At 65.5% G+C, this 56,712-nt stretch carries 52 protein-coding genes and 1 pseudogene (2 of these 53 only partly in view); 35 read left to right on the forward strand and 18 right to left on the reverse strand.

Annotated features, from left to right (window positions below; all coding sequences use genetic code 11):
* The 9 genes from hisG to HLH45_RS13945 all read left to right on the forward strand — a co-directional run.
* Positions 1-92, forward strand: the 3' portion of a protein-coding gene (gene hisG / locus HLH45_RS13905; RefSeq protein WP_008571439.1) for an ATP phosphoribosyltransferase. The gene continues 823 nt to the left of window position 1, outside the view; only the last 92 of its 915 coding nucleotides appear in the window; its start codon lies beyond the left edge, outside the window; its stop codon occupies positions 90-92.
* A complete protein-coding gene (gene hisD, locus HLH45_RS13910) occupies positions 89-1,384 on the forward strand; it encodes a histidinol dehydrogenase (protein ID WP_008571440.1) in 1,296 nt (431 codons plus the stop codon). Before hisG ends, hisD begins: the two co-directional genes overlap by 4 nt.
* Positions 1,381-2,472, forward strand: a complete 1,092-nt coding sequence (gene hisC, locus HLH45_RS13915; RefSeq protein ID WP_008571441.1) for a histidinol-phosphate transaminase — start codon at positions 1,381-1,383, stop codon at positions 2,470-2,472. Before hisD ends, hisC begins: the two co-directional genes overlap by 4 nt.
* The gene (gene hisB, locus HLH45_RS13920) at positions 2,469-3,596 is read left to right on the forward strand and encodes a bifunctional histidinol-phosphatase/imidazoleglycerol-phosphate dehydratase HisB (RefSeq protein ID WP_008571443.1); all 1,128 of its coding nucleotides are present in this window, start codon (positions 2,469-2,471) and stop codon (positions 3,594-3,596) included. The genes hisC and hisB overlap by 4 nt, the downstream gene beginning before the upstream one ends.
* Positions 3,593-4,195 carry an imidazole glycerol phosphate synthase subunit HisH gene (hisH, locus tag HLH45_RS13925; protein ID WP_008571444.1) on the forward strand — a complete coding sequence of 201 codons (603 nt, stop codon included), beginning with the start codon at positions 3,593-3,595 and terminating at the stop codon, positions 4,193-4,195. The genes hisB and hisH overlap by 4 nt, the downstream gene beginning before the upstream one ends.
* Entirely contained in the window at positions 4,192-4,926 is a 735-nt protein-coding gene (gene hisA / locus HLH45_RS13930; RefSeq protein WP_008571445.1) for a 1-(5-phosphoribosyl)-5-[(5-phosphoribosylamino)methylideneamino]imidazole-4-carboxamide isomerase, read from the forward strand. Before hisH ends, hisA begins: the two co-directional genes overlap by 4 nt.
* Positions 4,920-5,696 (forward strand): imidazole glycerol phosphate synthase subunit HisF, encoded by a 777-nt coding sequence (gene hisF / locus HLH45_RS13935; RefSeq protein WP_008571446.1) that lies wholly within the window; start codon positions 4,920-4,922, stop codon positions 5,694-5,696. The genes hisA and hisF overlap by 7 nt, the downstream gene beginning before the upstream one ends.
* On the forward strand, positions 5,686-6,306 hold the full coding sequence (gene hisIE, locus HLH45_RS13940) for a bifunctional phosphoribosyl-AMP cyclohydrolase/phosphoribosyl-ATP diphosphatase HisIE (protein WP_008571447.1): 621 nt from the start codon (positions 5,686-5,688) through the stop codon (positions 6,304-6,306). The genes hisF and hisIE overlap by 11 nt, the downstream gene beginning before the upstream one ends.
* A 169-nt stretch (positions 6,307-6,475) precedes the next feature.
* On the forward strand, positions 6,476-8,062 hold the full coding sequence (locus tag HLH45_RS13945; RefSeq protein WP_008571448.1) for a calcineurin-like phosphoesterase C-terminal domain-containing protein: 1,587 nt from the start codon (positions 6,476-6,478) through the stop codon (positions 8,060-8,062).
* 457 nt (positions 8,063-8,519) lie between these two features.
* Here the strand turns inward: HLH45_RS13945 and HLH45_RS13950 are convergent, their stop codons facing one another.
* The 6 genes from HLH45_RS13950 to HLH45_RS13975 form a co-directional block, all read right to left on the reverse strand.
* Positions 8,520-9,596 (reverse strand): C13 family peptidase, encoded by a 1,077-nt coding sequence (locus HLH45_RS13950; RefSeq protein WP_033478474.1) that lies wholly within the window; start codon positions 9,594-9,596, stop codon positions 8,520-8,522.
* A 184-nt stretch (positions 9,597-9,780) separates the two neighbouring features.
* The gene (gene mtnC / locus HLH45_RS13955; protein WP_008571450.1) at positions 9,781-10,479 is read right to left on the reverse strand and encodes an acireductone synthase; all 699 of its coding nucleotides are present in this window, start codon (positions 10,477-10,479) and stop codon (positions 9,781-9,783) included.
* Between the two features lie 2 nt (positions 10,480-10,481).
* Complete coding sequence (locus HLH45_RS13960; protein WP_008571451.1) at positions 10,482-11,048, reverse strand: 1,2-dihydroxy-3-keto-5-methylthiopentene dioxygenase; 567 nt, start codon at positions 11,046-11,048, stop codon at positions 10,482-10,484.
* 35 nt (positions 11,049-11,083) lie between these two features.
* Positions 11,084-11,737, reverse strand: coding sequence for a methylthioribulose 1-phosphate dehydratase (locus HLH45_RS13965; protein ID WP_008571454.1), 654 nt, complete (start codon positions 11,735-11,737; stop codon positions 11,084-11,086).
* An 89-nt stretch (positions 11,738-11,826) separates the two neighbouring features.
* Positions 11,827-13,257: an amino acid permease gene (locus HLH45_RS13970; RefSeq protein ID WP_008571455.1), complete on the reverse strand. Its 1,431-nt coding sequence runs from the start codon at positions 13,255-13,257 to the stop codon at positions 11,827-11,829.
* Positions 13,258-13,333: 76 nt separating this feature from the next.
* Positions 13,334-14,806 carry an amino acid permease gene (locus HLH45_RS13975; RefSeq protein WP_008571456.1) on the reverse strand — a complete coding sequence of 491 codons (1,473 nt, stop codon included), beginning with the start codon at positions 14,804-14,806 and terminating at the stop codon, positions 13,334-13,336.
* 143 nt (positions 14,807-14,949) lie between these two features.
* Here HLH45_RS13975 and HLH45_RS13980 point away from each other — a divergent pair, with 143 nt between their 5' ends.
* Positions 14,950-15,540 (forward strand): NUDIX hydrolase, encoded by a 591-nt coding sequence (locus HLH45_RS13980; protein ID WP_046931805.1) that lies wholly within the window; start codon positions 14,950-14,952, stop codon positions 15,538-15,540.
* A gap of 149 nt (positions 15,541-15,689) precedes the next feature.
* Here the strand turns inward: HLH45_RS13980 and serA are convergent, their stop codons facing one another.
* Positions 15,690-16,931 (reverse strand): phosphoglycerate dehydrogenase, encoded by a 1,242-nt coding sequence (gene serA / locus HLH45_RS13985; RefSeq protein ID WP_008571458.1) that lies wholly within the window; start codon positions 16,929-16,931, stop codon positions 15,690-15,692.
* Between the two features lie 208 nt (positions 16,932-17,139).
* Between serA and HLH45_RS13990 the strand changes: the two genes are divergently transcribed.
* The 3 genes from HLH45_RS13990 to HLH45_RS14000 are packed head-to-tail and all read left to right on the forward strand — an operon-like array spanning position 17,140 to position 20,748.
* Entirely contained in the window at positions 17,140-18,558 is a 1,419-nt protein-coding gene (locus HLH45_RS13990; RefSeq protein ID WP_008571459.1) for a D-2-hydroxyglutarate dehydrogenase, read from the forward strand.
* Between the two features lie 34 nt (positions 18,559-18,592).
* The gene (locus HLH45_RS13995; RefSeq protein ID WP_008571460.1) at positions 18,593-18,892 is read left to right on the forward strand and encodes a DUF2388 domain-containing protein; all 300 of its coding nucleotides are present in this window, start codon (positions 18,593-18,595) and stop codon (positions 18,890-18,892) included.
* Positions 18,889-20,748, forward strand: coding sequence for a DUF7844 domain-containing protein (locus tag HLH45_RS14000; protein WP_008571461.1), 1,860 nt, complete (start codon positions 18,889-18,891; stop codon positions 20,746-20,748). The genes HLH45_RS13995 and HLH45_RS14000 overlap by 4 nt, the downstream gene beginning before the upstream one ends.
* Positions 20,749-20,967: 219 nt before the next feature.
* On the opposite strand, the gene HLH45_RS14005 is transcribed toward HLH45_RS14000, so the two are convergent.
* From HLH45_RS14005 to HLH45_RS14030, 6 genes are all read right to left on the reverse strand, one after another.
* A complete protein-coding gene (locus tag HLH45_RS14005) occupies positions 20,968-21,354 on the reverse strand; it encodes a hypothetical protein (RefSeq protein ID WP_033478476.1) in 387 nt (128 codons plus the stop codon).
* Positions 21,354-21,920 carry an elongation factor P-like protein YeiP gene (gene yeiP, locus HLH45_RS14010; RefSeq protein WP_008571463.1) on the reverse strand — a complete coding sequence of 189 codons (567 nt, stop codon included), beginning with the start codon at positions 21,918-21,920 and terminating at the stop codon, positions 21,354-21,356. Before yeiP ends, HLH45_RS14005 begins: the two co-directional genes overlap by 1 nt.
* A gap of 100 nt (positions 21,921-22,020) precedes the next feature.
* Entirely contained in the window at positions 22,021-22,791 is a 771-nt protein-coding gene (locus HLH45_RS14015; protein ID WP_008571465.1) for an SDR family NAD(P)-dependent oxidoreductase, read from the reverse strand.
* A 137-nt stretch (positions 22,792-22,928) separates the two neighbouring features.
* Positions 22,929-23,825, reverse strand: coding sequence for a hydroxymethylglutaryl-CoA lyase (locus HLH45_RS14020; RefSeq protein WP_008571466.1), 897 nt, complete (start codon positions 23,823-23,825; stop codon positions 22,929-22,931).
* A 106-nt stretch (positions 23,826-23,931) separates the two neighbouring features.
* Positions 23,932-24,321, reverse strand: a complete 390-nt coding sequence (locus tag HLH45_RS14025) for a VOC family protein (protein WP_008571467.1) — start codon at positions 24,319-24,321, stop codon at positions 23,932-23,934.
* Entirely contained in the window at positions 24,318-25,115 is a 798-nt protein-coding gene (locus HLH45_RS14030; RefSeq protein WP_008571468.1) for an enoyl-CoA hydratase-related protein, read from the reverse strand. The genes HLH45_RS14025 and HLH45_RS14030 overlap by 4 nt, the downstream gene beginning before the upstream one ends.
* A gap of 114 nt (positions 25,116-25,229) precedes the next feature.
* Here HLH45_RS14030 and HLH45_RS14035 point away from each other — a divergent pair, with 114 nt between their 5' ends.
* The 13 genes from HLH45_RS14035 (at position 25,230) to recJ (ending at position 39,888) form a co-directional block, all read left to right on the forward strand.
* Complete coding sequence (locus tag HLH45_RS14035; RefSeq protein ID WP_003486267.1) at positions 25,230-25,478, forward strand: FeoA family protein; 249 nt, start codon at positions 25,230-25,232, stop codon at positions 25,476-25,478.
* Positions 25,475-27,334 carry a ferrous iron transporter B gene (gene feoB / locus HLH45_RS14040; RefSeq protein ID WP_031422431.1) on the forward strand — a complete coding sequence of 620 codons (1,860 nt, stop codon included), beginning with the start codon at positions 25,475-25,477 and terminating at the stop codon, positions 27,332-27,334. Before HLH45_RS14035 ends, feoB begins: the two co-directional genes overlap by 4 nt.
* Position 27,335: 1 nt before the next feature.
* Positions 27,336-27,590: a DUF6587 family protein gene (locus HLH45_RS14045; RefSeq protein ID WP_008571471.1), complete on the forward strand. Its 255-nt coding sequence runs from the start codon at positions 27,336-27,338 to the stop codon at positions 27,588-27,590.
* A 60-nt stretch (positions 27,591-27,650) separates the two neighbouring features.
* Complete coding sequence (locus HLH45_RS14050) at positions 27,651-28,151, forward strand: hypothetical protein (RefSeq protein WP_008571472.1); 501 nt, start codon at positions 27,651-27,653, stop codon at positions 28,149-28,151.
* 225 nt (positions 28,152-28,376) lie between these two features.
* Complete coding sequence (locus HLH45_RS14055) at positions 28,377-29,579, forward strand: aminotransferase-like domain-containing protein (protein WP_008571473.1); 1,203 nt, start codon at positions 28,377-28,379, stop codon at positions 29,577-29,579.
* Positions 29,576-30,295 carry an MOSC domain-containing protein gene (locus tag HLH45_RS14060; RefSeq protein ID WP_033478477.1) on the forward strand — a complete coding sequence of 240 codons (720 nt, stop codon included), beginning with the start codon at positions 29,576-29,578 and terminating at the stop codon, positions 30,293-30,295. Before HLH45_RS14055 ends, HLH45_RS14060 begins: the two co-directional genes overlap by 4 nt.
* Positions 30,296-30,966: 671 nt before the next feature.
* Positions 30,967-31,683 (forward strand): 4-hydroxy-tetrahydrodipicolinate reductase, encoded by a 717-nt coding sequence (dapB, locus tag HLH45_RS14065; RefSeq protein WP_033478478.1) that lies wholly within the window; start codon positions 30,967-30,969, stop codon positions 31,681-31,683.
* 240 nt (positions 31,684-31,923) lie between these two features.
* Complete coding sequence (carA, locus tag HLH45_RS14070) at positions 31,924-33,048, forward strand: glutamine-hydrolyzing carbamoyl-phosphate synthase small subunit (RefSeq protein WP_008571476.1); 1,125 nt, start codon at positions 31,924-31,926, stop codon at positions 33,046-33,048.
* A complete protein-coding gene (locus tag HLH45_RS14075; protein WP_008571477.1) occupies positions 33,048-33,491 on the forward strand; it encodes a hypothetical protein in 444 nt (147 codons plus the stop codon). Before carA ends, HLH45_RS14075 begins: the two co-directional genes overlap by 1 nt.
* A gap of 8 nt (positions 33,492-33,499) precedes the next feature.
* Complete coding sequence (gene carB, locus HLH45_RS14080; protein ID WP_008571478.1) at positions 33,500-36,742, forward strand: carbamoyl-phosphate synthase large subunit; 3,243 nt, start codon at positions 33,500-33,502, stop codon at positions 36,740-36,742.
* An 8-nt stretch (positions 36,743-36,750) separates the two neighbouring features.
* A complete protein-coding gene (greA, locus tag HLH45_RS14085; protein ID WP_003486289.1) occupies positions 36,751-37,215 on the forward strand; it encodes a transcription elongation factor GreA in 465 nt (154 codons plus the stop codon).
* Positions 37,216-37,231: 16 nt separating this feature from the next.
* A complete protein-coding gene (locus tag HLH45_RS14090) occupies positions 37,232-38,152 on the forward strand; it encodes a hypothetical protein (protein ID WP_008571480.1) in 921 nt (306 codons plus the stop codon).
* Positions 38,149-39,888, forward strand: coding sequence for a single-stranded-DNA-specific exonuclease RecJ (gene recJ, locus HLH45_RS14095; RefSeq protein ID WP_008571481.1), 1,740 nt, complete (start codon positions 38,149-38,151; stop codon positions 39,886-39,888). The genes HLH45_RS14090 and recJ overlap by 4 nt, the downstream gene beginning before the upstream one ends.
* Before the next feature lie 73 nt (positions 39,889-39,961).
* Here the strand turns inward: recJ and HLH45_RS14100 are convergent, their stop codons facing one another.
* Positions 39,962-41,176 carry an acyltransferase family protein gene (locus HLH45_RS14100; RefSeq protein WP_008571482.1) on the reverse strand — a complete coding sequence of 405 codons (1,215 nt, stop codon included), beginning with the start codon at positions 41,174-41,176 and terminating at the stop codon, positions 39,962-39,964.
* 159 nt (positions 41,177-41,335) lie between these two features.
* On the opposite strand from HLH45_RS14100, the gene HLH45_RS14105 reads away from it, so the two are divergent.
* The 6 genes from HLH45_RS14105 to HLH45_RS14130 all read left to right on the forward strand — a co-directional run bounded on the left by HLH45_RS14105 (position 41,336) and on the right by HLH45_RS14130 (position 49,473).
* Positions 41,336-42,283: a LytTR family DNA-binding domain-containing protein gene (locus HLH45_RS14105; protein ID WP_033478479.1), complete on the forward strand. Its 948-nt coding sequence runs from the start codon at positions 41,336-41,338 to the stop codon at positions 42,281-42,283.
* 247 nt (positions 42,284-42,530) lie between these two features.
* Positions 42,531-43,656 (forward strand): peptide chain release factor 2 gene (prfB, locus tag HLH45_RS14110; protein WP_104613799.1). Its coding sequence is split into 2 segments (ribosomal slippage): positions 42,531-42,605 and positions 42,607-43,656, totalling 1,125 coding nucleotides; the frame shifts between segments, so codons are not numbered across the junction.
* 203 nt (positions 43,657-43,859) lie between these two features.
* Positions 43,860-45,377, forward strand: a complete 1,518-nt coding sequence (lysS, locus tag HLH45_RS14115; protein ID WP_008571485.1) for a lysine--tRNA ligase — start codon at positions 43,860-43,862, stop codon at positions 45,375-45,377.
* A gap of 140 nt (positions 45,378-45,517) precedes the next feature.
* Positions 45,518-46,654: a cyclic di-GMP phosphodiesterase response regulator RpfG gene (locus HLH45_RS14120; protein ID WP_007963604.1), complete on the forward strand. Its 1,137-nt coding sequence runs from the start codon at positions 45,518-45,520 to the stop codon at positions 46,652-46,654.
* A gap of 1 nt (position 46,655) precedes the next feature.
* The gene (locus HLH45_RS14125) at positions 46,656-47,285 is read left to right on the forward strand and encodes a hypothetical protein (RefSeq protein ID WP_033478481.1); all 630 of its coding nucleotides are present in this window, start codon (positions 46,656-46,658) and stop codon (positions 47,283-47,285) included.
* Between the two features lie 7 nt (positions 47,286-47,292).
* On the forward strand, positions 47,293-49,473 hold the full coding sequence (locus tag HLH45_RS14130) for a sensor histidine kinase RpfC (protein WP_033478482.1): 2,181 nt from the start codon (positions 47,293-47,295) through the stop codon (positions 49,471-49,473).
* Between the two features lie 12 nt (positions 49,474-49,485).
* On the opposite strand, the gene HLH45_RS14135 is transcribed toward HLH45_RS14130, so the two are convergent.
* Positions 49,486-50,355 carry a diffusible signal factor synthase RpfF gene (locus HLH45_RS14135; RefSeq protein ID WP_008571490.1) on the reverse strand — a complete coding sequence of 290 codons (870 nt, stop codon included), beginning with the start codon at positions 50,353-50,355 and terminating at the stop codon, positions 49,486-49,488.
* A gap of 176 nt (positions 50,356-50,531) precedes the next feature.
* Positions 50,532-52,214 (reverse strand): fatty acyl-CoA ligase RpfB, encoded by a 1,683-nt coding sequence (locus HLH45_RS14140; RefSeq protein ID WP_039419047.1) that lies wholly within the window; start codon positions 52,212-52,214, stop codon positions 50,532-50,534.
* Positions 52,215-52,311: 97 nt separating this feature from the next.
* On the opposite strand from HLH45_RS14140, the gene HLH45_RS14145 reads away from it, so the two are divergent.
* Positions 52,312-52,761: a hypothetical protein gene (locus HLH45_RS14145; protein ID WP_033478483.1), complete on the forward strand. Its 450-nt coding sequence runs from the start codon at positions 52,312-52,314 to the stop codon at positions 52,759-52,761.
* A 37-nt stretch (positions 52,762-52,798) separates the two neighbouring features.
* On the opposite strand, the pseudogene HLH45_RS21810 reads toward HLH45_RS14145, so the two are convergent.
* A pseudogene (locus tag HLH45_RS21810) lies at positions 52,799-53,036 on the reverse strand (hypothetical protein); the annotation flags it as partial.
* A 134-nt stretch (positions 53,037-53,170) separates the two neighbouring features.
* On the reverse strand, positions 53,171-55,939 hold the full coding sequence (gene acnA, locus HLH45_RS14155) for an aconitate hydratase AcnA (protein WP_008571493.1): 2,769 nt from the start codon (positions 55,937-55,939) through the stop codon (positions 53,171-53,173).
* 147 nt (positions 55,940-56,086) lie between these two features.
* On the opposite strand from acnA, the gene HLH45_RS14160 reads away from it, so the two are divergent.
* Entirely contained in the window at positions 56,087-56,335 is a 249-nt protein-coding gene (locus tag HLH45_RS14160; RefSeq protein WP_003486316.1) for an AbrB/MazE/SpoVT family DNA-binding domain-containing protein, read from the forward strand.
* Positions 56,332-56,712: the 5' portion of a type II toxin-antitoxin system VapC family toxin gene (locus HLH45_RS14165; RefSeq protein ID WP_008571495.1), read on the forward strand. 30 nt of this gene lie beyond the right edge of the window; only the first 381 of its 411 coding nucleotides appear in the window; its start codon is at positions 56,332-56,334; its stop codon lies off the right edge, out of view. The genes HLH45_RS14160 and HLH45_RS14165 overlap by 4 nt, the downstream gene beginning before the upstream one ends.

The following is a 56,712-nucleotide window of genomic DNA, read 5'->3' on the forward strand; positions in this document are numbered from 1 at the left end:
ATGGCGCGGTGACCTGGCAGCGCCTGGAAGAACTCGAACGCGCAGGTGCGCAAGGCTTGATGGTGTTGACGGTGGAGCGCTCGCTGGCATGAAGATTCTCGATTGGTCCCAACTCGACGGCGCCGCGCGAACCGATGCACTGACCCGCCCGGTGCAGACCGTGGCCACGCAGACGCGCGACGCGGTGGCTGCATTGATTGGCCAGGTACGCACGCGCGGCGATGCCGCATTGCGCGAGATCACCGCGCGTTTCGATGGCGTGTCGCTGGAGAGCTTCGCCGTGAGCGAAGCCGACTTCGCTGCCGCCGAAGCGGCCGTGGCGCCGAAGCTGCGCCAGGCCATGCAGGATGCGGTCGCACGCATCGACACCTTCCACCGCGCCGGCATGAGCGAGGGCTATGCGGTGGAAACCGCGCCCGGCGTGGTGTGCGAAAAGATCGTGCGGCCGATCGGACGTGTGGGTCTGTACGTGCCGGCAGGCAGTGCGCCGTTGCCATCGACCGCCTTGATGCTGGGCGTGCCGGCGCGTCTGGCCGGATGCCGCGAGGTGGTGTTGTGCACGCCGCCGCGCAAGGACGGCAGCGTGGACCCGGCGGTGCTGGTGGCCGCGCAACTCACCGGCGTGCGCCGCGTGTTCAAGCTCGGTGGCGCGCAGGCGATCGCGGCGATGGCGTATGGCACCGAGTCGGTACCCAGTTGCGACAAGCTGTTCGGCCCGGGCAATAGCTATGTCACCGAAGCCAAACAGCAGGTGGCCCAGTCCGGAGCGGCGGCGATCGACATGCCGGCCGGCCCCTCGGAGGTCTTGGTGATCGCCGATGCGGGCGCGCAGCCGGCCTTCGTGGCTGCTGATCTGTTGTCGCAGGCCGAACACGGGCCCGATTCGCAGGTGCTGTTGCTCTCCGACAGCGACGCGTTGATCGATGCGGTGCAAGCGCAGCTGGAAATTCAGCTGGCGCAACTGTCGCGTGCCGACATCGCGCGCCAGGCGCTGGCGCAATCGCGGCTGATCAAGGTGCAGGCGCTGGATGAGGCGTTTGCGATCAGCAATCGCTATGCGCCGGAGCACCTGATTCTTGCGCTGCGCGAACCGCGCGCGTGGCTGGCGCAAGTCGAGGCGGCCGGTTCGGTGTTTCTTGGCGATTACACGCCCGAAGCGCTTGGCGACTACTGCAGCGGCACCAATCATGTTCTGCCGACCAGCGGTGCGGCGCGCGCCTACAGCGGCGTGAGTGTGGCCAGCTTCCAGAATATGGTCAGCGTGCAGGCAGCCAGCAAGGCCGGCATCGACGGCATCGGTCAATGCGCATTGATCCTTGCCCGCGCCGAGGGGCTGGATGCGCATGCCAACGCGGTGGCGCTGCGCATGGGAGTGGCGGCATGAGCGCGTCGTCGATTCTGGATCTGGTACGCGAAGATCTGCGTGCATTTGCGGGCTATTCGTCGGCGCGCACCAGTGCGTTGCAGGGCGATGTGTGGCTCAACGCCAACGAGTCCGCGTGGGCGAATCCCGCCGATCCCGACGCCAGCACGCGGCGCTATCCCGACCCGCAACCCCAGGGCCTGCGCAGCGCGCTTGCGGCGCTGTACGGTTGCGCGCCGGAGCAGCTGTTGATCGGCCGCGGCAGCGACGAGGCGATCGATCTGCTGGTACGCGGCCTGTGCGTGCCAGGGCGCGATGCAGTGCTGGTGACGCCGCCGGTATTCGGCATGTACGCGGTGTGCGCGCGGTTGCAGAACGCACCGTTGGTGGACGTGCCGCTTGTCGATGGGCCAGATGGTTTCCATGCAGATATCCCTGCAATAGTGGCGAGGGCATTGGCCTCGAACGCCAAGCTGGTGTTTCTGTGTTCGCCATCCAATCCCGCTGGTTCGGCCATTGCGCTAGAACAGATCGAACAAGCGCTGCAGGCCTTGCAAGGCAAGGCGCTGGTGGTGGTGGACGAGGCCTATGGCGAATTTTCCGATGTGCCTTCGGCGGTCGGTCTGCTCGGGCGTTACGACAATCTCGCGGTGTTGCGTACGCTTTCCAAGGCGCATGCGCTGGCGGCGGCGCGTATCGGCACGCTGATCGCCAATGCCGAGTTGATTGCCCTGCTGCGCCGCTGCCAAGCGCCGTACCCGGTGCCCACACCCTGTGCAGCCATGGCCGAGCAGGCCTTGTCTGCGCCGGCGCTGGAGGTGACCCGCCGGCGTATCGCCGAGGTGCGCAGTGAGCGCGAGCGCGTGCACAAGGCGCTCGCGCAGCTGGCCGGTGTGCGGCAGGTCTATCCCTCGCAGGGCAACTTCCTGTTGGTGCGTTTCGATGATGCCGAGGCGGCGTTCCAGGCGTTGCTCGATGCCGGTGTGGTGGTGCGCGATCAACGCGCAGTGCCGCGCCTGGCCGATGCGCTGCGCATCACGCTGGGCACGCACGAACAGAACCAACGCGTGCTAAGCGCGCTGCAACGCACGCAGGAGGCCGTCGCATGACCCCGATTCTTTTTGTCGACCGCGACGGCACGCTGATCACCGAGCCGGCCGACTACCAGATCGACGCGTACGAGAAACTGCGCTTTGTCGATCACGTGATTCCGGCGATGCTCAAGCTGCGCGATGCCGGCTATCAGTTCGTCATTGTCAGCAACCAGGATGGGCTGGGCAGCGAGAGCTACCCACGCGCGTCCTTCGACGGCCCGAACAACCTGATGCTGCAGATCTTCGCCAGCCAGGGCATCGAATTCCGCGACATGCTAATCGATTGCAGCTGGCCTGCCGACAATGCGCCCACGCGCAAGCCCGGTATCGGCCTGATGGTGCCGTATCTGCAGGACCGCAGCATCGATTGGGCACGCTCGGCGATGGTGGGCGACCGCATCACCGACATCCAGTTCGCGCACAACCTCAACATTCGCGGGTTTCAGCTGCGCACCGACGAGTTCGGCGGCGAGTGGGACTGGCCCGGCATCGCCCATGAACTGGCCGACGCACCGCGTCGCGCGGTGGTTCAGCGCAACACCAAGGAAACCAGGATTCGCGTCGAACTGGATCTGGATCGCGTGGCCGAACCGAAGACCGCCACCGGTCTGCCGTTCTTCGACCACATGCTGGAACAAATCGGCAAGCACGGCGGTTTTGCGCTGGAGATCCGCGCCGAAGGCGATCTGCATATCGATGAGCACCACACCATCGAAGACACCGGCCTTGCGCTGGGTCAGGCGCTACGTGAAGCGCTGGGCGACAAGCGTGGCATCGGCCGCTATGGCTTCGATCCGGAAAGCAGCCCCTGGCGCGTCGCCGGCGACAAGGCGCAGCATGGCTTCACGTTGCCGATGGACGAAACCATCGCAAGCGCGGCGCTGGATTTCAGCGGCCGGCCGTATTTCGTCTTCGACGGCGAGTTCAAGCGCGAGCGCGTCGGCGACATGCCGACCGAGCTGGTGCCGCATTTTTTCCGCTCGATCTGCGATGCGTCCGGCTTGAATCTGCATCTGACCGTGCGTGGTGAGAACGATCACCACAAGGTGGAAGCCTGCTTCAAGGCCCTGGCGCGTGCATTACGCCAGGCGATCCGCCGCGAAGGCACCGCGTTGCCGACCACCAAAGGTGCGCTATGACCGATGTTGCGTTGATCGATGCCGGTGGCGCCAACCTGGGCTCGGTGCGCTATGCATTGGAGCGCTTGGGCGTGGACGCACGCGTGGTGCGCGATGCGGCAGGTCTGCATGGCGCACAGCGCGTGATCCTGCCCGGCGTCGGTGCTGCGCCAGAAGCGATGTCGCGTCTGCGCACGCAGGGCTTGGTCGAGCCGTTGCGCGCGCTGCAGGTGCCGTTGATCGGTATCTGCCTGGGGATGCAACTGCTGTTCGAACATTCCGAAGAAGGCGATGTCGAGTGCCTCGGCCTGCTGCCGGGCATCGTACGGCATATGACGCCGGCACTCGGTATCCGTGTGCCGCACATGGGCTGGAACCAGCTGGTGCCGATGCGCGAATCCGCGTTGCTGGCCGGTCTGCCCGAGCGCGCCAGTGCGTATTTCGTGCATGGTTACGCTGCGCCGGTGACCGCCGACACCGTGGCCGCCTGCGATCACGGCGGGTTGTTCACTGCCGTCGTGCAGAACGGGCTGCGCTGCGGCGCGCAATTTCACCCTGAGCGTTCGGCCGAGACCGGTGCACGCATCCTGCGCAATTTTCTTGAGATGAGCTTCCCATGAGTTTCACCGTTTACCCGGCGCTGGATATCCGCAACGGCCGCGTGGTGCGCCTGCTGCAAGGCGATTACGCGCGCGAGACGCAGTACGGCGACGACGTGCTGCCGCGTGCGCAGGCGTTCGCCGATGCCGGTGCGCAGTGGATGCATCTGGTCGATCTGGATGCCGCCAAGGCGGGCGGCTACACCTTGGCCGGCACGCTCGGCGAGATCGCGCGTGCCACCGGCTTGCGCGTGCAGACCGGCGGCGGTGTGCGCTCGCGCGAGGATGTGGCGCGCATTCTCGATGCCGGCGCCGCACGCGTGGTCATCGGCTCGTTGGCAGTGCGCAATAGCCAGATGGTGGTTGGCTGGCTGCAGGAATTCGGTGCCGACCGCCTGACGATTGCACTGGACACGCGCCAGGATGCCAGTGGCATCTGGCAGTTGCCGGTGCACGGCTGGACCGAAACTGCAGACGCTACGCTGGATCAATTGGCCGTGCGCTACGCGCAGGCCGGGCTGCAGCATCTGCTGTGCACCGACATCGCGCGCGACGGCATGCTGTCCGGCCCCAACATGGCGCTGTATGCGCATCTGCGCGCGCTGACGCCGCAGTTGCAGGTGCAGGTCTCCGGTGGCGCGCGCAATCTTGCCGATGTCGCCGCGGCCAAGGCCGCAGGCTGCGCCGGCATCGTGCTCGGCAAGGCGCTGCTCGAAGGGCACCTGCATCTCGAAGAGGCACTGGCATGCTGAGCCGTCGCATCATTCCGTGCCTGGACGTGCGCGATGGCCGCGTGGTCAAGGGCGTCAAGTTCCGCGACCACATCGACATGGGCGACATTGTCGAGCTGGCCTTGCGCTACCGTGCGCAGGGCGCCGACGAACTGGTGTTCTACGACATCGGTGCCAGCCCGGAAGGGCGTTCGGTCGACTACACCTGGGTCGAGCGGGTGGCACGGCTGATCGATATTCCGTTCTGCGTGGCCGGAGGTATTGGCGATGTGGAAACGGCCCGAGCGGTATTGCATGCCGGCGCCGACAAGATTTCCATCAACTCGCCCGCGTTAGGCCGCCCGCAATTGATTTCCGAACTGGCCGATGCCTTTGGCGTGCAATGTGTCGTGGTCGGCATCGATTCGATTCGTGAGGAAGATGGTCAATGGCGCGTGCGCCGCTACACCGGCGACCCGAGCAAGACCCAGGCGTTGCCGATGCGTACGCTGGACTGGGTGGCCGAAGCGCAGCGGCTCGGCGCGGGCGAGATCGTGCTCAATTGCATGGATAACGACGGCGTGCGCCGCGGATACGATATCGCCCAACTGCGCCAGGTGCGTGCGTTGTGCCGGGTGCCTCTGATCGCTTCCGGCGGTGCAGGCGAGATGCAGCACTTTGCCGACGTCTTCGACCAGGCCGATGTGGATGGCGCACTGGCCGCCAGCGTGTTTCACAGCGGCGCGATTCCGATCCCGGAACTCAAGCGATTCTTGCGCGCGCAACAGATCGAGGTACGCGATGGGCAGTGACGAAGTGGCGACGGGCGACGCGCTCGCAAGCCTGGATTGGAGCAAGGGCGATGGCCTGTTGCCGGTAATCGTGCAGGACGCCGACACCCTGCGCGTGCTGATGCTGGGCTACATGAATGCCGAAGCGTTGGCCGTCACCCGGCAGCGCGGTGACGTCACGTTCTTCAGCCGCAGCAAGCAGCGCTTGTGGACCAAGGGCGAAAGTTCGGGAAACGTGTTGCGCGTGGTGTCGATCCAGACCGACTGCGACGCCGACACATTGCTGGTGCAGGCGCGCCCGCATGGCCCGACCTGTCACCTGGGCCGCACCAGCTGTTTCCCGTCTGCGCCCGGGCAGTTCCTGGGTAGCCTGGATGCCCTGGTGGCCGAGCGCGAGCGCGAGCGGCCGCACGGTAGCTACACCACCAAGCTGTTCGAACAAGGCATCCGCCGCATCGCGCAGAAGGTGGGCGAGGAGGGCGTGGAAACCGCGTTGGCCGGCGTGGTGCAGGACGATGACGCGTTGCTCGGCGAATCGGCCGATCTGCTCTACCACCTGATCGTGCTGCTGCGCGCACGTGGGCTGGGCCTTGGCGATGCAGTGGCGTTGCTGGAGTCGCGGCATCAATAACGTAGCCGCGTAGCAGCGCACCCGGGCGCGATTGGCGTCCTTGGTAACGCCCCGTCGCGCCCCGGTGCGCTCCTACGGATATGCGGTCATGCCTTCCGACCTGCGTACTCGCGCTGTGCGCCTCGCGATGGCATGTACAATTTCCGCGGATCTTCGCGCGGGAAAACGCATGCATCGTCGCTTCGCTTTGTTGGCACTGGGCTTGCTCGCGGGAAGCGCATACGCGCGCGACACCGCGGTCGATGGCATCGTCTACGAAGAACGCGACGGGCGCGCCGGCCGCAGCGCCGATGAGCCGGGGGTGGCCGATGTGGCGGTTTCCAATGGCGAGCAGATCGTGCGTACCGATGCGCGGGGCCGCTACCGCCTGCCGGTACGCGACGGGCAGACGGTATTCGTGATCAAGCCTGGCGACCGCCGCTTTTTGCCCGCCGCCGATGGCCTGCCTGCATTCTGGCGCCACTACGCACCGCGTGGCTCGGCCAAGCATCAATACGGCGGTGTCGCCGCGACCGGCCGCAACACGCACAACTGGGATTTCGCGCTGACGCCACGCGCAGACACCGCGGCCGATGGCTTCCAGATGCTGGTGTTTGCCGACAGCCAGACCGCCAGCCTTGCCGACGTTGGCTACTACCAGCGCGACATCGTGGAACCGATCATCGGCAAGACCACCGCCAGGCTGGGCACTACGCTGGGTGACATCGTCAGCGACGATCTGAGCTTGTATCCGGCCTTGAACAAGGTCACCACGCAGCTGGGCGTGCCGTGGTTCCATGTGCCGGGCAACCACGATCTCAACCTGGACGCGCACGACGATGCGCAGTCGCTCGACAGCTGGCACGCAGTCTACGGCCCGGACACCTATGCGGTGGAAGAAGCCAATGCCAGCTTCGTGTTCCTGGACGATGTGATCTATACGCCGGGCGGCAGGCAGGCCTACATCGGTGGCCTGCGCGACGATCAATTCGCGTTCCTGCAGAATTACCTGGCGCAGCTGCCACGCGACCGGCTATTGGTGCTGGGCATGCATATCCACCTGTTCGATGCAGTGCCGGGGCAGGAAACCTTTCGGCATGCCGATCGCCGCCGCCTGTTCGCATTGCTGAAAGAATTTCCGCATGTGTTGGTGCTCAGTGGTCATAGCCACACCCAGCGCCAGGTGGATCACGGTGCCGACGAGGGCTGGCAGGGTGCACGACCGTTGCACGAATACAACGTGGGTGCGGCCTGCGGCGCGTTCTGGTCGGGCGCCAAGGATGCCGACGGCATTCCCGATGCGACGATGAGCGATGGCACTCCCAATGGCTATGCGGTGCTGCAGGTTGCGCCCAGCGGTAGCTACACGCTGGCTTATCACGCTGCGCGCGCGGCCGACGATGCGCAATTGCTGCTGCACGCGCCCAAGGTACTGCGCAAGGGCGCGTATGCGGCGTGGGGCGTCTACGCCAATGTTTTCATGGGCCAGGACGACACCGTCGTCGAGATGCGCATCGATAACGGCCCATGGCAGCCGATGAAGCGTGTAGAGCGTGGCGATCCGCGTGTGCTGGCAGAGAATGTGCGTGATGATGCGGCCGACGCGTTGCGCGGTTACGACCGCTCGCCGGAGGCCACGCCGTCCACGCATCTCTGGCGCGGTGCATTGCCGACCACCCTGGCGGTGGGCGAACACACCGTCCAGGTGCGCGCAAACCTACCCACCGGGCAGTACAACGCCAGCACCGTGTATCGCCTGCAAACTGCTGAGCTCTGAGGCGGTTAACGATGTCGGTCGTCCAACGCCGCCCTTCTGGCACCGGGAGAAGGTGCTCACAGGGATGGATGAGGGTGCACACAGTGCCTGACATCGCCCAATACTGGGGTTGGGGTATCTGGCGCCAAGAAAATCTAGATCGCCCCAAGCGATTGCTCGTGACGTTGTGTAGCGGCTCTTGAGCAACGATACGGAACCATGTCGTCGTGATCTCGGCACGGACAGAAGCGCGGCTGCGATAGCGCGACGGTCAAGCATGTGTCAGCTGCGCAGCAGTCTCCTGATCGCCACAAACACAAACGCCTCCACAAGGGAGGCGTTTTGGGATCCGGGCTGGCAGGCGTTGGCGCGCTGGCGAAGATCGGTGCTGGCTGGCGGTGGCTGGCTGGCCGGGCGAGTGTAGCGAGGCCCGGTTGGTGCTGACGAAATGAGAATTAGTCTCAGCACCCGCTCTGGGTTATCGATTGGATGCTGCAGGTGCAGCTGGGAGCGTGCTTGAGGGCTTTGCGGTTGCCGGGGTATTCGAACGCGGCACGTCGCTCACCGACTCAGCGTCCGCTGAGTCGGTTGAATCCACGCCCTGGTCCGACGCGGCATCCATCTCCACCGGCGGATACGGATACGCCACCGCCGGCCCCAGATGCACGCCCGCACGCCAACGCGCCAGCACCGGCGCGATGCGCTTGCCCAGCGATTGCTGCGGCAACGAGGGGAGCTCGCCCTCCTGCTTCTCGCGTGCGGTGATGGCGGCCTTGGCAATGTCGAATGCGGCCAGCGGGTCGTCGCTCTGGTTCATCGCATCGATCAACCACGCCTGCCCGAAATAGGTGGCGTTGGAGGTATTGCCGCAGCCGAACGAGGGCCGGTCGGCACGTGCAGCGGTGAGGATCAGCGTTTGCGGTGAACGCAGTGCGGGAATGAAACCTCCCGAATAGCAGGCCGACAGCACGATGATGCGATTGTCGATGCCGGCATCGTCCAGCGCCTGGCGCAGATCCTGCGGGCTGATGAAATCCTCTTCCTTGTCGTCGACCTGCACGTACAGGCTGTGATCTTCGGTACCGTGGGTGGTGACGAACAGCAACAGCGCGTCTTCCTTGCGATCCATGCGCTTGCCGATCGCGGCCAGCGTGTCGTAGAGATTGTCGTAGGTTGCCAGCGGAGCGTATGGATGCTCGCCCAGATTGTCCGGGTTGTTGACCAGCGTGACCACGCGCCCGCGCGCATCGAAGCGTTGCTCGAACAGCTGTTTGAGGTAGAGCGTCTCGTTGCGGAAGACATCATCGCTGGCATCGCCGGCAAAACCGACTACGTACAGATCGGTGACGCCGGGGCGCTGCGGTTGCAACGCTTTCAATGCGTGCGCCAGAGCGGCCTGATCGACCGGATCGCCTGCATCGTGGCTCTCGGCAGGCTGGGCCTGCAGCGCAGCACCAGCGTCCGGATGGCAGCCGGCCATCAACGCCACCACGACGATCAGCGTGGAAAGTCGTCGCCATACTGCATGTGGTGCGAAAGGGGAAGGCAGCGACATGGCGCGCGCAGAAGTCCAGGAAAGACGGGTGGGGTGGCCGAGCGCGGTGCCCGCAGTGCAGGCCATTATCCCGTCAGATAGCTGCATGCGGCGCGTCGCAGCCGGAGCATATCAGCGGCCTGCGCGGCGCCAACCACCGATTGCGCTCAAACGGCAACGAGCGCAATCGGCTTGCAGATCGTGCTTACAGCACCAACTGGCTAAAACTCTCCACGCGCTGGTGACTGCCGACATCGTCGGCCGAACGCGGCGTGGGATAGTCCTCCCGGCGGTCCAGAAGCGCGGTGCGCATGCCGGCACGTTTGGCGGCATCGAGCTCTTCGATCACATCCGACAGGAACAGGATCTCCGGTCCCGGCACGCCAATGCGCTCGGCGATGCGGCGGTAGCTGGCGCTTTCGCGCTTGGGGCCGACTTCGGTGTCGAACCAGTCGGTGATCAGTCCGCTCAGGTCGCCCGCGTCGCTGTGCGCGAAGAACAGTTTCTGCGCCGGCACCGAGCCGGACGAATACACATACAGCGGAATGCCCGCTGCGTGCCAGGCTTTCAACTGGATCGCCGCATCGGCGTAGATATGCGCAGTGAAGTCGGCCGTCTTGTAGCCGTCGCCCCAGATCAGGCCCTGCAAGGCCTTGAGCGCGGTGTGCTTGCGGTCCTCGTCGATCCAGGTCTGCAGCGTGGTGATCAACACCTCGTCCGGCACGTCCTCGCCGATTTCATCGGCCACCTGGTTGAGCCAATGGCGCACTTGCGGATGATTGCCGTGTTCGCGCACGTAGGCCGGCATGGCGCGGCGCGCATACGGGAACAAGACGTCCTTGACGAACGAAATGCTGCTGGTCGTACCTTCGATATCGGTGAGGATCGCTTGCGGTCGTGTCATCGTCAGCTGGCCTTGTGAGGTTTCTCGGGGGCGTAGCGGGGGAATTGTTTGGCGATTTCGGTGCCGGTGAAATGTCCGACCCAGCCGTCCGGCTCGGTGAAGAAGCGGATCGCCACAAAGTGCGGCTCCGGCCCCATGTCGAACCAGTGCAGGGTGCCGTCAGGCACGGCAATCAGGTCGTCCTTGACGCATTCGATCTCATAAACCTTGGCATCGACGTGCAGCGTGAACAGGCCTGAGCCGGCGACGAAGAACCGTACCTCGTCTTCCTTGTGGAAGTGCTCGTCCAGAAACTTGGCGCGCATTTCTTCGCGCTTGGGGTTGTCCGGCGCGATGCTGACCACGTCCACGGTCTTGAAGCCGCGCTCGGCGCTGATGCGATCGATATCGGCACGGTAGGCGTCCATCACCTGCTCGGGCGTGGCGCCCGGTTCGACCGGCGCGCTGGCATGCCAGCGTTCGAAGGTCACGCCAATCTTCTGCAACTGAGCGGCGATCGCATCGCCGTCGCGGCTATCGAACTCGGGAGTGGCGGGATTGGTGTCGGCAAAGATACGCAGTCGGCTCATGGCGGTCTGGCTCACGAATGGGGGACGGACAGTACTCAGCGCGTGCCGCGCAGTTTCAGCAGTTCGAGTTCGCAATGCAGCAGGAATTCGAACGCTTCCAGGTGACGACGTGCCTCGGCCATGTTGCGGCCCCAGGCATACAGGCCGTGTCCTTCGATGAGATACCCCCACATGCCCTGTTTGTCCAGCAAGGCATCGACCTGCGCGGCCAGCACCTGCATGTCCTGGGTATTGGCGAACACCGGCACTTCCACTGCGGTTTCGTGGGTGGTGTTGCCATCGAAGGCCTTGAGCAATTCGTAGCCTTCGAGCCGAATCACACCGCTGCCTGCATACAGGCGGGAGGCAATCGTCTGCACCGGCGAGTGCGTATGCAGCACGCAACCGATCTCCGGGAACCGGCGATACAGCTGGGTGTGCAGCAGGGTTTCGGCAGACGGGCGCAACGGGCGGCCGACGGCCAGGCCATCGAAGTCCACCACCATGATGTCTTCTTCGACCAGGCGACCCTTGTCGCGGCCGGAGACGGTGATGGCCGCGTGCTGTTCGTCCAGACGGTGGGAGAAATTGCTGCTGGTCGCAGGCGTCCAGCCGGCATGGGCCAGCTCGCGAATATTGGCGATCAGCAGGTGCGCCAGCTCGTGCAGACGCGTGGTGCTGTAGGGCAGGGGGGCAGTGGTCGCATTCATGGACCTATTCTACTGCGCCCCCGGTGCATGGGCAGGTGCAGCGCAGCAGGCATCGTCCTGCCGCGCCAGACGCCCGATCATGCGCGGGCTCAGCGGCCGTCGCGCAGACGGCTGTGGCGATACCCGTAGCCGAAGTAGATCACCAGCCCAACCAGCGTCCACAGGCCCATCAGCATCCAGTTGTGCAGCGTCATCGCCGACAGCAGCGCAAGGCAGCTCAACACGCCGGCGCTGCAGATCAGCCAGGCGGCCGGCATGCGGAACGGACGCGGCAGTTCCGGGTGCGTGCGACGCAGGATCAGCACGCCGGCGCAGACCGCCGCGAAGGCGATCAGGGTGCCCATCGACGTCAATTCGCCCAGCACATCCAGCGGGAACACCGCTGCCAGCAGTGCGATGCCGACACCGGTGATGACGGTATTGACATGCGGGGTGCGGTACTTGGGGTGGATGCGGGTGAAGATCGAGGGCAGCAGGCCATCGCGCGCAATGATCATGAAGATGCGCGGCTGCCCGATGATCATCACCAGCACCACCGACGATAGCCCGATCAACGCGCCCACTTCCACGACCACGCGCAACCAGGCCAGCTGCGGGTGCGCCGCCACCGCGGTCACCACCGGCTCGTCGGTGCCGAGCAGGGTGTACGGCACCAAGCCGGTCATGACCGCCGCCATCGCGATGTAGAGCACGGTGCAGATCACCAGCGACAGGATCATGCCGATCGGCAGGTCGCGTTGCGGGCGATGCGATTCCTGCGCCGCCACCGACACCGCTTCGAAGCCGATATAGGCGAAGAACACCATCGCTGCGCCGCGCAGCACGCCTTCCATGCCGTACTTGCCCGGGCCTTCGTTGGCCGGGATGAACGGCTGCCAGTTGGAGGTGTCCACGTATTTCCAGCCCACCGCGATCACCAGCAGGATCAAGCCCGTCTTGAGGATCACCATGGCCATGTTCATTGCCGACGACTTGCGGATGCCGACATAGCACAGCCAGGTCAGCAGCAGCACGATCCCGGCCGCCGGCAGGTTGGCGATCGCCCCGGTGGGTTGCAATTTGCCGTCCAGCGGCGCGCTGACGAATGCGGCCGGCAGGTGGATGTCGAAATGCTCGAGCAGACTCAAGAAGTAGCCGGTCCAGCTGACCGCCACTGCCGAGGCGGACACGCCGTATTCCAGCACCAGCATCCAGCCGATGAACCACGCGGCCAGCTCGCCGAAGGTGGCATAGGTGTAGGTGTAAGCGCTGCCGGAGACCGGCACCATCGCAGCGAATTCGGCGTAGGCCATCGCACAGAACGCACAGCACACCGCTGCGAGCACGAACGAGAGCATGATCGCCGGGCCGGCATGGTCGGCCGCCGCCTGGCCGGTGATGACGAAGATGCCGCCGCCGATCACCGCGCCGATTCCCAGGGCGGTCAGCCCCCAGGGGCCAAGCGCGCGTTGCAGGCCCAGCCCGTCGGCCGCCTCATGGCTGGCGTGCGGGTGTTTGGTGGCCCAAAGTTGTTTGAACATGAAGCGGTTCCGGCTTGGCGCTACGCGCGGTCATTGAACAAGAAGACCGGCGTCGCGCGCCGGTCTTGAGAGAAACTTAGGCCCGTTTCGCGAGGCGACTGTGGTGGATGCCGTAGCCGAAGTAGATCGCCAGGCCAATCACGGTCCAGCCCACGAACACCTTCCAGTGTTCCTGGAAGGCCTGGAAGAACAGGAACAGACAGGCCAACGCGCCCAGGGGGCAGATCACCATCGCCAGCGGCACCCGGAACGGGCGCGGCAGGTCGGGCTTGGTGAAGCGCAGCACCAGCACGCCGGCGCAGACCGTGGCGAAGGCGAGCAGGGTACCCATCGAGACGAGTTCGCCCAGCACGTTCAACGGGATCACCCCGGCCAGCAGCGCGGCGACCACGCCCACGAACAGCGTGCCGACGTAAGGCGTGCGGAATTTCGGGTGCACCTTGCCGAACAGCTTGGGCATCAGCCCATCCTTGGCCATGGTGTAGAAGATGCGCGGCTGCGCCATCAGCATCACCAGCACCACCGACGACAAGCCGGCAATGGCACCGATTTCCACCGCGGTCTTGAGCCAGGTCAGTTGCGGGTGGGCTTCCAGCGCGGTGGCCACCGGCTTGGCGGTGCCGAGCTGGGTATAGGGCAGCAGGCCGGTCAGCACCGCGCAGACGATGATGTAGATGACGGTGCAGATGGCCAACGACACCAGGATGCCGATCGGCATGTTCTTCTGCGGATCCTTGGTTTCGCCGGCCGAGGTGGAAACCGCGTCGAAGCCGATGTAGGAGAAGAACACGATGGACGCGGCGCGAAACACCCCGTCCCAGCCGAACTGGCCAGGGCCGGTGTTTTCCGGGATGAAGGGGTGCCAGTTCGCCGGGTCGATATAGGAAATGCCAAAGCCCACGAACAGGCAGATCACCACGACCTTGATCGCCACCACGATTGCGTTGGCGAACGCCGACTGGGTGACGCCGACGTAGCACAGGATGCTCACCGCCGCGACGATCAGCACGGCCGGCAGGTTGACCAGATTCCCGGAGCTGACAAAGCCGTGGCCGTTCCAGGCCAGCGGCGCACCCGCCAACTCTGCGGGGAACGGCACCCCCAGGGTGCCGGTGATGAAGCTGATCAGGTAGGCAGACCAGCCGACGGCAACGCTGGACCCGGCGAACAGGTATTCCAGCACCAGACACCAGCCGATGAACCAGGCGATGCCTTCGCCGAGCGTGGCGTATGAATACGAATAGGCGCTGCCGGAGACCGGCATCATCGCGGCGAATTCGGCGTAGCACAGGCCGGCGAAGGCGCAGGCGATACCGGCGAACACGAACGACAGCATCACCGCCGGGCCGGCGTGATTGGCCGCGGCCTGGCCGGTCAGCACGAAGATGCCGGCGCCGATCACCGCGCCGATACCGAGCATGATCAGGTGCTTGGCTGTGAGGGTCCGCTGCAGCGTCGCTTCGCCTTGCAGGCTGCCTTCGACCGGTTCGCCTGCATCGACGTGGCCAGCGGGCTCGATCGGTTTGACCCTCAACAGAGACTTCAGCATTCGGTACATCCCTAAGTGGCAAAGCTTGAAGGCGCGGGCGCCCGGACGAATTGGTGCGCCGCATCCCGGTGGGACAGGCAAGCGGCCTACCTTGCCAAAGCTACACGCTCACGACAAGCGCGTACGCAGCATGAATGGCGATAATGGCCGCCTGGCCCGCACCGGGCGACCGAGAACGACAGATGGTGGATGCAACCCTGCAGCAGCAATTGGCGGCGTACCGCCTGCGTTGGCCGGAGGAGGCCGCGCTGGCCGAGCAGTTCGTGCAATTGCTGGACGATGCCACCGATCCGTTCGTGCGCGAGCGTGTCGAAGGTCATTTCACTGGCTCGGCGTGGGTGGTCAGCGCCGACGGCACATGCACCTTGCTGACCCATCACCGCAAGCTGCAGCGTTGGCTGCAGCTGGGCGGGCACGCCGACGGCGACCGCGATCTGGCGCAGGTGGCATTACGTGAAGCGGAGGAGGAATCCGGACTCGTCGGCTTGCGGCTGGCCGACGGAGAGTTGTTCGATCTGGACCGTCACTGGATTCCGGCGCGCGGGGATGTGGCGGGGCATTGGCACTTCGATGCGCGCTACGTGGTGCTGGCCGGTGCGGACGAGGCGTTCAAGGTCAGCGAAGAATCGCTGGCGCTGGCCTGGCGCCCGATCGCCGAGCTGCTTGCCGATCCCGAGCTCGATCCATCGCTGCGGCGGATGGCGGAAAAGTGGCTGGAGAGCCGGGAGTGGTGATTCGGGATTCGGGATTGGCAGAAGCGGTGGGCCGGCGCCGATCCATTTAGCGGGCCATGTCTGCTTCCCACAGCGTGGTTGGACCGATGAACCCACCGGTTGCGGCGAACCGCTGTTACCAATCCCGAATCCCGATTCCCAAATCCCGCTCAATACAGGACCCGCGTCCGCAAGGTGCCGGTGATCTGTCCCAGCTCGTCCTTCAGCACGCCGGCAAGCTCCTCGCTGGCGCTGACATCGATGACCACATAGCCCACCTTGGGGTCGGTGCGCAGGAACTGGCCGTCGATGTTGACGTTATGGCGCGAGAACAATTCGTTGATCTGCGACAGCACGCCCGGCACGTTGCGATGGATATGCAGCAACCGCAGGCTTTCGGCGTGCTCGGGCAGGGTGACCTCCGGGAAGTTCACCGCCGACAAGGTGCTGCCGTTGTCGCTATAGCGCACCAGCTTGGCGGCGACCTCGATCCCGATGTTGTCCTGCGCCTCCAGCGTGCTGCCGCCCACGTGCGGGGTCAGGATCACATTGTCGTGCGCAGTGAGCGGCGATTCGAACGCGTCGCCATTGCCCTTGGGCTCGATCGGAAAGACATCCACCGCCGCGCCGCCGATCTGGCCGGAGGTGAGCGCCGCGTCCAGCGCGTCGATGTCGATGACGGTGCCACGCGAGGCGTTGATGAGATGCGCCCCGGGTTTCATGCGGGCGATTTCCGCCGCGCCGATCATGTCCTTGGTCGACGGGGTCTCCGGCACGTGCAAGGTGACCACGTCCGAGCGCGCCAGCAGGTCGTCCAGGTCGATGGCCGCGCGTGCGTTGCCCAACGACAGCTTGGTTTCGATATCGTGGAAGATCACCTGCATGCCCAACGCTTCGGCCAGCACGCCGACCTGGGTGCCGATATGCCCGTAGCCGACGATGCCCAGCACCTTGCCGCGCGTTTCGTGGCTGCCGGCGGCCGACTTGGACCAGCCGCCGCGATGGCATTGCGCGTTCTTCTGCGGAATGCCACGCAGCAACAGGATCGCTTCGGCGATGACCAGTTCGGCCACGCTGCGGGTATTGGAGTAGGGCGCGTTGAACACCGGGATGCCGGCCAGCTCGGCCGCGTCCAGGTCCACCTGGTTGGTACCGATGCAGAAGCAGCCGACTGCGATCAGGCGCTTGGCATGCGCCAGCACCTCGGCGCTCAGCTGGGTGCGTGAGCGGATGCCCACAATGTGTGCGTCGGCGATGCGGGCGATCAACTCGTCTTCCGGCAGCGATTTGGCGTGCAGTTCGATCTGCGAGTAGCCGGCGGCGCGGAACACGTCCACGGCGGTCGGGCTGATGCCTTCCAGCAACAGCACGCGGATGTCCTGCTTGGGAAACGAGGTTTTCTTCGGCGACATGGGGGAACGCAATGCAGCAATCGGGCCGGCAACTATGCCAGATGGGGTGCGCGATTGGGTGGCCGCGATGCGCTGTTCGCACCGGCGAAGCCCTTGCGGCGCAACGGTTTCAGCTGAATCCAACGCTGCGTCGGCCGTGAGTGCGCCGGCTGGACGAGGCAGGCCGGCGCTGGCACGCTGTGCGGTTCCTACCGCAGCGCCGCGTGCCATGACCGATCCCCGCATCCTTTCGTTGCAACAGGCCGTGCCTGCGTTGCGTGTGAAGACCGACCCGGCCGACCTGGAGCATTACGGGCGCGACTGGACACGCCGCTGGACGCCGAACCCACTCGCGATCGCCTTGCCGGGCTCGGTGGAGGAAGTGCAGGCGGTCGTGCGTTGGGCAAATGCGCAAGGCGTGGCGGTGGTGCCGTCGGGCGGGCGCACGGGCTTGTCCGGCGGCGCAGTGGCGGCCAACGGCGAATTGGTGTTGAGCCTGGAGCGTTTGAACAAACCGCTGGATTTCAACGCAGTGGATCGCACGCTCACCGTGCAGGCCGGCATGCCGCTGGAAGCGGTGCACAACGCCGCGCGCGAGCATGGGCTGGTGTACCCGGTGGATTTTGCGGCGCGCGGTTCGTGTTCGATCGGCGGCAATATCGCCACCAATGCCGGCGGCATCCGGGTGATCCGCTACGGCAATACGCGCGAATGGGTGGCCGGGTTGAAGGTGGTCACCGGTGGCGGCGAGTTGCTGGAACTCAACAACGCGCTGGTCAAAAATTCCAGCGGCTACGACTTCCGCCATCTGATGATCGGCTCCGAAGGCACGCTCGGCATCGTGGTCGAAGCCACGCTGCGGCTGACCGACCCGCCGCCGCCCAGCAACGTGATGTTGCTTGCGTTGCCCTCGTTCGAAGTGCTGATGCAGGTGTTTGCCGCGTTTCGCGCGCAGTTGCGCCTGGAGGCGTTCGAATTTTTCACCGATCGCGCGCTGGAACATGTGCTTGCGCATGGCGCGCAGGCGCCGTTTGCGCAGGTTTACCCGTACTACGTGGTCACCGAATTCGCCGCAGGCGATGAGGCGCAGGAGGCGGCTGCGATGGCGGCCTTCGAGACCTGCATGGAGCAGGGCTGGGTCAGCGATGGCGTGATCAGCCAGAGCGATGCACAGGCCGCGCAACTGTGGCGCCTGCGCGAGGGCATCACCGAAGCGCTGGCGCGCTACACGCCGTACAAGAACGACGTGTCGGTGCGCATCTCGGCGATGCCGGCATTCCTGGCCGAAACCCAGGCGTTGCTGCACGATGCGTATCCGCATTTCGATGTGGTGTGGTTCGGCCATATCGGCGATGGCAACCTGCACATCAACGTGCTCAAGCCCGATGGCACCAGCCAGGCCGATTTCGTTGCGGCCTGCGATCAGGTCACCAAGTTGCTGGCGCAGGCCCTGCAGCGTTTCGACGGCAGCATTTCCGCCGAACACGGCATCGGCCTGGTCAAGAAGGCCTATCTGTGGAGCACGCGCTCTGCCGAGGAAATCGCCTTGATGCGCGGCATCAAACATGTGCTCGATCCTCATCTTTTGCTGAATCCCGGCAAGCTGTTCGAGATGCATGACGCACCTGCCAACACGCCTGCCGGTTAGTCTTCCCGCACCTTCACACGGAATCGATCAGCCCATGATGCGCTCCCTCGTGTTCTGCGCTTTGACGCTGCTGCCGCTGGCAGCGTTCGCATCCAGCCTGGCCGGTACTTCGGCAGGTGCCTCGTCGGCTGGCTCGTCCAATTCGTCCGGCAGCAGCTCCGGCGACGACAAGGTGGTGGCCGACGCCCGGGAAGATGCGGCCGGTTTTGTTGCCAGCGACGGCGTCATCCGCGGTGCGCGTCTGGAAGCGGCGTTGCTGCAGTTGCGCAGCCGTAGCGACGCGGCGCGGCTGGCCAGCGACCTGGAGCTGGCGCAGTCCATCCTGGCCCGGTGAGTCTGCGCCGGCGGTGCGGCTGGCTGCTGCTGGCCGCCTTGGCCGCACCGCAGGCGCAGGCTGAATTGTTGGTCGAGGTGGTTCGCTCGGACTTGCCTGCGGCGGAGATCGAAGCAAGCAACGCGCTGGTGCAGTCGGTCGCACGGCGATTGCCGCAGGGCTGGACGCGGCGGATGACCGCCCCGATCCAGCTGCAATGGCGCACCGATCTGCCGGCGCAGGTACACGGCCGTGCAATCGGCAATCGCATCCTGCTCGATCGCGCGCTGCTGCAGGCGTGGAGCGCGCAATCCGACGACGCACGTTCCGAACAAAACGCAACTGCCACGCGCGCGGCGATGGCAGCGCTCATACACGAACTGGCGCATGTGTTCGATCGCGGCGCACGCAGCGCGTGGTCGCGCGATCGGCGCCTGCGCGACCTTGCCGGCTGGCAGGTGCGGCCGTGGCGGGTGGGGCGCAGCGACAATCGGTTCAGCGACCGCAGCCCAGACGAATACGAACGCCGCAGCCCGGCCGAGTTCGTTGCGGTCAATTTCGAGCATTACGTGCTGGACGCCGACTACACCTGCCGGCGCCCTGCGCTGGCGGCCTGGTTTGCGCAACGCATCGGTCCGCCGCAGGGTGTTACGCCCTGCGAGACCGCGCTGCCGTACCTGCAGGCCGACAACGACGCCGGTGCGATGTCGTTGCTGACGCTGGATCCGGCTCGCGTGTACGCGGTGGACTATCTGCTTGCCGAGGGTAACGAGCAGCCGATGAGCCGCTGGGGCCATAGCATGTTGCGCCTGGTGATCTGCGCACCCGGCCGTGCGCCGGGCCCCGCATGCCGGTTGGATCTGCAATACCACCGCGTGCTGTCGTTCCGCGCGTTCGTGGGCGATGTGCAGATTTCCAGCTGGCGCGGGCTCACGGGTTCGTACCCGTCGCGGCTGTTCGTGCTGCCGTTGAACCAGGTCGTGGACGAATACACCAAGGTGGAATTGCGCGCCCTGTCGTCGGTGCCGCTGGCCCTGACGCCCGACGAGGTCGCGGCCCTGCTCGAGCGCGCCGCGCAGGTGCATTGGAGTTACGACGGGCGCTATTACTTCATCGGCAACAACTGCGCGGTGGAAACCTACAAGTTGCTGCATGACGGGGTGCCGCGTCTGGCTGCAGCGAACTTGTCCTCGATCACGCCGCGCGGTCTGCGGCAACGATTGCAGCGTGCCGGCATCGCCGATCTGCAGGTGCTGGACGACCCTGCACAAGCCATCCGCCAGGGCTATTACTTCGAATCGGCGGCGGCGCATTACCAGGCCATGTTCGACGTCCTTCGGCGTGGCATCGCAGTGCCGCAAACAACCGTCGCGCAGTGGCTGGACGCCGCGCCCGAGGTGCGCGCGCAATGGTTCGATCGCGGTGGTCTGCGCGAAACTGCAGCGGCATTGTTGCTGGAACAGGCAGCCCTGCGTCGAGAGGAATTGCTGGCGCGCGATGCGCTCAAGCGCCTGTTGCAACCGGGCATGGGCGCGCGCGACGCGGTGCAGGGACAGCTGCAAGCGCTGTTCGCGCGCCAGGCGCAACTCAGTCATCCGGCGGTGCTGTTGGGCAGCGCGGGGTATGGCTTGCCACAAGCGGACGAGCAGCAACAGCTGAGCGCGCGCGTGGCGCAGGAAAGCGCGGTGTTGGTCGATGGCTGGAAACAGCTGCAGCTGGCTGGACGCCAGCAATTGCCAGCCAACGTGCGCACGGGATTGCAGCAGGGCGAAGCGAATGTGGAGCGTTTGCGCGCGCGCCTGCGCGTGCTTGCGCGCGGTGATGCCGCCGCCGACAAAGCGCACTCGGAGGTGCGCATCCCTATGCAGGTGCAATAGCACGCGTGCCGGCCCCTCTCCCGCTGGGAGAGGGTTGGGGTGAGGGCAGGGGCAGCCCGGATTCTCCGAATTGCCTCGCCTCATCGAGCGGGCGGCGCGCCACCCTCTCTTGGCGAGAACGGAACGGCTGCAGTCTTCAGCCGTGAGTTGTGGTGACGCTGCCACTAGCAGGAGTAATCCACCTCACTGGCACGCAGCTGCCAGATCAGCCGATGCATCTCAGCCGGCCGGTTGCAGATCCGCTTGCTTGGAATACTGGCGCAGCCATTGGCTGACATGCGCATCCTTGCGGTACTGCCGCATCAACTTGGCCAGGCGTGCCGGTGCCGGCGTGCAGAACTGTGCCACGGCCACTTCGATTTCATGCCGGCGGTCGGCGTCATACGGCTCTTCGCCGGCGAAGTGCTCGCAGGTGTCGTAGTCGTCGACCAGTTTGCGCACATCCTCCGGCATGCCGCACAGGCCTGCCGGATGCTGCAGCCATTCGTCTTCCACCTTGGGATCGGTGCAGGCCACCGGCGCAGGCGTTGCGGCCTGCGTCGGTGTTTGTTGCACGCTGCAGGCCGCCAGCACACCCACGGCTACGACAACAGCAACGCGACGCATCAGTCGGCGCGACCGGCAAATTCGCCCGTGGTGGTGTTGACCAGCACGCGTTCGCCATTGGTGATGTACTCGGGCACCATGATTTCCATGCCGGTGTTGAGCTTGGCCGGCTTGGGCCGCTTGGTGGCGGTGCCACCCTTCAATTCCGGCGGAGTCTCCACCACTTCCAGCGTCACCGTCTGCGGCAGTTGTACGGCCACCGGCTGGTCGTCGATCACTTGCACATAGATGCCGGTCAGACCATCGGTGATGTAGCCGGCGTCGGTGCCGATCACGTCCGCATCCAGCGTGTACGGGGTGAAGTCTTCGTCGTCCATGAACACGAACGCTTCGCCATCCTTGTACGAGAACGTGGACTGCCGGCGCAGCAGCTCCACTTCCGGCAGGTTGTCGTCGGCATCGAAGCTGGCGTCGGTTTTCACCCCGCCCGGCACGCTGTACATGATGAAACGAAAGCGCACATTGCCGCCGCGGCCCTGCGGCGAGCTGCGTTCGATGTCGCGGATCTGGTAAATGCCGCCGTTGTATTCGACGACGTTGCCTTTCTTGATGTCGTTGGCTTTCATGGGAATCGGGAGTAGGGAATGGGAAATCGAAAAAGTCGGGGCCGGGGTGCTGAGAGCAGGGCGCCGTTACGATTCCCCATTCCCGATTCCCCAATCCCCGCTACTTGGGTACCAACCGCACGCCGCCGTCCAGGCGAATCACTTCGCCGTTGAGGTAGCGGTTGCGCAGGATGAAGGCGACGGTGTCGGCGTATTCGTCGGGCTGGCCCAGACGCGAGGGGAACGGGACGGAGGCGGCCAGCGATTGCTGCACGGCCTCGGGCATGCCGTCGACCATCGGGGTCCAGAACACGCCCGGCGCGATCGTCATCACGCGGATACCGAAGCGCGCCAGTTCGCGTGCCATCGGCAAGGTCATGCCGACCACGCCGCCTTTGCTTGCCGCATACGCTGCCTGGCCGATCTGGCCCTCGAATGCCGCCACCGAGGCGGTATTGACGATCACGCCGCGCTCGCCGTCATCGCCGGCGGTGTTGTGTTGCATGACATCGGCAGCGGCCTTGGCCACGTTGAAGCTGCCGACCAGATTCACCAGCACGGTGTTGCGGAAGGTGGCCAACGGCATCGGCGCTTCCTTGCCCAGCACGCGACCGGCGCCCAGGATGCCGGCGCAATTCACCACCAGGTTGAGCCCGCCCAGCGCCTGTGCAGCCTGCGCCACATTGGCGGCCACCTGCGCTTCGTCGGTGACATCGGTGGCGAAGTAATGCGCGTTGCCGGCACCGAGCAGCGCCAGCGCCGACTCGGCCTTGTCGGCGTTGACATCGAACAACGCGACCTTGCCGCCGTCGGCCACCAGACGCTGTGCGACCGCCAGGCCGAGGCCGGAAACGCCGCCGGTGACGATGGCAAGAACAGAAGAGGGCTGCATGCGGTGGTTCCCTAAAATAGCGTTGGTGGCCGGTGTTGGCGGCAAACGAACGATCGGCGGAGCGGTCGGCAATTCTAGCCCAAGCCCCTGCGTGATCGCGGTGGTCGGTGATGCACGATTGCGCGGGCAGGAAAACCTCAGCCGGCGGCAGCCAACGCCTTGCCGACCTTGCTGCCGGTGTCGCGACCGAGCAGCTGCGCCAGCCAGCGGCCGGTGCGGGCCAGGGCAGGCAGGTCGATGCCGGTGGGCATGCCCAGCCCCTGCAAAAGGTACACCACGTCTTCGCTGGCGACGTTGCCGCTGGCGCCCCTGGCATACGGGCAGCCGCCCGCACCGGACACGGCCGCATCGATCACGCGTACGCCTTGCTCCAGGCATGCGGCGATATTGGCCAGCGCCTGCCCATAGGTATCGTGGAAATGCACCGCCAACGCCTGCATCGGCACCGCCTGCGCCACCGCGGCCAGCATCTGACGCGCCTTGACCGGCGTGCCTACGCCAATAGTGTCGCCCAGCGAGATTTCATAGCAGCCGAGTGCGTGCAGACGTTGCGCCACATCGACCACATCGGCCACCGGCACTTCGCCCTGGTACGGGCAGCCCAGCACGGTGGAGACGTAGCCGCGCACGCGCACACCATCGAGCGCGGCCTGCTGCAGGATCGGCCGAAAGCGTTCGATCGATTCGTCGATGCCGGCGTTGGTATTGGTGCGATTAAACGCCTCCGACGCCGCGGTGAAGACCGCCACTTCCTGCGCCCCGGCCGCGCGTGCGCGTTCGTAGCCCTGCAGGTTGGGCACCAGCACCGGATATGCGATGCCCGGCACCTGCGCGATGCCGGCAAACACCTCGGCGGCGTCGGCCAGCTGCGGTACCCAGCGCGGGCTGACGAAGCTGGTCGCTTCGATCGTGCGCAGCCCGGTGGCCGAGAGTTGATCGATCAACGCGATCTTGTCGGCAGTGGCGATCGGCTGCGCTTCGTTTTGCAGGCCATCGCGTGGGCCAACTTCGACAATGCGGACGAAGTCGCTCATGCGCTCACATCGCAGCGCGCATGACGTCGTGCAGGCATCGCCGCAACTGCGTGCGTGGTGGCGGCCGAATGCGTGGACAAGGAAACCAGGGACATCGGAAAGAGACTCATGCGGGGAGGTGGCAGACCGCTTCGCAATTGTGGCCATCGGGATCGAGCACGAAGGCGCTGTAATAGTGTGGGTGGTAATGCGGGCGCAGCCCGGGCGCGCCGTGATCGCGGCCACCGGCGGCCAGCGCAGCACGATGAAACGCATCCACGCTGTGGCGGTCGCTCGCCGTCAGCGCGACATGGGTGGTGCCCGGCGCCTGCGCGTGGGAGCCCAGCCAGAGAAACGGGCGCTCGGTGCCGAAGCCGGCATGCGCGCGGCCGCCGGTTTGCGCGGCCGTCAGTTCCACCAGCAGCGTGATGCCCAGGGGCGCCAGCGCGGCCCGGTAGAACGCGGTGCTGGTTTGCAGGTCGCTGCAGGCCAGGCCGATATGGTCGATCGCGCTCACGCCATGCTCTCTGGCATCCACGCGGCGCTGCGCTTGTCCAGAAACGCACCCAGGCCTTCCTGGCCTTCGGGCGACACGCGCAGACGGGCAATCAAGGCCGCATTGGCGGCATCGATGGCATCGCGGTCGGCAGTTGGCAGCACCGAGCGCACCAGCGCCTTGGCGCTGCTGGTGGCCAGCGGCGCCGCTGCCAGCAACAGGCGAACCTGGCGTTCCACTGCGATATCCAGCTGGTCGGCGGCCACCAGCTGGTGCAGCAGACCCAGCAACTGCGCGGTGCCGGCATCGAAGATCTCGGCGGTTGCGAACCAGCGCCGCGCCTGGCGCGCGCCGATCGCTGCAACCACATAGGGCGATATGACCGCCGGCAGCAGGCCGAGCTTGCTTTCGGTCAGGCCGAAGCGCGCCTCGGTACAACCGATGGCGATATCGCAACACGCCACCAGGCCGACACCGCCGCCGAAAGCAGCGCCGTTGACGCGCGCGATGGTGGGCTTGGGCAGTTCATCCAGGGTGCGCATCAGCTGCGCCAGCGCCAGTGCGTCGGCGGCGTTCTCGGCTTCGCTGGCGCTGGCCATGCCGCGCATCCAGTTCAGGTCTGCGCCGGCCGAAAAGGCCGCGCCATCACCGGTCAGCACGACGACGCGGATCTGCGACGCCCGGCCCGCCTCGCGTAATGCATCGGTCAACGCCGCGATCAGCGTCGCATCGAAGGCGTTATGTACTGCGGGCCGATGCAATCGTAAGGTGCGAACCGCTCCGTGGTCTTCGACGATCAAGCCGGTGTCCTGCATTGCGTACGTCCATGAATGGGATGCGAACCATGATAGCGGGCCGGGTCGCCGGAGCCATGACGCGGTGCGTCGATGCTAGAATTGAGAACCATTCCTAACAATCAGGCCGTCTTTGTGACGCTGTCCGACATGCCTTTGCATCGCGCCGCCATCGTGGACTCCGTGGAGGATCGTCTCCCCAACGACACGATCGCCCGGCGCTTGCGGGAGTTGGGGTTTGTCGCAGGCGAGGAAGTCACGGTGCTGGCCACCGGGCCGGTCGGCCGCGAACCGTTGTTGGTGCAGGTGGGCTATACGCGTTTTGCCCTGCGGCGCAGCGAGGCTGCGCGCGTGCAGGTGCGCCATGCGGGAGGATCGGCATGAGCGCGGCCACCGTTCCGCTGCGTCTGGCGCTGGTTGGCAACCCCAACAGCGGCAAGACCGCACTGTTCAACCAGCTGACCGGCAGCCGGCAGAAAGTGGCCAATTACACCGGCGTCACCGTCGAGCGTAAGGAAGGCCACTTCCGCGCACCGTCCGGGCGCGACTTTGCGGTGCTGGATCTGCCCGGCGCCTACAGCCTGCAACCGGCGAGCCTGGACGAGGCGATCACCCGCGACCTGTGCCGTGGCTTTTATCCGGGCGAGCCGGCGCCGGACGTGCTGGTCTATGTGATGGATGCGACCAATCTGCGCCTGCATCTGCGCTTTGCGTTGGAACTGCGCGAGCTCGGCCGGCCGATGATCGTGGCGCTGAACATGATGGATGCCGCACAGCGACGCGGCATTGTCATCGACCTGCCGGCGCTGGAGCAGGCGCTCGGCGTGCCGGTGGTCGAAACGGTGGCGGTGCGGCGCGGTGGTGCCAAGGTGCTGGTCGAGCGGCTCGACGCGCAGGCGGCACGCCTGACGGCGCCCGCCGCCAATCCGCCGGCCGACGGTAATTATCACGCGCTGGTGCGGCAGATCCTGGGCGCAGCGGTGACCATGCCCACCCGCACCTCGCGCGTGGACGATGCGCTGGACCGCTGGCTGCTGCATCCGATCTGGGGCCTGGTCACGCTGGCGGTGGTGATGTTCATGATCTTCCAGGCGGTCTATGCCTGGGCTGCGCCGGTCATGGACCTGATCGACGGCGGCACCGCCGCCTTGGGCGAGTGGGTCGGCGCGACGTTGCCGGAAGGTCCGCTCAACAGCTTGCTCAAGGATGGCGTCATCGCCGGGCTGGGCGGGGTGATCGTGTTCCTGCCGCAGATCCTGATCCTGTTCGCCTTCATCCTGGCCTTGGAAGAATCCGGCTACCTGCCGCGTGCGGCGTTTCTGCTCGATCGCATGATGTCGGTGGCCGGTTTGTCGGGGCGCTCGTTCATTCCGCTGTTGTCGAGTTTTGCCTGTGCGGTGCCGGGCATCATGTCCACGCGCAGCATCCAGGACCCGCGCGACCGGCTCGCCACCATCATGGTCGCGCCGCTGATGACGTGTTCGGCGCGGTTGCCGGTGTATGCGTTGTTGATCGGCGCCTTCATTCCGCAGAAGACCGTGTGGGGCATCTTCAACCAGCAAGGACTGGTGCTGTTCGGCCTGTACGCTGCGGCCATCGTCAGTGCGCTGCTGGTCTCGTGGACGATGAAGAAATGGCGGCGCGACAAGAGCGAGCACCCGTTGATGCTGGAGCTGCCGTCCTACCGCGTGCCGCAGGTACGCGACTTGGCGCTGGGGCTGTGGGAGCGCGCTTGGATCTTCCTCAAGCGCGTGGGCGGCATCATCCTGGCGCTGACCATCCTGCTGTGGTTCCTGCTGTCGTTTCCCGAGGCGCCGGCCAATGCCACCTTGCCGGCAATCGACTACAGCTTCGCCGGTCGTATCGGCCACGCAATGGCAGTGTTCTTCGCACCGCTGGGCTTCAACTGGCAGATCTGCATCGCGTTGATTCCCGGCCTGGCCGCACGCGAAGTGGCGGTGGCCTCGCTGGCCACGGTGTACGCGTTGTCTGCTGCCGACGACGACGCGGCAGCGCAGGCGTTGTCGCCGTTGATCAGCGACGGGTGGTCGCTGGCCACCGCGCTGTCGCTGCTGGTCTGGTACATCTACGCACCGATGTGCATCTCCACGCTGGCCACGATCAAGCGCGAAACCAACTCGTGGAAGCAGATGACCATCAGCGCGGTGTACCTGTTCGCGCTGGCCTACCTGGCGTCGCTGGTGACCTACCAGCTGGCCGTGCTGCTGGGGGCCGGCTGAGATGACGCTTTCGCTTACGCTGCAATACCTGGTGATCGCCATCGCAGTGCTGGTCAGCCTGTGGGTGGTGATGAAGAAACAGTTTCCCGGTGTGCTGCGTCGCCTGCGTGGCGCGCTCGCGCTTGGGCTGCTGCGCAGCGGGCGGCCGGCATGGGTGCAGGCACTGGGGCGTCGCGTAGCACCGCCTGCCGCCCAAAACGTCTCCGCCTGCGGTGGTTGCGACAGCTGCGGCCCGACACCGCCCCGCAGCCATTGACCCCCGTCGTCTGGTCTACACTTGCGCGGCCGCAGGACGCGGCCAGACAAGGGGGCGGTGATGCGTTTGCTGGTGTTGTTGGCGGTGCTGGCCGCCGTTGCGGGTCTCTATAACTATGGCGGCAACGCGCTCGACGAGAAGCAGGTGCGCGATTTCTATGCCGCGCACGACAAGGCGATGTTGAGCCAGGACGGCGAGGCGCTCTGCGCAATGACCGCGCCGGAATTCGAAATGGTGGTGCTGTACCGCATGGATTCCCATCAGCAGCGGCAGACCGCCAACCGCGAGAAATATTGCAAATCCAACGGCGAATGGGCGCAGGTGCTGCGGCAGATGAGCCACGTGGCCGATCCGGAAGAGCTGATCGACTACAAACAGTCCATCACCAAGATCGATATCGCCGCAGACGAACATTCGGCGATGGTCGAAACGCGTGCCACGCTCGGTCTGCCGGGCGTGCGCATGACCTTTCGCACACGCGACAAGGTGATCCGCAAGCGCTGGAAGACGCTCATCGCCCACAGCGAAGGCACCGCCTGGGTCGGCCCGGCGTATCAATAAGCGCAGCTGACCAAGTGACTGCGCTTGCCCCAGCGGCGCGGTCGTCGCTGGATGCGGCCTGTGCGATGCAGACAGGGCAGTTGCAATGCGCGCTCCACGGTTGGCTGGCGATTGCCGGCGACGTGCTGCCGGTCTCCCGGCTCCGTGCCGGGTCAGGCGAGCGGCCAGCGCTCCGTCGCTGCACTGCACAGCGCCGCAACCACTGGCGTTCGCTATGCTTGCGCCATGACGACTTCCTTCCAGATCTCCCGACGTGCGCAGGCGCTGACCAGTTCGGCGATTCGCGAAATCCTCAAGGTGACCGAACGGCCGGAGGTCATTTCCTTCGCTGGCGGCCTGCCGTCGCCGGCCACCTTTCCGGTGGAGCGCATGCGCGCTGCCAGCGACCGGGTGCTGCGCGACGCCCCGCAGGCGGCCTTGCAATACGGCCCAACCGAAGGTTATGCGCCGCTGCGCGAATGGGTGGCCGCGCGGCTGAGTCGCGATGGCGCCAGCATCCGGCCCAGCCAGGTGCTGATCACCACCGGCTCGCAACAAGGCCTGGACCTGCTCGGCAAGGTCTTCATCGACGAAGGCAGCAAGGTGTTGGTGGAAACGCCGAGCTACCTGGGCGCGCTGCAGGCGTTTTCGTTGTTCCAGCCCGCCTTCGTTGGCATGCCCTCGGACGAGGACGGTGTGGTGGTGGATGCGCTGGATCCGGCGCTGCTGGCCGATGCGCGCTTTCTGTACTGCCTGCCGAATTTTCAGAATCCCACCGGCCGGCGCTTGCCGCTGGCGCGTCGCCAGGCCTTGGTGGCGCGTGCTGCCGAGACAGGCGTGCCGATTGTCGAAGACGACCCGTACGGCGAGCTGTACTACAGCGGGCAGCCGTTGCCGAGTCTGTTGTCGATGAACCCCGAAGGCGTCATCTACATGGGCTCGTTCTCCAAGGTGCTCGCGCCGGGTTTGCGACTGGGTTACGTGGTGGCGCCCGAAGCGGTGTTGGGCAAGCTGATCCAGGCCAAGCAGGCGGCCGATCTGCATACCCCATCGTTTACCCAGCGCGTGGTGTACCAGACGCTGCAGGACGATTTTCTCCAGACCCATATTCCGCAGATCCGTGCGCTGTACGCGCGCCAGTGCAGCCTGATGCTGGAGGCGCTGGACCGGCACTTCCCGTCGCAGGTGCAGTGGAATCGCCCGGAGGGCGGCATGTTCTTGTGGGTGACCTTGCCGCCAGGGTTGGATGGGACCGCGTTGCTGGCGCGGGCCATCGCACGCAATGTCGCGTTCGTACCCGGCGCGCCGTTCTTCGCCACCCTGCCGCAGACCAATACGCTGCGTCTGTCGTTCGTCACCGTGCCCGGCGAGAAGATCGATGCCGGCATCCAGGTGCTGGGCGAGTTGCTGCGCGAGGCGCTGGCCGAATTGCCAGGGCTGGGTGCGTGACGATGGCGACGGCAGAGCAGGGTGCGCCGATCGCGATCAGGATCGACCACGTCGCCATCGGCAGCGCGCGCGACTTCACTCGACCTGGCAGCCGCAGTGCGATCGACAAACGTCCGCTGCAGGGAGCGGTGCAGGTCGGCCTCGAAGGCCTGGAGGGCGACGAGCAGGGCGACCGGCGCGTGCATGGCGGGCCGGACAAGGCCATCCATCATTACCCGCGCGATCACTACGCCGCCTGGCGCGACGAACTTGGTCCGCACGTGCTGCTGGAGGCGGCAGGTGCCTTCGGCGAAAACCTCAGCAGTGTGGGCGTGACCGAAGCCGATGTCTGTCTTGGCGATCGCTTCACCTTGGGCACGGCGGTGGTGGAGGTGTCGCAGTTGCGACAGCCGTGCTGGAAGCTGTCGGACCGTTTTGGTGTGCGCGAGCTGGCGCGCCGTGTACAGGAGACCGGCCGAACCGGCTGGTATTACCGCGTGCTGCAGCCGGGCAGCGTCGCGGCCGGCGACCTGCTGACCCTGCAGGCGCGGCCGCATCCGGATTGGCCGCTGTCGCGTCTTCAGCAGGTGCTGTACGCCCGTCAGGTCGATGTTGCAGCTGTCACCGCGGTATTGCAGCTGCCGCTCGTGCCGTCCTGGCGCACGCTTTTCGAACGCCGCCTGCAGCGTAGCGAAGTGGAAAGCTGGAGCAAGCGGCTGGAAGGTGTCGGCGATTAGAGCGCGTTATGCACGTTGGGATGGGGTGCGTCGGCCGCCAGCGGCACGGAGCAAATGCGGAGCGGCGCCGGCTTGGCTGGCGCCAACGCAAGCCGCGCGGCGCGCGCTCCGTGCCGCTGGCGGCCAACCCTCCGGGAAGCGCCCTGTGACGCGCCGATGCCGCGTTGCGCGCCTTGCCCAGGAGGCCAGCCTTGGTAAGGCGCACGCCTTCTTAACGCGCCACAGGACGCTTCGCGCTCACCGCAAGGCGCATAAAACGCTCTAAGCGCGGCTGACAAAGCTGCTGCGCAGTGCCAGGCGGATGTGGTCGCTGCGTCCTTGGCTAGTAGAGCACCGTTATGCGCTTGCGCCGCGCATTCCAGGCCTGGGTGACGATGGCGCGCTACGTTGCGATAGCCACGCGTAGAGCGGCCGACATCACCGCCTACATGGTTGGGTGCATGCCGGGTGCGGAGTGGGCAAAGTCCGGTTGCATTCCCGCGGTTCTCTACTTCTCAGCACCCATCCAGGAGCCGTTCGCCAGGCCTCGTCGCCCACCCCGAAGGCGACCGGTCGCCTCACCACGCAATGCCGCATCGTGCGCAATGCGGCGCCGCGGTGACGACTCGCTAATCGCAAATCCCCAATCCCGGCTATCGTGTACCACCCACATCGCCAAGCCAGCCGCCGCCATGACAACCTCTGCTGTGAAAGTTCTGATCCACGGGGCCTCCGGGCGGATGGGCAAGGCGTTGCTGCGATTGGCTGCCGAAGACCAGAGCTTGCAGGTGGTTGGCGCCGTGGTGGGCCGCTCGCCCTCCCCGCGCGTGGTCGATGGGGTGCCGTTCTTCGCTGCCAGCGAACTCGGCGGCGCGCCTGCGTTCGATGTGGCCATCGATTTCAGTCTGCCGCAGGGCTTCGCACCGATCCTGGCGTTGTGCGCACAGCGCGGCAAGCCGTTGGTGTCCGGTACTACCGGGCTCGACGAGGCGCAGCGTGCGGCCTTGCGCGATGCCGCCCAGCAGATCGCGCTGGTGTGGGCCTCCAACTTCAGTCTCGGCGTTGCGGTGCTGACAGAGCTGGTGGAGCGCGCGGCCGGCACCTTGCCGGGTTGGGACTGCGACATCCTCGAAGCGCATCACGTGCACAAGCAGGACGCGCCCTCCGGCACCGCGTTGACGCTGGGCGAAGCGGCGACCGGCAGCGGCGCGCAGCCGCGCTATGTCAGCTTGCGTGCCGGCGACATCGTCGGCGAACACACCGTGCAGTTCACCGGGCTGGGCGAGCGGGTCGAGCTGGTACATCGCGCAACCAACCGCGACATCTTCGCGCGCGGTGCCTTGCATGCGGCCAAGCGGCTGATCGGCAAGCCGGCAGGCAGCTACCGCGTGCGCGATCTGGTGCTGTAAGCACGCCTGCAGCCATGCATGAACGGTAGCCGCACGCCGCGGCCTATTCATGCCTCGGCATTGCTGCCGCGACTGCATCCGGTGCTCTTCAGACTGGCATGGCGGGGCAGTTGCCTTTACAATTCTCGCTTGCCCGAACCAGCGTCGGACCGGTCCCCAGCACCGCGTCCGCGCTTTGCTGCAACCGGAATTTGGCCGGGAGCGCATCGGAGTCCCAGGCAGCCAGAGCGAGACCCCCACGTGACCCAACCCGCAATCCTTGTCCTCGAAGACGGCACCGTGTTCGAGGGCGAATCCGTAGGCGCCAACGGGCTTTCCGTCGGTGAAGTGGTGTTCAACACCGCCATGACCGGCTACCAGGAAGTCCTGACCGATCCCTCCTACGCCCGCCAGATGGTCACGCTGACCTATCCGCATATCGGCAACACGGGCTTCACCGATCAGGACGACGAAGCCCGCAAGATCTGGGCCGCCGGCCTGATCGTGCGCGATGTGCCGCGCCGCCCCAGCAACTGGCGCAGCCAGGTGGCCTTGCCGGAATGGCTGCAGGCCCGCGGTGTAGTCGCCATCTCCGGCATCGACACCCGCAAGCTCACCCGCCTGCTGCGGCAGAAGGGCGCCCAGAACGGTGCGCTGATGGCCGGCGAGATCGACGTCGAAAAAGCACTGGAAGCCGCGCGCAAGTTCCCCGGCCTGAAAGGCATGGATCTGGCCAAGGTGGTCTCGACCGAGAAGACCTACCTGTGGACCGAGGGCCAGCTGGATCTGGATGCCAACGCCTTCGTCAGCGTGCCGGCCAAGTACAAGGTCGTGGCCTACGACTACGGCGTGAAGCTCAACATCCTGCGCATGCTGGCCGAGCGCGGCTGCGACGTCACGGTGGTGCCGGCGCGCACGCCGGTGGCTGAGGTACTGGCGCTGCAACCCGCTGGCGTGTTCCTGTCCAATGGCCCGGGCGACCCGGAGCCGTGCGACTACGCGATCGATGCGATCAAGGAATTGATCGCGCAGAAGGTGCCGACCTTCGGCATCTGCCTGGGCCATCAGTTGCTGGCGCTGGCCGCCGGCGCCAAGACGCTGAAGATGAGCACCGGCCATCACGGCGCCAACCACCCGGTGCAGGATCTGGACGGCGGCCGGGTGATGATCACCTCGCAGAACCACGGTTTTGCAGTGGATGAAAGCACCTTGCCGGCCAATGTGCGGGTGACCCATCGGTCGTTGTTCGACGGCACCAACCAGGGCATCGCGCTCACCGACGCACCGGCGTTCTCGTTCCAGGGCCACCCGGAAGCCTCGCCGGGACCGCGCGATGTGGGGCCGTTGTTCGATCGGTTCGTGGATCTGATGGCGGCACGCGCCTGATGAAAACGGGGCTGGCCTCGCTGCCGCGCACACGCCATTGGCGGGTGTTTGCGTTGGCGATGCTGGCGCTGTCCGCGTATCCGGCCTTCGTGTTGATTGCGGTGTATTCGCAGTGGCTGGGTTCGGGCCTCCCCGGCGGGCGCAACGGCCCGGCCGATGCCTACCGACACAGCCTTGCGAGCGCCATCGTCGCCTACAGCTTGTCCCCGCGTTGCGTGGATTGGGTGACTGCCGTGATGGAACGCGGTGGCGTTGGCACGCCGAGCCGCGCGATGGATGCGCATAACAACGGGATTGGCGCGCGCATCGGCGCCGCCGCTCCCAGCTGGGCCGCGATGCAGCGAGAGGTTCGCGCCGCGGTCGACCATGGCGCGATCGATGCCCGATCGCCCGACCAAATTACCTGGCTCGCCGCTACGGCGTGGCAGGACCGACTTTACTGAGGACCCCCATGCCAAAGCGCACCGACCTTAAAACCATCCTCATCATCGGCGCCGGCCCGATCGTCATCGGCCAGGCCTGCGAGTTCGACTACTCCGGCGCGCAGGCGTGCAAGGCGCTGCGCGACGAGGGTTACCGCGTGGTGCTGGTCAACAGCAATCCGGCCACCATCATGACCGACCCGAACATGGCAGACGCCGTGTATATCGAGCCGATCAACTGGCAGACGGTCGAAAAGATCATCGCCAAGGAAAAGCCCGATGCCCTGCTGCCGACCATGGGCGGGCAGACCGCGCTGAACTGCGCGCTGGACCTGGCCGACCACGGCGTGCTGGAGAAGTACAACGTCGAGCTGATCGGCGCCAAGCGCGAAGCGATCCGCATGGCCGAAGACCGCGAGCTGTTCCGCGTGGCGATGGGCGAGATCGGGCTGGATTGCCCGACGGCGGCGGTTGCCCACACGCTGGAAGAAGCGCTGGAGATCCAGACCCGCGTCGGTTACCCGACCATCATCCGCCCCAGCTTCACCCTGGGCGGTAGCGGCGGCGGCATCGCCTACAACCGCGAAGAGCTGATCGAGATCGTTGGCCGCGGCCTGGAACTGTCGCCGACCACCGAAGTGCTGGTGGAAGAATCGGTGCTGGGTTGGAAGGAATTCGAGATGGAAGTGGTGCGCGACACCGCCGACAACTGCATCATCGTGTGCGCCATCGAAAACCTGGACCCGATGGGCGTGCACACCGGCGACTCGATCACCGTGGCGCCGGCGCAGACGCTCACCGACAAGGAATACCAGCGCCTGCGCGATGCCTCGATCGCGGTGCTGCGCAAGATCGGTGTGGATACCGGCGGCTCGAACGTGCAGTTCGGCATCAGCCCGACCACCGGCCGCGTGGTCGTCATCGAAATGAACCCGCGCGTGTCGCGTTCTTCGGCGCTGGCCTCCAAGGCCACCGGCTTCCCGATCGCCAAGGTCGCCGCCAAGCTGGCCGTGGGCTACACGCTGGACGAATTGAAGAACGAGATCACTGGTGGTCTGACCCCGGCCTCGTTCGAGCCATCGATCGACTACGTGGTCACCAAGATTCCGCGCTTTGCGTTCGAAAAATTCCCGCAGGCCGATGCGCGCCTGACCACGCAGATGAAGTCGGTGGGCGAGGTGATGGCGATGGGCCGCACCTTCCAGGAATCGTTGCAGAAAGCGCTGCGTGGCCTGGAAACCGGCAAGATCGGCCTGGACCCGACCGGCCTGGACCTGAGCAGCGAAGACGACATCGCCACGCTCAAGCGCGAGCTCAAGGCACCGGGCCCGGAGCGTTTGTTCTACGTGGCCGATGCGTTCCGTGCCGGCATGACGGTGGCCGATGTGTATGCGCTGTCGTTCATCGACCCCTGGTTCCTGGACCAGATCGAAGAAATCATCAGCCACGAACAGCAGCTGGCCGACGACGGCATGGCGGCGCTGGATGCACCGCGCCTGCGCATGCTCAAGCGTGCCGGGTTCTCCGATGCGCGCATGGCGCAGCTGATCGGCAGCAACGAAGAATCGGTGCGCACGTTGCGCCGCGCGCTGAAGGTGCGCCCGGTCTACAAGCGCGTGGATTCTTGCGCCGCCGAATTCGGCACCAGCACAGCCTATCTGTACTCGACCTACGAGAACGAATGCGAGGCGCTGCCTACCGGTCGCGACAAGATCATGATCCTCGGCGGTGGCCCCAACCGCATCGGCCAGGGCATCGAGTTCGATTACTGCTGCGTGCACGCGGCACTGGCGCTGCGCGATGATGGTTTCGAAACCATCATGGTCAACTGCAATCCGGAAACCGTCTCCACCGATTACGACACCTCCGACCGCCTGTACTTCGAGCCGCTGACGCTGGAAGACGTGCTGGAAATCGTCGAGCTGGAAAAACCCAAGGGCGTGATCGTGCAGTACGGCGGCCAGACTCCGCTGAAGCTGGCGCGTGCGCTGGAAGCCAACGGCGTGCCGGTGATCGGCACCTCGCCGGACTCGATCGACCTGGCCGAAGACCGCGAGCGTTTCCAGCAGTTGGTCGACAAGCTCGGCCTGAAGCAGCCGCCGAACCGCATCGCCCGCAATGCCGAAGAAGCCTTGGTGCTGGCACGCGAAATCGGCTACCCGCTGGTGGTGCGCCCGAGCTACGTGCTGGGCGGCCGTGCGATGGAAATCGTCTACGGCGAGTCCGACCTGGCGCGCTACGTGCGCGATGCGGTCAAGGTCTCCAACGATTCGCCGGTGCTTCTGGACCGCTTCCTGGACAATGCGGTGGAAGTGGACGTGGACATCATTGCCGACAAGGACGGCAACGTGCTGATCGGCGGGGTGATGGAACACATCGAGGAGGCCGGCGTGCATTCGGGCGATTCGTCGTGCTCGCTGCCGCCATATTCGCTCTCGCCGCAGACCCAGGCCGAGCTGCGTCGCCAGGTGGTGATGCTGGCCGAAGGCTTGAACGTGGTCGGCCTGATGAACACCCAGTTCGCGGTGCAGGTCAACGAAGCGGGCGACGACATCGTGTACCTGCTGGAAGTGAACCCGCGTGCCTCGCGCACGGTGCCGTTCGTGTCCAAGGCGATCGGCATGCCGCTGGCCAAGATCGCTGCACGTTGCATGGCCGGCAAGACGCTGGCCGAGCAGGGCGCCACCAAGGAAATCGTGCCGGACTATTACTCGGTGAAGGAAGCGATCTTCCCGTTCGCCAAGTTCCAGGGTGTGGACCCGATCCTCGGGCCGGAGATGCGTTCCACCGGCGAGGTGATGGGCGTGGGCCGCAGCTTCAGCGCCGCGTTCGCACGCGCGCAGGAAGCCGGTGGCATCAAGGCGCCGCCGGTCGGCAAGGCCTTCGTCTCGGTGCGCGACCCGGACAAGCAGCGCGTGCTGCCGGTGGCGCAGGCGCTGGTGGAGCGTGGCTTCACGCTGGTGGCCACGCGCGGTACCGGTGCGTGGCTGCAGCAGAACGGGCTGAGCTGCGAAATCGTCAACAAGGTGGCCGAAGGCCGCCCGCACATCGTCGATTCGATCAAGAACGGCGAGATCGTCTACATCGTCAACACCACCGAAGGTCGCGCTGCCATTTCGGATTCGTTCTCGATCCGCCGCGAAGCGCTGCAGCATCGCGTGACCTATTCGACCACTGTCGCCGGCGCCAAGGCGCTGGTGCAATCGCTGGAATTCCGCGGCACCGGCCCTGTGTGGTCGCTGCAGGAACTGCACAAGGAGCTGGAAGCATGAGAGCACCCATGACATCGAAGGGCGCGCAGCGCCTGCGCGAAGAGCTGGAGCATTTGAAGTCGGTCAAGCGCCCGGAGGTGATCAATGCGATCGCCGAAGCGCGTGCGCACGGCGACCTGAAGGAAAATGCCGAATACCACGCTGCGCGCGAGCAGCAGAGCTTCATCGAAGGCCGCATCAAGCAGCTGGAAAGCGAGCTTTCGCATGCCGAAATCATCGATATCACCAAGTTGTCGGCCGGCACCAAGATCGTGTTCGGCGCCACGGTGACGCTGGCCGATACCGAAACCGACGAAGAGAAGCGCTACCAGATCGTTGGTGATCTGGAGGCGGACATCAAGATGGGCCTGATCGCGATCTCCTCGCCGCTGGCGCGCGCGCTGATCGGCAAGCTGGAAGGCGATTCGGTCACCATCGATGCGCCTGCCGGCCAGCGCGAGTACGAAGTCGTCAGCGTCGCCTACCTGGACTGACCGGCATCACTGCGCGATGACCACCGCCACGCTGCTGCTGCCGGAAAAACGCCGCCTGCCCGGAACCCTGGGCGACACGGCAGTGGCGCGTGCGCTTGCGCGCGCCGACGGACACAGCGCCGATGCCGGCGAAGTGGCGCAATTGCAGCGCCATTTCAGCCTGACCCCGGCGCACTGGCCAGTGGCCGCGTTGACGCGCCAGCTGGATGCCGGCGATGCCGCCGGCGCCACCTGGGTGCGCGCGGATCCGGCCTATGTGGTGCCGGACATGCAGGGTGCGCGGCTGATGGGCTACGGCGAGGCGCTCGGCCCCACCGCCGACGATCTGGCGGTGCTCTTGCCCATCCTCAAGCCGATGTTCGGCGATGCTGGCTTTCTGCTGGATGCGCCCACGCCCTCGCGTTGGTATCTGCGCCTGTCGCCGGATGCGAAGTTGCCGGACTTCGCACCGCCCGATGTCGCCATTGGCGACGACTTGTTCGAGCACCTGCCGGCCGGCGACAGCGGGCGCCGCTGGCGGGCCTTGCTGACCGAAGCGCAGGTGCTGCTGCATCAACATCCCTGGAATGAAGGTCGCGTCGCCAGCGGCAAGCCGGCCATCAATTCGCTGTGGTTCTGGGGTGGCGGCGTCCTGCCGCACGCGGTGAGTTCGCCGCATCGCCAGGTGCGCAGTCGCGAATCGCTGCTGCGCGCGCTGGCGCTGGCGGCAGGTGCCGATGCGCAGGGCGAACAACGCGTCGATGCGCTGGTGGATCTGCGTCATCTGCGTTCGCTGCAGCAGTTCAGCGACGATGCGGTGGCGCCGCTGCTGGCGGCGATGGCGCGCGGCGAACTGGATCGGCTGGTGCTGGACTTCCAGGACGGCGAAAGCGTAGCGCTCACGCATGCGCAGCGCTGGCGTTTCTGGCGCAAGCCGCGGGTGCAGCTGGCGCAATGACGTCGCCTCCGCGGATCGTCCGGCGCCCCTCCGGGCAGGCCGGCAGCTGGCCCGATACCATGTTGCCGCTGCTGCGTCGCATCTATGCAGCGCGTGGCGTCACCGATGCGCAAGGCGCGCAGCCGCGACTGGGCCAGTTGTTGTCGCCGGAATTGCTGCACAACAGCGGCGTGGCCGCCGAGCTACTGGCCGATGCGATCGCGCAGCAACGGCGCATTCTGGTGGTGGGCGATTTCGACTGCGATGGCGCCACCGCCTGCGCCGTCGGTGTGCGCGGCCTGCGCATGCTCGGTGCGCTGGATGTGCACCACGCCGTGCCCAATCGCATGGTGCACGGCTATGGCATGTCGCCTGCGTTGGTCGACGAACTGGCGGCGTTGCAGCCGGATGTGCTGGTCACCGTCGATCACGGCATCGCCTGTCACGCCGGCGTGGCCGCAGCCAAGGCGCGCGGCTGGACGGTGCTGGTCACCGACCACCACCTGCCGGGCGAGATGCTGCCGCCGGCCGATGCGATCGTCGACCCGAACCTGGCCGAAGACACCTTCCCCAGCAAGACCCTGGCCGGGGTCGGGGTGATCTTCTATGTGTTGCTCGCATTGCGCAGCGTGTTGCGCAAACGCGGCGCCTTCGCCGGGCGCGCCGAGCCGGATTTGTCGGTGCTGCTGGATCTGGTCGCAGTCGGTACCGTTGCCGATCTGGTACCGCTGGACACCAATAACCGTGCGCTGGTGTCGGCCGGATTGCGTCGCCTGCGTGAGGGCAAGGGCTGCATCGGATTGCGGGCCTTGATCGATGCCAGCGGCCGCGATGTGGCGCGGCTGAGCGCCAGCGATATCGGGTTTGCGCTCGGGCCGCGCCTCAATGCCGCCGGTCGGCTCGAGGACATGGCGCTGGGCATCGAACTGTTGCTCAGTGAAGACTGGAGCCAGGCCCGCGAGATCGCCGGCACGCTGGAAGAGATCAACGCCGAGCGCCGCGCGGTGCAGCAGTTGATGACCGACGATGCCGAGCACGCCGTCACCAAGGTGGTGCTGGATGGCGATGGTGCATTGCCGATGGCTGCGTGCCTGTTCGATGCCGACTGGCACCCGGGCGTGATCGGTCTGGTGGCCTCCAAACTCAAGGACCGCCTGCACCGCCCGGTGATCGCCCTGGCACCGGCCGAGCCGGGCAGCAGCCAGTTGCGTGGCTCGGCGCGTTCGATTCCCGGCCTGCATATCCGCGATGTGCTGGCGGCGGTGGACGCGCGGCATCCCGGGCTGATCCAGAAGTTCGGTGGCCATGCGATGGCGGCCGGGTTGAGTATCGACCATGCGGTATTGGCCACGTTCGAGCAGGCCTTCCTGGCGCAGGTGACGGCGATGGTGGATGCCTCGCTGCTGCATGCCCAATTGCACAGCGACGGCGAACTGGCCGCGCACGAACTCGATCACCTGCATGCCGAAGCGCTGCGCGTGGCCGGTCCGTGGGGGCAGGGCTTTCCAGAACCGCTGTTCGATGGTCAGTTCGAGGTGCTGCAGCACCGCGTACTCAAGGACCGCCACCTCAAGTTGACCCTGCGGTGCCCCGGGCGCGCCGAGCCGCTCAATGCCATCCACTTCAACGGCTGGCGCGGCAGCGACCCCGCGCGCTTGGTGCGGCTGGCGTATCGGTTGGTCGCCGACGACTACCGCGGCGGCACGGCGGTGCAGTTGATCGTGGAGCATTGCGAGCCGGTGACCGTCACTGGCTGATCTGCGATCTGATCGCCGCCCAGGTTTGTGACAGTCGCTTGGCGTCGTCTCGAACGTGCGATTGGCGAGAGTGTTACGACGCGACTGCCGTAACACCGAGCCGGCGCGGCGCAGCCTGCGTGCGCCCACGCAAGCCGAACAACGGCCGCAACCAACGCACCCGCCGGATCACGTACTCATGCAGCGCCAGACAGCCGATCACCGTGGCGGCGATCACCAGCGCCGGTTCCAGCCAGGCGTTCAACTGCAACGGCATCAACCAGTACAGCGCCACGATGATCAGGCTCTGATGCAGGATGTACCAGGGAAACACCGCTTCGGTGCAATAAGGCAGCCAGCGGAACGGCCGGTTCAAACGCTGCTTGGCCCAGCCCAGCAGGGTCAGCAGCGCCAGCCAGGTATAGGCCGCGCGTGCGGCGTGTTCCAGGCCTTCCCATGGCAGCGCGGCCAATGCCGGCGGCAGCTGCGCGGGCTGCACGTGCATGCCCAGATAACGAATGCCCAACTCTGTGGTAATGGCCAGCACCGCAGTGACCAGGGTGAGCCAGCGCAGTTGCACGGCCAGCTGCCAGAAGCGTTCGCTGCGTGCCAACAGATAGCCCAAGAGGAACAGTGGGAACGATTCGGCATGCACGAACCAGTCGCCCACCAACGCATGGGTCGGCGGATGGCGCGGCATCACCCACATCACGCAGAACGCTTCCCACAGGATCGGCAACACCAGCAGGGCGGGCACCACCACTGCGGCGGGAAGCGGCGGTAAGGCCGGCAGCCGCACCAGCCTGGCCAGCGACACCAGCGCCATCATGGCCACCGTGTAGGGCAGCAGGTAGGCCAGGTACCACAGGTGATTCCAGGTGATGCCGTGTTCCCAGCCATCGAAGCTGCCGGCCGGCCATGGGCGCACCTGCCAGTAGCGCAGCAGGAAGCTGCCGAAGCCGGTGGCGACCTTGCCGTTGCTCACGCCCTGGCAGTAGGCCTGCACCGCCACCACCACGAACATGCCGAACAGCAAGGGCGGCAGCAACCGCCCGCAACGACGCAACGCGAAGCGCCACGGCGCGGCTTGCGGCTGCGACAACCCGATCGCAATGCCGGAGATCATGAACAACAACGGCATGCGCCACCGGTTGAGCACGATCATCGGCCACTGCAGCCACTCGGCCGTGTGCACGCTCTTGAGGTGGAACCCCCAGTCGGACACATAGGCCATGCCCACGTGGTAGAGGATCAGCAGGGCGAAGGCGAAAACGCGCAAGGCGTCGATATCGTGGCGGCGCTCGGTCATGGTCGGTAGCTGGTGAAGAAGTGGATGCATCCTGCCCGCGGCCCCGCTCCAGCAGTGGTGTCAGGGGTGGAAAGCCGGGCCCACAGTGACCAGTCGTGCCCACCCGGGGACGAATCGGGATGGCAGGGATGGCGGTTTCGCCTTGCCGCGCAGGCCTCTATGATCGGCAGCTGCCAACAGCGGACGTGTGCAATGCAATCGACCGGGACGCGCCCGCCAATCCTCCACGACAGCGCCAGCCGCGCTGCCACACGCTGGGCGGTGGTGATCTGGTCGCTGGTGTTCTATCTGAGCGCGCTGGGCAACGTCTGGACCGCCTGGCTTGCCGCGCGCCGCGATGGCCAGCCCATCGTGGTGTGGCAGGTGCTGAGCTGGGAGCTGAGCAGCGCCACCGCAGCGCTGCTGCTGTTGCCGGCGGTGGTGTGGCTCTGCGCACGCTGGCCGTTGCATGCCGATGTCTGGGTGCGACGCCTGCCGGCGTATGTGATGGCTGCATTGGGCTGGTGGCTGCTGCATGTCGCCGGCATGGTGGTGCTGCGCATGCTGGTCTATGCCCTGGCCGGCGCACACTACGATTTCGGCGGCTGGCTGCAGTGGGTCTACGAGCTGTCCAAGGACCTGCGCACCTTTGCGCTGCTGGTGGCGGTGCAGCACACACTGGCCTGGTACGCACGGCGGCGTCAGGGCGAGGCGCACCTGCTCGCCGCACCTGACGAAGGCCCGCCAGTGGAGCCGCTGGATCGCCCGGAGCGTTTTCTGGTGCGCAAGCTGGGACGCGATTTCCTGGTCGCGACCGCCGATATCGAGTGGATCCAGGCCTCGGGCAACTACGTCAACCTGCATGTGCGCGGTCACGATTACCCGTTGCGCAGCACCATGGCGGCAATCGAGGCGAAGCTGGACCCGGCCGTGTTCGTGCGCATCCACCGCAGCTATCTGGTCAATCTGGGGCAGGTGCAGGCGATCGAGCCGTCCGATTCCGGCGACGCGCGCGTCCATCTGCGCGATGCCAGCGTGCTGCCGTGCAGTCGCAGTCACCTGGCAGGTCTGCGGACCCATGCCGGGCAGGGCGCTGCTGCTCCGAGACCTGACGCACTGGTGGTCTAACCCCTGCTGCGCGCCCGGGGTGACCAGCGTCTGGTCCCAACTTCGTCCCTGGCCCAGGCGCCGCCAGGTCGCAGCTGCTGCGACACCGACGCGCGACGGTGGCCATCGACGGAACCTGCGTTCGCGCGTGGCAGCCAGGCGCCTGGGGTGTGGCGGGTATTGCAGTGCGCGCGGCCACGGTTCCACCGCGTTCCGCCGTCGCCGCCCGCTTGCTAAACTAGCCTGCTTGTTTTGCCGGAAGTCCGTCATGATCGAAACCAATCCGATCCGCCAGCGCATCACCGATCTCAACGATCGCGTGCTCTCGCTCAGGGGGTATCTTTGACTACGACGCCAAGAAAGAGCGTCTAGAGGAAGTCAGCCGGGAGCTCGAAAGCCCGGATGTGTGGAACGACGCCGAACGCGCGCAGGCCCTGGGCCGCGAGCGGTCGATGCTGGAAAAGACCGTGATCGGCATTGCCGATGTGCTGTCGGGCCTGGCCGATGCGGGCGACCTGCTGGAGCTGGCCGAGAGCGAACAGGACGAAGACACTGCGTTGGCGGTGATCGCCGATCTGGACAACTACCAGGCGCATGTCGAAAAGCTGGAATTCCAGCGCATGTTCTCCGGCCAGATGGACAGCGCCAATGCGTTCGTCGACATCCAGGCTGGCGCCGGCGGCACCGAGGCGCAGGACTGGGCCGAAATCCTGCTGCGCATGTATCTGCGCTGGGCCGAATCGCGCGGCTGGAAAACCGAGCTGATGGAAGTCTCCGGTGGCGAAGTGGCGGGCATCAAGTCGGCCACCGTGCGCATCGAGGGCGAATACGCCTACGGCTGGTTGAAGACCGAGATCGGCGTGCACCGGCTGGTGCGCAAGTCGCCGTTCGACTCGGACAATCGCCGGCACACCAGCTTCACCTCGGTGTTCGTGTCGCCGGAAGTGGACGACAACATCGAGATCGACATCAACCCGGCCGACCTGCGTACCGACGTGTATCGCTCCTCCGGTGCCGGTGGTCAGCACGTCAACAAGACCGAATCGGCGGTGCGTATCACGCACATCCCGACCAATACCGTGGTCGCTTGCCAGACCGGTCGCAGCCAGCACCAGAATCGCGACAACGCGATGAAGATGCTGGCCGCCAAGTTGTACGAACTGGAAGTGCAGAAGCGCAACGCCGAGAAGGACGCCTTGGAAGCGACCAAGTCCGACATCGGCTGGGGCAGCCAGATCCGCAATTACGTGCTCGACCAGAGCCGCATCAAGGACCTGCGCACCGGCATCGAACGCAGCGATACGCAGAAGGTGCTCGACGGTGACCTGGACGAATTCGTCGAGGCCAGCCTGAAGGCCGGTCTGGCAGCAGGGTCCAAACGCCTGGACGCCTGACCGCCGCGCCAGGTCGCCGTTGCGACGGCATCCTGGCACATCGCTGCAGTGCCTGTGACGCAGCGTTGCGAATGCGATGCGGCTTTCGGGTAACCCGGTGACCGCGTGCCTTCGTCACGTCATCGTTGTAAATAAGCGTGCCGGCACCGCCGGTTCCTCATTCCCCCGGGCACCCGCCCGACCCAAGCAGACCGATCCCCGCCATGACCGAGCAGACCCCCGCGCCGCAGATCCCCGCCGACGAGAACAGCCTCATCGCCGAGCGTCGCGCGAAACTGGGCGCGTTGCGCGGGCAGGGCATCGCCTACCCGAACGACTTCGTGCGCGAACACTTCGCCGGCGACCTGCAGGCAGAATTCGCCGACGCCGACACCTGGACCCCTGAAGCGCTGGAAGCCAGCGGGCGCACGGTCAGGATGGCTGGCCGCCTGATGGCCAAGCGGGTGATGGGCAAGGCCAGCTTTGCGCAGATCCAGGACGAATCCGGGCGTGTGCAGCTGTTCCTGCAGGGCAATGTGCTCGGCGATGCCTATACCGCGTTCAAGGGCTGGGATGTGGGCGACATCGTGGCGGTGGAGGGTGGGCTCACCCGCACCAAGACCGGCGAACTGTCGGTCAAGGCCGGCGCGCTGCGCCTGCTGACCAAGTCGCTGCGCCCGTTGCCGGACAAGTGGCATGGCCTGTCGGACGTGGAGCAGCGTTACCGCCAGCGGTATGTCGACCTGATCGTGACGCCCGAAGCGCGCGAGGTCTTCATCAAGCGCTCCAAGATCATCCGCGCCATGCGCGCCTGGCTGGACGCGCGCCGCTTCCTGGAAGTGGAAACGCCGATGATGCATTACATCCCCGGCGGCGCCACGGCCAAGCCGTTCACCACCCACCACAATGCGCTGGACCTGGATCTGTACCTGCGCGTTGCCCCCGAGCTGTATCTCAAGCGTCTGGTGGTCGGTGGACTGGAGCGTGTCTACGAGATCAACCGCAACTTCCGCAACGAAGGCGTGTCGACCCGGCACAACCCCGAGTTCACCATGCTCGAGCTCTACGAGGCCTATGCCACGTACCACCAGATCATGGACCTGACCGAGCAGGTGATCCGAGACACCGCACAGACGGTGCTGGGGACCACCCAGGTGAGCTGGGATGGCGCCGATATCGATCTGGCGCCGGCTTTCCGGCGCTGGCGCATGGATGAGGCCGTTCGCCACCACAATCCGGAGATCAGCGCCGCCGACTGCACCGACCGGGAGGCGCTGCTGCGCCATTGCGAGCGGCTGAAGATCCGGGTCAAGCCGTCCTACGGCTGGGGCAAGCTGCTGCTGGAGATCTTCGAAGCCACCGTCGAGCACACCCTGGTGCAGCCGACCTTCATCACCGACCACCCGGTCGAAGTGTCGCCGCTGGCGCGTTCCAGCGACACCGAGCCGGGGTACACCGACCGCTTCGAGCTGTTCATCAACGGCAAGGAGCTGGCTAACGGCTTCTCCGAGCTCAATGACCCCGAAGACCAGGCCGCACGTTTCCAGGCGCAGGTGCAGGCCAAGGACGGTGGCGACGACGAAGCGATGCATTTCGATGCCGATTACATCCGTGCGTTGGAGTACGGCATGGCGCCGACCGGCGGCCTGGGCATCGGGATCGACCGTCTGGTGATGCTGCTGACCGGCAGCACCTCGATCCGCGATGTCCTGCTGTTCCCGTATATGCGTCCGGAAGCCTGATTTTTTTGTGCCGGCGGTGTGCCGACGGCACAGATACTGCATATGCTAGGGCGGAGCCTCGAACAGCGTATCGTTCGGGGGAGTCGGCACAGGGGCCGGCGTCATCGCTTTTCCGTTCTCGAGATAGAGGAGCAACGGCTATGCAGGATGTTTTAGGGGGTCCGGGCGGCGCATTGTCGACGGATACATGGGGAAGCTGGGCGGAAAAGGCGGATCTGGGATTGAACATCGTCATTGTCGATGACCAGATGTCCGCGCGAACGATGCTGCGCCATGTCATCGAGGACATTGCGCCGGAGCTCAAGGTCTACGACTTCGGCGATCCGCTCGACGCCCTGGCCTGGTGCGAAGCCGGGCGCGTGGACTTGTTGCTGCTGGACTACCGCATGCCGGGCATGGACGGTCTGGAATTCGCGCGTCGGCTGCGCCGGCTGCCCAGCCATCGTGATATTCCGATCATCCTGATCACCATCGTGGGCGATGAGCCGATTCGTCAGGCGGCGCTGGAAGCGGGCGTGATCGACTTCCTGGTCAAGCCGATCCGTCCGCGCGAGTTGCGGGCGCGCTGCTCCAACCTGCTGCAGCTGCGCCAGCAGAGCGAAAGCGTCAAGCAACGCGCGTTGTCGCTGGAGCAGCGCCTGCTGGCCAGCATGAACGAGGTCGAAGAGCGCGAGCGCGAAACCCTGTCGCGGCTTGCGCGCGCGATCGAGTATCGCGATTCGGGCACCAGCGCGTTCCTGGAGCGCATGTCGCACGTGGCCGGCCTGATCGCCGAGCAACTGGGGCTGTCGGAAGAGGAGGTGCGCATCATCGAGATGGCCGCACCGCTGCACGACATGGGAAAGATCGCCATTCCCGATTCGGTGCTGCTCAAGCCCGGCAAGCTTACCGATGACGAAATGAGCGTGATGCGGCGCCATCCGCGCATCGGCTACGAGCTGCTCAGCGGCAGCCAGAACCGTTTCATCCAGGTCGGCGCGTTGATTGCGCTGCGTCATCACGAACGTTATGACGGCACCGGTTATCCGGATGGCCTGGTCGGTGAGGCGATTCCGCTGGAAGCGCGCATCGTTGCAGTGGCGGATGTGTTCGACGCCTTGCTGTCGCCGCGCCCGTACAAGGAGGCCTGGACCATGGACGCCGCGCTGGCCTATCTGTATGCCCAACGTGGCCGCCTGTTCGACCCGCGCTGCGTGGATGCCTTGTTGCGCGGCCGCGCGCAGTTGGAGCAGATCTGTGGCGAGTTCTCCACCGCATCGGCGCGACCCGGGGTGTGAGGTGAGGGCGGCGCTTGCCCAGCTGCGTCGGCGACTCGCACGGCGCCCCGACAGCGAGCACGGTCAGGCGGTGGTGCGCATCGTGATGCTCTGGCTGATCCTGGCCTACACGCTGGTCTGCGCCCCGCATTGGCAACTGAGCGATGACCATCTGCAGCGATTGCTGTGCCTGGTCGCGATCGGGCACGGTGGGGCATTGCTGCTGTTTGCGTGGATCGTTGCGAAGCCGCGGCCCTCGCACCTGCGCCGGACGCTCGGCATGCTGGCGGACTATGGCCTGCTCAGTCTGGCGATGACCTGGTTCGCCGCTCCGATGGCCTGCCTGTACGTGGTGGTGATGTGGGTCACGATCGGCAATGGCCTGCGCTTTGGCAGGCATGCACTGCACTCGGCGGTGGCCATGGCTATGCTTAGTTTCGGGGCGACGCTTGCCAATAGCCCGTATTGGCAACAGCGGATCGAGCTCGGGATCGCCCTGTTGGCGGCGCTGGTGGTCATTCCTCTGTCGTTGTTGCGGCTGATGCAGGACAGTGCCGATGCCGCTGCGCGTATCGCCGCGTATGCCCATGGCGCCGATGCTGCAGGACCGCGCGGCCCACTTTCATCCCCATCGAAGCGACCGCAGGTCTGAGGCGTCTATGAAGTCTCCATTGCCATGGTTGAAGCGGCGTCTTTCGGGGCGGGCGGATTCGGAACACGCGCAGAACCTGATCCGCATCATCATCACCACGCTGTTCATTTCTTACCTGGGGTGGCGCTACCACCACACCCATGGCGATACGCTGATGGCCACCTGGTTGATCCTGGTCGGCGAGCTGGTGGTGTCGCTGGGGCTGATGGTGGCGATCCTGCTGCGGCCGCACGTGTCGCACACGCGGCGCCTGATCGGCATGGTGCTCGACTACACCTGCACCGGCGCAATCATGGCAATCCAGGGCGAACCGGCTTCGCCGCTGTATGCGGTCTGCATGTGGGTGACCATCGGCAATGGCTTGCGCTACGGCAGTCCCTATCTGCGTGCCGCCACGGCGATGGCCAGCCTGAGTTTTCTCAGCGCGATCCTGATTTCGCCTTACTGGAAGGCCAATCCCTATCTGAGCTGGGGATTGTTGCTGGGCTTGATCGCCGTGCCGCTGTACTTCGACTCGTTGTTGCGTGCGATGACGCGCGCGGTACGCGAGGCGCGGCATGCCAACCAGGCCAAGAGCCGTTTCCTGGCCAATATGAGTCACGAATTCCGCACCCCGTTGAATGGGTTGTCGGGTATGACCGAAGTGCTGGCCACCACGCGTTTGGATGCAGAGCAGAAGGAATGCCTGAATACCATCCAGGCCTCGGCGCGCAGCCTGCTGTCGCTGGTGGAAGAAGTGCTCGATATTTCTGCGATCGAGGCGGGCAAGATCCGCATCGATCGCCGCGATTTCTCGCTGCGCGAGATGATCGGCTCGGTCAACATGATCCTGCAGCCGCAGGCCAAGACACGCGGACTGGATTACGCTATCGAGGTGGCCACCGACGTACCGGACCTGCTCAAGGGCGACACCGGCCATCTGCGCCAGGTGTTGCTCAACCTGTTGGGTAATGCGGTCAAGTTCACCGAGCACGGGCATGTGCTGCTGCGGGTTGCGCGGGTTTCCGGCAATGGTGCCGACACGATGCGGCTGCGTTTCGATGTCGAAGACAGCGGCATCGGCGTGCCGATGGACATGCGTCCGCGCCTGTTCGAGGCGTTCGAGCAAGCGGACGTGGGTTTGTCGCGCCGCTATGAAGGCACCGGCCTGGGGACCACGATCGCCAAGGGCCTGGTCGAGGCCATGGGCGGCGCGATTGGCTTTGCGCCCAATCCATCCGGCGGCAGCGTGTTCTGGTTCGAGCTACCGCTGGAGATCGGCGTATTGGAGACGGCGGCGCCGGCTCGCTCGCCAGTCGGGGCGCTGCTGGAGACTCCCGACGAGCTGGAAGCCTCCAACGTCATCGCCTTTTCCAACCCGTTCCTGCGTCACCGCGCGCGCGTGCGCAGCATGCGCATGCTGGTGGCCGACGACCATGAAGCCAATCGCATGGTGTTGCAGCGATTGCTGGAGAAGGCAGGGCATAAGGTGGCGTGCGTCAACGGCGCCGAGCAGGTGCTGGACGCGATGGCCGAGGAGGATTTCGATGCGGTGATCGTGGATCTGCATATGCCGGGCATGAGCGGCCTGGACATGCTCAAGCAGTTGCGCGTGATGCAGGCCAGCGGCATGCGCTACACCCCGGTGGTGGTGCTCAGTGCCGACGTCACGCCAGAAGCGATCCGCGCCTGCGAACAAGCTGGCGCACGCGCGTTCCTGGCCAAGCCCGTGGTGGCTGCCAAGCTGCTCGATACGCTGGCCGAACTCGCCGTCAGCACCCGTGCGCTGGCGACGCCGGCGACGGTGGTGCAGGCATCGACCAGTTTCGAAGGCGTGCTCGATGCCAGCGTGCTGGACGAACTGGCGGCGTTGGGCATGGGCGAAGAATTCGAACGTCAGTTCGTCCGGCAGTGTCTGGATGATGCGCACAACTGCGTGGGCGCGATCGAGCGCGATGGCACGCGCTCGGATTGGGAGCAATTGCGCGAAAGCGCCCACGCATTGCGCGGCGTTGCCAGCAATCTGGGGCTGGCCCAACTGGCCGGCAGTGGCGGTGAGCTGATGCGCATGGCCGATTGGCAGCTGCAGGCCGAATGGCGACAGCGGCTGTCGGCGTTGCGCGACCAATTGCAGACCGGAAAGGATGCACTCGCCGCGCGCGTACAAAGCGCCAACGACGACGAGCGCTCCCCCCGGAGTAGTGAATAGCCCGCCGACGCATCAGCCGGCGTCAAGCCCTGAGCGGCGCGATTGCGCGCGAACCAGACGGTCCATGGTGCGCAATGACTTTTCGCCCAACTGCATTGCCGTATCGACCCAGATTTCGGTGATGCGCATCATTTCCTGCAGCGGCACCGCCGTGGTCATTTCGCGCACTTGCTGCATTGCCGCCCAGGCATGCGGCGTGCGCTTGCTTTCGCGGATCACTTGTTCGACCGCCGCCACGCCCTGACCGCGCGGCACGACGCGATCGACTAGGCCCATGCCGAGCAACTCCTCGGCAGAATACAGATTGCCTTCGAGCATGATTTTTTGCGCCAGTTGCGCACTGACACGCTGGCACATGAAAGAGTAGGCGCCCATCCCCGGGAACAGGTCGAACAGCACTTCGGGCAATCCCATCATCACCCCTTCCTCGGCGACGATGGTGTGGCAGCTCAACGCCGCTTCGAATCCGCCGCCGAGGGCATTGCCCTGCACCAGGGCGATGCTGTGCGCGCGTGCGCCCAGGCCGACATGGAACGCGTGCACACCGCGTACACAGCGTTGGGCGTAATCAAGCAGTCGAGCACGGTCGCCTTCGCGAATGAGTTGACAGAACAGCGCCAGATCGCCGCCCAGGTTGAACACATCGCTGTCCGATGCCAGCACCACGTGCGGAGCCAGCACGCCGGCGTTGTTCAGGCGTTGACCAAGGTTGGTCTGATAGCCGGTAATGTCGTCGACCAGGCGCGTCGAAAAGCAGGCACGCCCCGGGTTTGTGGCCAGGTCGGCATGCATATGGATCCAGTACACGTCACGCTGCGGTTCTTCGATGATGCGTAGGGTCGAGCCGATGTTGGTGCGAATGAAGGGTTGAACTGCAGACATGGTGGTTCTCCGTGATGACCGTCCGGCCGGCCGCCTTTCGGACGGAGATGAGGTTGAACGCGTGAGCGTGCGCCGACATCGGATTCTATGCGTGCAAAAGCGAACGCCCGCAAGGCCTTGCGGCAATGCGGGCGTCAAAGAAGGCTGAACGCCTTCGGGCTGCGGTATAAGCGGTATTACGTCTTCGGCGCGTCCCGTAATTCGCGGCGCAGGATCTTGCCGACGTTGGTCTTGGGCAACTCCTTGCGGAATTCGATCACCCGCGGCTGCTTGTAGCCGGTGAGGTTAGCGCGGCAATGCGCCTTCACATCATCGGCCGTCAGGGCCGGGTCCTTCTTCACGATGACCGCCTTGACGATCTCGCCGGACTTGTCATCCGGCACGCCCACGGCGGCCACTTCCAGCACGCCGGGCATTTCGGCGATCACGTCCTCGATCTCGTTGGGGTACACGTTGAAGCCGGACACCAGGATCATGTCCTTCTTGCGATCGACGATGTAGACGAAGCCCTGTGCGTCCATGCGCGCGATGTCGCCGGTATGCAGCCAGCCTTGGGCATCCATGACCTTGGCGGTTTCATCGGGTTTCTTCCAGTAGCCCTTCATGACCTGCGGGCCCCTGATGCATAGCTCGCCGATCTCGCCCACGGGCAGTTCCGCGCCGGCGTCGTCCTTGATGCAGGCATCGGTGGACGGAATCGGCAGGCCGATCGAACCGTTGTAGTCCTTCAGGTCCATCGGGTTGATGCACGCGACCGGCGAGGTTTCAGTCAGGCCGTAGGCTTCGACCAGGGTCAGGCCGGTGACTTTCTTCCAACGCTCGGCGACCGAACGCTGGACGGCCATGCCGCCGCCAAGGGTCATCTTGAGCGAGGAGAAATCCACCTGATCGAATCCGGGCGTATTGAGCAGCCCGTTGAACAGCGTGTTGACGCCGGTGAACGCGGTGAAGCGGGTCTTTTTCAGCTCCTTGACGAAGCCTGGCATGTCGCGCGGGTTGCTGATCAGGTGGTTGCAGCCGCCGATCTTCATGAAGACCAGGCCGTTCGCGGTCAATGCGAAGATGTGGTACAGCGGCAGCGCGGTGATCACCACTTCGTGGCCTTCTTCCAGCTTGCCGGTACCCGCCAGCCACTGGTGCGCCTGCTGCATGTTGGCGACCAGATTGCGGTGGGTCAGCATTGCGCCCTTGGCCACGCCGGTGGTGCCGCCGGTGTACTGCAGGAAAGCGATGTCGTCGGGTTCGATCTGCAGCGTCGGCACGCGGTGCTTGCGGCCCAGCGCCAGCGCCTCGCGGAAGCGAATCGCGCCGTTGATGCGGTAATCGGGCACCAGCTTCTTGACGTACTTGACCACGAAGTTGAGCAGTGCCGCCTTCGGGAAGCCCAGCATGTCGCCCAGGCCGGTGGTGATGACTTGCCTGACCGGCGTGTCGGCGATGACCTGCTGCACGGTGGTGCCGAAGTTGTCGATGACCACCAGCACGCTGGCGCCGGAGTCGATCAACTGATGCTTGAGTTCGCGCGGGGTGTACAGCGGATTGACGTTGACCACGGTCAGGCCGGCACGCAGCACGCCGAAGGTCGCGATGGGGTATTGCAGGCAGTTGGGCATCATCAAGGCGACGCGGTCGCCTTTCTTCAACTGCAGCTCGCCAAGCAGGTAGGCGGCGAATTGCTCGACCAGCTGATCCGCCTCGCGGTAGGTGATGGTCTTGCCGAAGCTATGGTACGCAGGCCGGTCGGCGAAGCGTTTCACGGAGGTGGCAAACACCTCGGCCACCGTGCGGAACTGCTCAAGATCGATTTCGGCGGCAACGCCGGCCGGATAACTTTGCAACCAAGGACGTGCCTGATTCATCTGCCCCCCTCCAGGGTGTTCTCGACGCGCCGCAGTGTGTTCCACGGCGTTACAACAGCTGGCAGCATACCGTCATGGATGGAAAAGGCGAAGCGTGATGCAGAGCAGCATTCAAGGGCGGTGGCGCCTGGCGTGGGTGGGATTTTGCATGTTGGTCTTGCTCGGGTGCACGCGTGCTGCGCCGGAACAACGTCTGCGCGCCACGCTGGAGCAGATGCATCAGGCGATCGAGGCGCGCGAGATCGGCGATGCGATGGCGCCGGTGGCCGAGGATTTTGTTGGCGAACATGGGCTGGACGCTGCCGGGTTACGGCGCTTGATGCAAGTGCAGATGCTGGGCAATCAACAGCTCGGCGTGACCATGGGGCCGGTCGATGTGGCACTGCGCGGTGATACCGCCACGGTGCGCTTCACCGCGCTGTTGACCGGCGGCAACGGGCGTTGGGTGCCCGATCAGGTGCAGACCTATCAGGTCACCACCGGTTGGCGATTGCAGGGCAGCGACTGGCAGCTGTACCACGCGCAATGGGTGCCGGCGGCGCGTTGACCGCGCCGATGCAGTGGAGCGCGGCTGCCGCTTGGTGCGGCCGGACGCATGGCGCCAGGGCATGGATGGGGGGCGTGAGGCATCTGGCCGAAGCGCGCATCGCCCGGTGACGCCGTTGCGTTGCGACAAGGTGGAAGGTGGCCCTCCGGCTGGCTGCCGTTGGCTGGGCAATGCAGCCTGTTGCCGCCTTCTTCTGCGCCAAATATCTCGGTGGTGAGATCGATGTCCGTGTGCCGGCGATGGCGTCGGTCACCACCAACGGCGGGGGAGGGAATTCAGTTCGACGTCGGGATGCACGCGTCCTTTGTTCACCGCCGCGTGATCGCCGTTTTTTTTGAGAGGCCGGAAACGCCACTCCCGCCGAGCGGCGGGAGTGCGTTGCATCGTTGCAGCGCAATGCGCGCTGTGGTCAGGCTGCCTTGCGTGCCGCCAGCTGCCGCAGCACATACTGCAGCAAGCCGCCGTGCTTGAAGTACTCCACTTCCTTGGGTGTCAGCAGCAGCACCTTGACCTGGAACTGCTTGACGCTGCCGTCGGACTTTTTCGCATTGACGGTGGCACGACGGCTGGCGCCGTCCTGCAGGCCGGTGATGTCCAGCACTTCCGAGCCATCCAGGCCAAGCGTCTGTGCGTTTTCGTTTTCCAGGAACTGCAAGGGCAGCACGCCCATGCCCACCAGATTGGAGCGGTGGATACGCTCGAAGCTTTCGGCGATCACGGCCTTGACTCCGAGCAGGTTGGTGCCCTTGGCGGCCCAGTCGCGCGAGGAGCCGGTGCCGTATTCCTTGCCGGCCAGCACCACCAGCGGCACGCCGTCGGCCTTGTACTTCATTGCGGCATCGTAGATGGCCAGCTTTTCCGGCTGGCCGCCACCGGCTGGGTAATACAGCGTGTTGCCGCCTTCTTCGCCGCCGAACATCAGGTTCTTGATGCGGATGTTGGCGAAGGTGCCGCGTACCATCACATCGTCGTTGCCGCGGCGGCTGCCGTAGCTGTTGAAGTCGGCCGGCTGCACGCCGCGTTCCTGCAGGAAGCGGCCTGCCGGCGAATCCTTCTTGATGTTGCCGGCCGGCGAAATGTGGTCGGTGGTGATCGAATCGCCGAACAGGCCCATGATGCGTGCGCCGTGCACGTCGTCCACGTTGCCCACCTGCATGGTCATGCCGTCGAAGTAGGGTGGGTTCTTGATGTAGGTCGAGGCTTCGTCCCACGCGTAAAGCGCGCCATCGGGCGAGGCGATGGTGTTCCAGCGCGTGTCGCCCTTGAACACGTCGGCATAGTTCTGCTTGAACATCTCCGGGCCGACGGTGGCGGCGATGGTGTCGCCGATTTCCTTGTTGCTCGGCCAGATGTCGCGCAGATACACCGGCTGCCCATCGCTGCCGGTGCCCAGCGGCTCGGTGGTGAGGTCGATGTCGGTGGTGCCGGCGATGGCATAGGCCACCACCAGCGGCGGCGAGGCCAGATAATTCATCTTGACCTCGGGGTGTACGCGGCCTTCGAAGTTGCGGTTGCCCGACAGCACCGAGGTCACCACCAGATCGTCCTTGGCAATGGCCGCAGACACGTCTTCCGGCAGCGGGCCGGAGTTGCCGATGCAGGTGGTGCAGCCGTAGCCCACCACGTAGAAGCCAAGCTTTTCCAGGTCGGTGAGCACGCCGGCCTTTTCAAGATAGTCAGTGACCACGCGCGAACCTGGCCCGAGCGAGGTCTTGACCCACGGCTGCGCCTTCAGGCCCTTGGCCGCCGCGTTACGCGCGAGCAGGCCGGCGCCCAGCATCACCGCGGGGTTGGAGGTGTTGGTGCAGGAGGTGATTGCGGCGATGACCACCGAGCCATCGCGCAGCTGCCAACCCGCACCGCTGGCGCCGGCGCTTTCTGCCTGCGACGCCTTCGCACCGACGGCGGTGCCGCCGCCACCTTCGTTCTTGAGGCGGTCTTCCTGCTTGAGATCGGCCAGCTTCTTGCTGCGCGCATCGGCGAACGGCTTGAGGCTTTCGCGGTAGTTGGACTGCATGTCTTCCAGCAGCACGCGGTCCTGCGGGCGCTTGGGGCCGGCCAGCGACGGCTTGACCTGGCCCATGTCCAGTTCCAGCGTGGCGCTGTACCGGGCGGGCGGGGTAGTGGCGTCGTGCCACAGGCCCTGCGCCTTGGCATAGGCCTCGACCAATGCAATCTGCTCCTCGCTACGGCCGGACAGGCGCAGGTAGGTCAGCGACTCCTCATCGACCGGGAAGATGCCGCAGGTGGCGCCGTATTCGGGCGCCATGTTGCCGATGGTGGCGCGGTCGGCCAGCGGCAGGTGCTGCAGGCCGTCACCATAGAACTCGACGAACTTGCCCACCACCCCGAGCTTGCGCAGCATCTGGGTGACCGTCAGCACCAGGTCGGTGGCAGTGGCGCCCTCGGGCAACTTGCCGGTGAGCTTGAAGCCCACGACCTGCGGGATCAGCATCGACGACGGCTGCCCCAGCATGGCCGCTTCCGCCTCGATGCCGCCCACGCCCCAGCCCAGCACGCCGATGCCGTTGATCATGGTGGTGTGGCTGTCGGTACCGAACACGGTGTCGGGGTAGGCGACCAGCGTGCCGTCCTTCTCGGCGCTCATCACCACGCGCGCCAGGTTTTCCAGGTTCACCTGGTGCACGATGCCGGTGTTGGGCGGCACCACCTTGAAGTTCTCGAACGCCTTCTGGCCCCAGCGCAGGAAGCCGTAGCGTTCCTGGTTGCGCTGGAATTCGATCTTGCCGTTGAGGTCGAGCGCGTCCGGCTTGCCGAATACATCGACCTGCACGGAGTGGTCGATGACCAGTTCGGAGGGAATCTGCGGGTTGATCTGGTCGGCATTGCCGCCGAGCTTGACCACCGCATCGCGCATGGCGGCCAGGTCCACCACGCAGGGCACGCCGGTGAAGTCCTGCAGTACCACGCGCGCCGGCATGAAGGCGATTTCGATATCGGGCTCGGCGGTGGGGTCCCACTTGGCAACCGCTTCGATGTGGTCCTTGCCGACGGTCACGCCGCCGTCTTCATGACGTAGCAGGTTCTCCAGCAGGATCTTCATCGAATAGGGCAGGTGGCCGATATCGAAGCGTTCGCCCAGCTTCGGCAGGCTGTAGTACGCGTAGCGCTTGCCGTGAACCTCAAGTGAGGTGCGAGTGGAAAAGGAATCGCTCATGCATCACTCCTATGGCATCGAAGGCTTTAGGTAGGTGCCCATTCTGAGCGATTCAGTGTGTACGTACGGTGTGTCCAGACCGATCTGCCAACTTGAGTAGGGCGGTGCAAGTACGTATCATGTGTGCATACTTTCTGGAGCATGCTCATGGAAGCCACCGTTGCCGAACGCGGACAGATCACGCTGCCAAAGGCCGTGCGCGATGCCCTGGGCCTGACCAAGGGCACCACGTTGAAGATCGAGCTCGACGGCGGGCGCATCATCCTGCGCAAGGACGTCAGCGAGGCGCTGCGCAAGGTGCGCGGCAAGTTCAAGCTGGTCGACGGCCTGACCAGCACCGATGCGGCCATGCGCGTGATCCGTGGCCGCGCCCCCGGGGATCCGTTCGACCCATGATCGCCCTGGATTCCTCGGTCCTGCTGGACATCCTGATCGGCGACCCGGTCTATGGCGAAGTGTCGGAGGTCTGCATCGGCGACGCGCTGGCGCGCGACGAAGTGGTGGTCTGCGACGCGGTGGTGGCCGAGGTGCTGGCCATGCTCGACACCCAGGTCGACCTGATGGAAACCCTGGCCTCGATCGGCGTGCGCTACGAGGCCACCCAGGAAGCGGCGGCAGTGCGCGCCGGCCATATGAACAAGCGCTTTCGCGCGCGCGGCGGCAAGCGTGAGCGGGTGGTGGCCGACTTCCTGATCGGCGCCCACGCCATGCTCCAGTGCGACGGGTTGATCACCCGCGACGAGGGCTTCTTCCGCGATTACTTCAAGGGTTTG

The organism is Xanthomonas euvesicatoria, assembly GCF_013112235.1.
Lineage (GTDB): Bacteria > Pseudomonadota > Gammaproteobacteria > Xanthomonadales > Xanthomonadaceae > Xanthomonas > Xanthomonas euvesicatoria.

Bases quoted from the DNA above. Each gene is read 5' to 3' on its own strand.
- hisD (WP_008571440.1), top strand. From the start codon at position 89: ATGAAGATTCTCGATTGGTCCCAACTCGACGGCGCCGCGCGAACCGAT.
- hisC (WP_008571441.1), top strand. From the start codon at position 1,381: ATGAGCGCGTCGTCGATTCTGGATCTGGTACGCGAAGATCTGCGTGCA.
- hisB (WP_008571443.1), top strand. From the start codon at position 2,469: ATGACCCCGATTCTTTTTGTCGACCGCGACGGCACGCTGATCACCGAG.
- hisH (WP_008571444.1), top strand. From the start codon at position 3,593: ATGACCGATGTTGCGTTGATCGATGCCGGTGGCGCCAACCTGGGCTCG.
- hisA (WP_008571445.1), top strand. From the start codon at position 4,192: ATGAGTTTCACCGTTTACCCGGCGCTGGATATCCGCAACGGCCGCGTG.
- hisF (WP_008571446.1), top strand. From the start codon at position 4,920: ATGCTGAGCCGTCGCATCATTCCGTGCCTGGACGTGCGCGATGGCCGC.
- hisIE (WP_008571447.1), top strand. From the start codon at position 5,686: ATGGGCAGTGACGAAGTGGCGACGGGCGACGCGCTCGCAAGCCTGGAT.
- HLH45_RS13945 (WP_008571448.1), top strand. From the start codon at position 6,476: ATGCATCGTCGCTTCGCTTTGTTGGCACTGGGCTTGCTCGCGGGAAGC.
- HLH45_RS13950 (WP_033478474.1), bottom strand. From the start codon at position 9,596: ATGTCGCTGCCTTCCCCTTTCGCACCACATGCAGTATGGCGACGACTT.
- mtnC (WP_008571450.1), bottom strand. From the start codon at position 10,479: ATGACACGACCGCAAGCGATCCTCACCGATATCGAAGGTACGACCAGC.
- HLH45_RS13960 (WP_008571451.1), bottom strand. From the start codon at position 11,048: ATGAGCCGACTGCGTATCTTTGCCGACACCAATCCCGCCACTCCCGAG.
- HLH45_RS13965 (WP_008571454.1), bottom strand. From the start codon at position 11,737: ATGAATGCGACCACTGCCCCCCTGCCCTACAGCACCACGCGTCTGCAC.
- HLH45_RS13970 (WP_008571455.1), bottom strand. From the start codon at position 13,257: ATGTTCAAACAACTTTGGGCCACCAAACACCCGCACGCCAGCCATGAG.
- HLH45_RS13975 (WP_008571456.1), bottom strand. From the start codon at position 14,806: ATGCTGAAGTCTCTGTTGAGGGTCAAACCGATCGAGCCCGCTGGCCAC.
- HLH45_RS13980 (WP_046931805.1), top strand. From the start codon at position 14,950: ATGGCCGCCTGGCCCGCACCGGGCGACCGAGAACGACAGATGGTGGAT.
- serA (WP_008571458.1), bottom strand. From the start codon at position 16,931: ATGTCGCCGAAGAAAACCTCGTTTCCCAAGCAGGACATCCGCGTGCTG.
- HLH45_RS13990 (WP_008571459.1), top strand. From the start codon at position 17,140: ATGACCGATCCCCGCATCCTTTCGTTGCAACAGGCCGTGCCTGCGTTG.
- HLH45_RS13995 (WP_008571460.1), top strand. From the start codon at position 18,593: ATGATGCGCTCCCTCGTGTTCTGCGCTTTGACGCTGCTGCCGCTGGCA.
- HLH45_RS14005 (WP_033478476.1), bottom strand. From the start codon at position 21,354: ATGCGTCGCGTTGCTGTTGTCGTAGCCGTGGGTGTGCTGGCGGCCTGC.
- yeiP (WP_008571463.1), bottom strand. From the start codon at position 21,920: ATGAAAGCCAACGACATCAAGAAAGGCAACGTCGTCGAATACAACGGC.
- HLH45_RS14015 (WP_008571465.1), bottom strand. From the start codon at position 22,791: ATGCAGCCCTCTTCTGTTCTTGCCATCGTCACCGGCGGCGTTTCCGGC.
- HLH45_RS14020 (WP_008571466.1), bottom strand. From the start codon at position 23,825: ATGAGCGACTTCGTCCGCATTGTCGAAGTTGGCCCACGCGATGGCCTG.
- HLH45_RS14030 (WP_008571468.1), bottom strand. From the start codon at position 25,115: ATGCAGGACACCGGCTTGATCGTCGAAGACCACGGAGCGGTTCGCACC.
- feoB (WP_031422431.1), top strand. From the start codon at position 25,475: ATGAGCGCGGCCACCGTTCCGCTGCGTCTGGCGCTGGTTGGCAACCCC.
- HLH45_RS14045 (WP_008571471.1), top strand. From the start codon at position 27,336: ATGACGCTTTCGCTTACGCTGCAATACCTGGTGATCGCCATCGCAGTG.
- HLH45_RS14050 (WP_008571472.1), top strand. From the start codon at position 27,651: ATGCGTTTGCTGGTGTTGTTGGCGGTGCTGGCCGCCGTTGCGGGTCTC.
- HLH45_RS14055 (WP_008571473.1), top strand. From the start codon at position 28,377: ATGACGACTTCCTTCCAGATCTCCCGACGTGCGCAGGCGCTGACCAGT.
- dapB (WP_033478478.1), top strand. From the start codon at position 30,967: ATGACAACCTCTGCTGTGAAAGTTCTGATCCACGGGGCCTCCGGGCGG.
- HLH45_RS14075 (WP_008571477.1), top strand. From the start codon at position 33,048: ATGAAAACGGGGCTGGCCTCGCTGCCGCGCACACGCCATTGGCGGGTG.
- carB (WP_008571478.1), top strand. From the start codon at position 33,500: ATGCCAAAGCGCACCGACCTTAAAACCATCCTCATCATCGGCGCCGGC.
- greA (WP_003486289.1), top strand. From the start codon at position 36,751: ATGACATCGAAGGGCGCGCAGCGCCTGCGCGAAGAGCTGGAGCATTTG.
- HLH45_RS14090 (WP_008571480.1), top strand. From the start codon at position 37,232: ATGACCACCGCCACGCTGCTGCTGCCGGAAAAACGCCGCCTGCCCGGA.
- recJ (WP_008571481.1), top strand. From the start codon at position 38,149: ATGACGTCGCCTCCGCGGATCGTCCGGCGCCCCTCCGGGCAGGCCGGC.
- HLH45_RS14100 (WP_008571482.1), bottom strand. From the start codon at position 41,176: ATGACCGAGCGCCGCCACGATATCGACGCCTTGCGCGTTTTCGCCTTC.
- HLH45_RS14105 (WP_033478479.1), top strand. From the start codon at position 41,336: ATGATCGGCAGCTGCCAACAGCGGACGTGTGCAATGCAATCGACCGGG.
- lysS (WP_008571485.1), top strand. From the start codon at position 43,860: ATGACCGAGCAGACCCCCGCGCCGCAGATCCCCGCCGACGAGAACAGC.
- HLH45_RS14120 (WP_007963604.1), top strand. From the start codon at position 45,518: ATGCAGGATGTTTTAGGGGGTCCGGGCGGCGCATTGTCGACGGATACA.
- HLH45_RS14130 (WP_033478482.1), top strand. From the start codon at position 47,293: ATGAAGTCTCCATTGCCATGGTTGAAGCGGCGTCTTTCGGGGCGGGCG.
- HLH45_RS14135 (WP_008571490.1), bottom strand. From the start codon at position 50,355: ATGTCTGCAGTTCAACCCTTCATTCGCACCAACATCGGCTCGACCCTA.
- HLH45_RS14140 (WP_039419047.1), bottom strand. From the start codon at position 52,214: ATGAATCAGGCACGTCCTTGGTTGCAAAGTTATCCGGCCGGCGTTGCC.
- HLH45_RS14145 (WP_033478483.1), top strand. From the start codon at position 52,312: ATGCAGAGCAGCATTCAAGGGCGGTGGCGCCTGGCGTGGGTGGGATTT.
- acnA (WP_008571493.1), bottom strand. From the start codon at position 55,939: ATGAGCGATTCCTTTTCCACTCGCACCTCACTTGAGGTTCACGGCAAG.
- HLH45_RS14160 (WP_003486316.1), top strand. From the start codon at position 56,087: ATGGAAGCCACCGTTGCCGAACGCGGACAGATCACGCTGCCAAAGGCC.